55 protein-coding genes, 5 tRNA genes, 1 other RNA gene, 1 pseudogene and 1 riboswitch are annotated in these 57,671 nt (G+C 42.5%); of the genes and pseudogenes, 38 read left to right on the top strand and 24 right to left on the bottom strand.

Annotation, left to right across the window (positions count from 1 at the left end; genetic code table 11):
• Positions 1-108: 108 nt before the first annotated feature.
• Entirely contained in the window at positions 109-885 is a 777-nt protein-coding gene (locus LVY74_RS12765; RefSeq protein ID WP_237815376.1) for a DeoR/GlpR family DNA-binding transcription regulator, read from the top strand.
• On the opposite strand, the gene LVY74_RS12760 is transcribed toward LVY74_RS12765, so the two are convergent.
• From LVY74_RS12760 to coaD, 5 genes are all read right to left on the bottom strand, one after another.
• A complete protein-coding gene (locus tag LVY74_RS12760) occupies positions 882-2,339 on the bottom strand; it encodes a sensor domain-containing diguanylate cyclase (RefSeq protein ID WP_237815375.1) in 1,458 nt (485 codons plus the stop codon). The genes LVY74_RS12765 and LVY74_RS12760 overlap by 4 nt on opposite strands.
• Before the next feature lie 143 nt (positions 2,340-2,482).
• A tRNA-Met gene (locus tag LVY74_RS12755) sits at positions 2,483-2,559 on the bottom strand.
• Between the two features lie 62 nt (positions 2,560-2,621).
• Positions 2,622-2,990: RNase P RNA component class A (gene rnpB / locus LVY74_RS12750), an RNA gene on the bottom strand.
• Positions 2,991-3,010: 20 nt separating this feature from the next.
• Positions 3,011-3,280 (bottom strand): YfhL family 4Fe-4S dicluster ferredoxin, encoded by a 270-nt coding sequence (locus LVY74_RS12745; RefSeq protein ID WP_111894702.1) that lies wholly within the window; start codon positions 3,278-3,280, stop codon positions 3,011-3,013.
• A gap of 1 nt (position 3,281) precedes the next feature.
• Positions 3,282-3,773 carry a pantetheine-phosphate adenylyltransferase gene (gene coaD, locus LVY74_RS12740; protein WP_237815374.1) on the bottom strand — a complete coding sequence of 164 codons (492 nt, stop codon included), beginning with the start codon at positions 3,771-3,773 and terminating at the stop codon, positions 3,282-3,284.
• Positions 3,774-3,918: 145 nt separating this feature from the next.
• Between coaD and smpB the strand changes: the two genes are divergently transcribed.
• From smpB to LVY74_RS12705, 7 genes are all read left to right on the top strand, one after another.
• Complete coding sequence (gene smpB / locus LVY74_RS12735) at positions 3,919-4,395, top strand: SsrA-binding protein SmpB (RefSeq protein ID WP_111894706.1); 477 nt, start codon at positions 3,919-3,921, stop codon at positions 4,393-4,395.
• Between the two features lie 306 nt (positions 4,396-4,701).
• Positions 4,702-5,904: an SfnB family sulfur acquisition oxidoreductase gene (locus LVY74_RS12730; RefSeq protein WP_237815373.1), complete on the top strand. Its 1,203-nt coding sequence runs from the start codon at positions 4,702-4,704 to the stop codon at positions 5,902-5,904.
• A gap of 10 nt (positions 5,905-5,914) precedes the next feature.
• A complete protein-coding gene (locus LVY74_RS12725; RefSeq protein ID WP_237815372.1) occupies positions 5,915-7,138 on the top strand; it encodes an SfnB family sulfur acquisition oxidoreductase in 1,224 nt (407 codons plus the stop codon).
• Positions 7,138-8,526: an LLM class flavin-dependent oxidoreductase gene (locus LVY74_RS12720; RefSeq protein WP_237815371.1), complete on the top strand. Its 1,389-nt coding sequence runs from the start codon at positions 7,138-7,140 to the stop codon at positions 8,524-8,526. Before LVY74_RS12725 ends, LVY74_RS12720 begins: the two co-directional genes overlap by 1 nt.
• Before the next feature lie 23 nt (positions 8,527-8,549).
• Positions 8,550-9,386, top strand: coding sequence for a MetQ/NlpA family ABC transporter substrate-binding protein (locus LVY74_RS12715; protein WP_237815370.1), 837 nt, complete (start codon positions 8,550-8,552; stop codon positions 9,384-9,386).
• Positions 9,387-9,395: 9 nt separating this feature from the next.
• Positions 9,396-10,463, top strand: coding sequence for a methionine ABC transporter ATP-binding protein (locus LVY74_RS12710; protein WP_237815369.1), 1,068 nt, complete (start codon positions 9,396-9,398; stop codon positions 10,461-10,463).
• Positions 10,444-11,103, top strand: a complete 660-nt coding sequence (locus tag LVY74_RS12705) for a methionine ABC transporter permease (RefSeq protein ID WP_237815368.1) — start codon at positions 10,444-10,446, stop codon at positions 11,101-11,103. The genes LVY74_RS12710 and LVY74_RS12705 overlap by 20 nt, the downstream gene beginning before the upstream one ends.
• A 108-nt stretch (positions 11,104-11,211) precedes the next feature.
• Here LVY74_RS12705 and LVY74_RS12700 read toward each other — a convergent pair whose 3' ends face one another.
• Genes LVY74_RS12700 through rluD form a run of 3 tightly spaced genes read right to left on the bottom strand, consistent with a single transcriptional unit; the run spans position 11,212 to position 13,649 of the window.
• Positions 11,212-11,772 carry a flavodoxin family protein gene (locus LVY74_RS12700; protein WP_237815367.1) on the bottom strand — a complete coding sequence of 187 codons (561 nt, stop codon included), beginning with the start codon at positions 11,770-11,772 and terminating at the stop codon, positions 11,212-11,214.
• Between the two features lie 44 nt (positions 11,773-11,816).
• Positions 11,817-12,557, bottom strand: coding sequence for a peptidoglycan editing factor PgeF (pgeF, locus tag LVY74_RS12695; protein WP_237815366.1), 741 nt, complete (start codon positions 12,555-12,557; stop codon positions 11,817-11,819).
• A 39-nt stretch (positions 12,558-12,596) separates the two neighbouring features.
• The gene (rluD, locus tag LVY74_RS12690; RefSeq protein ID WP_151777110.1) at positions 12,597-13,649 is read right to left on the bottom strand and encodes a 23S rRNA pseudouridine(1911/1915/1917) synthase RluD; all 1,053 of its coding nucleotides are present in this window, start codon (positions 13,647-13,649) and stop codon (positions 12,597-12,599) included.
• 72 nt (positions 13,650-13,721) lie between these two features.
• Here rluD and LVY74_RS12685 point away from each other — a divergent pair, with 72 nt between their 5' ends.
• Together LVY74_RS12685 and LVY74_RS12680 are read left to right on the top strand one after the other, a co-directional pair.
• Entirely contained in the window at positions 13,722-14,819 is a 1,098-nt protein-coding gene (locus LVY74_RS12685; protein ID WP_237815365.1) for an outer membrane protein assembly factor BamD, read from the top strand.
• Positions 14,820-14,930: 111 nt separating this feature from the next.
• Positions 14,931-16,787, top strand: coding sequence for a DNA primase (locus LVY74_RS12680; RefSeq protein ID WP_237815364.1), 1,857 nt, complete (start codon positions 14,931-14,933; stop codon positions 16,785-16,787).
• A gap of 39 nt (positions 16,788-16,826) precedes the next feature.
• On the opposite strand, the gene LVY74_RS12675 is transcribed toward LVY74_RS12680, so the two are convergent.
• Both LVY74_RS12675 and hemA read right to left on the bottom strand, forming a co-directional pair.
• The gene (locus tag LVY74_RS12675) at positions 16,827-17,060 is read right to left on the bottom strand and encodes a hypothetical protein (protein ID WP_237815363.1); all 234 of its coding nucleotides are present in this window, start codon (positions 17,058-17,060) and stop codon (positions 16,827-16,829) included.
• A 255-nt stretch (positions 17,061-17,315) separates the two neighbouring features.
• Positions 17,316-18,599 (bottom strand): glutamyl-tRNA reductase, encoded by a 1,284-nt coding sequence (gene hemA, locus LVY74_RS12670; protein ID WP_237815362.1) that lies wholly within the window; start codon positions 18,597-18,599, stop codon positions 17,316-17,318.
• An 87-nt stretch (positions 18,600-18,686) separates the two neighbouring features.
• Here hemA and LVY74_RS12665 point away from each other — a divergent pair, with 87 nt between their 5' ends.
• From LVY74_RS12665 to ribB, 12 genes are all read left to right on the top strand, one after another.
• Positions 18,687-20,423, top strand: coding sequence for a tetratricopeptide repeat protein (locus LVY74_RS12665; RefSeq protein WP_237815423.1), 1,737 nt, complete (start codon positions 18,687-18,689; stop codon positions 20,421-20,423).
• Positions 20,407-21,006, top strand: a complete 600-nt coding sequence (lolB, locus tag LVY74_RS12660) for a lipoprotein insertase outer membrane protein LolB (RefSeq protein WP_237815361.1) — start codon at positions 20,407-20,409, stop codon at positions 21,004-21,006. Before LVY74_RS12665 ends, lolB begins: the two co-directional genes overlap by 17 nt.
• Before the next feature lie 16 nt (positions 21,007-21,022).
• The gene (gene ispE, locus LVY74_RS12655) at positions 21,023-21,853 is read left to right on the top strand and encodes a 4-(cytidine 5'-diphospho)-2-C-methyl-D-erythritol kinase (protein ID WP_237815360.1); all 831 of its coding nucleotides are present in this window, start codon (positions 21,023-21,025) and stop codon (positions 21,851-21,853) included.
• Positions 21,852-21,926, top strand: a tRNA-Gln gene (locus LVY74_RS12650). Before ispE ends, LVY74_RS12650 begins: the two co-directional genes overlap by 2 nt.
• Positions 21,927-21,950: 24 nt before the next feature.
• Positions 21,951-22,025, top strand: a tRNA-Gln gene (locus LVY74_RS12645).
• An 18-nt stretch (positions 22,026-22,043) separates the two neighbouring features.
• Positions 22,044-22,118, top strand: a tRNA-Gln gene (locus LVY74_RS12640).
• An 87-nt stretch (positions 22,119-22,205) separates the two neighbouring features.
• Positions 22,206-22,280: transfer RNA gene (locus tag LVY74_RS12635), tRNA-Gln, on the top strand.
• A 39-nt stretch (positions 22,281-22,319) separates the two neighbouring features.
• Positions 22,320-23,273, top strand: coding sequence for a ribose-phosphate pyrophosphokinase (locus tag LVY74_RS12630; RefSeq protein ID WP_016165799.1), 954 nt, complete (start codon positions 22,320-22,322; stop codon positions 23,271-23,273).
• 104 nt (positions 23,274-23,377) lie between these two features.
• Entirely contained in the window at positions 23,378-23,674 is a 297-nt protein-coding gene (rplY, locus tag LVY74_RS12625) for a 50S ribosomal protein L25 (RefSeq protein ID WP_151778533.1), read from the top strand.
• A gap of 22 nt (positions 23,675-23,696) precedes the next feature.
• Positions 23,697-24,275 carry an aminoacyl-tRNA hydrolase gene (gene pth / locus LVY74_RS12620; RefSeq protein WP_151778532.1) on the top strand — a complete coding sequence of 193 codons (579 nt, stop codon included), beginning with the start codon at positions 23,697-23,699 and terminating at the stop codon, positions 24,273-24,275.
• Between the two features lie 99 nt (positions 24,276-24,374).
• Entirely contained in the window at positions 24,375-24,755 is a 381-nt protein-coding gene (gene panD / locus LVY74_RS12615) for an aspartate 1-decarboxylase (RefSeq protein WP_237815359.1), read from the top strand.
• A gap of 131 nt (positions 24,756-24,886) precedes the next feature.
• Positions 24,887-25,028, top strand: a riboswitch (FMN riboswitch).
• Positions 25,029-25,123: 95 nt separating this feature from the next.
• Entirely contained in the window at positions 25,124-25,783 is a 660-nt protein-coding gene (gene ribB, locus LVY74_RS12610; protein WP_237815358.1) for a 3,4-dihydroxy-2-butanone-4-phosphate synthase, read from the top strand.
• A 22-nt stretch (positions 25,784-25,805) separates the two neighbouring features.
• Here the strand turns inward: ribB and LVY74_RS12605 are convergent, their stop codons facing one another.
• Positions 25,806-26,318: an HPP family protein gene (locus tag LVY74_RS12605; RefSeq protein ID WP_237815357.1), complete on the bottom strand. Its 513-nt coding sequence runs from the start codon at positions 26,316-26,318 to the stop codon at positions 25,806-25,808.
• An 86-nt stretch (positions 26,319-26,404) separates the two neighbouring features.
• Here LVY74_RS12605 and LVY74_RS12600 point away from each other — a divergent pair, with 86 nt between their 5' ends.
• Complete coding sequence (locus tag LVY74_RS12600; protein WP_237815356.1) at positions 26,405-26,956, top strand: TetR/AcrR family transcriptional regulator; 552 nt, start codon at positions 26,405-26,407, stop codon at positions 26,954-26,956.
• On the opposite strand, the gene LVY74_RS12595 is transcribed toward LVY74_RS12600, so the two are convergent.
• Positions 26,953-27,435 carry a DUF1289 domain-containing protein gene (locus LVY74_RS12595; protein WP_237815355.1) on the bottom strand — a complete coding sequence of 161 codons (483 nt, stop codon included), beginning with the start codon at positions 27,433-27,435 and terminating at the stop codon, positions 26,953-26,955. The two genes, LVY74_RS12600 and LVY74_RS12595, sit on opposite strands and share 4 nt — an antisense overlap.
• Positions 27,436-27,533: 98 nt before the next feature.
• On the opposite strand from LVY74_RS12595, the gene trhO reads away from it, so the two are divergent.
• Positions 27,534-28,466, top strand: coding sequence for an oxygen-dependent tRNA uridine(34) hydroxylase TrhO (gene trhO, locus LVY74_RS12590; protein WP_237815354.1), 933 nt, complete (start codon positions 27,534-27,536; stop codon positions 28,464-28,466).
• Positions 28,467-28,557: 91 nt separating this feature from the next.
• Here trhO and LVY74_RS12585 read toward each other — a convergent pair whose 3' ends face one another.
• Together LVY74_RS12585 and LVY74_RS12580 are read right to left on the bottom strand one after the other, a co-directional pair.
• The gene (locus LVY74_RS12585; protein ID WP_111894744.1) at positions 28,558-29,082 is read right to left on the bottom strand and encodes a YecA/YgfB family protein; all 525 of its coding nucleotides are present in this window, start codon (positions 29,080-29,082) and stop codon (positions 28,558-28,560) included.
• A gap of 69 nt (positions 29,083-29,151) precedes the next feature.
• Entirely contained in the window at positions 29,152-29,355 is a 204-nt protein-coding gene (locus LVY74_RS12580; RefSeq protein WP_151709068.1) for a PA3496 family putative envelope integrity protein, read from the bottom strand.
• Between the two features lie 283 nt (positions 29,356-29,638).
• On the opposite strand from LVY74_RS12580, the gene rpoD reads away from it, so the two are divergent.
• From rpoD to LVY74_RS12550, 6 genes are all read left to right on the top strand, one after another.
• The gene (gene rpoD, locus LVY74_RS12575) at positions 29,639-31,585 is read left to right on the top strand and encodes an RNA polymerase sigma factor RpoD (protein ID WP_269091376.1); all 1,947 of its coding nucleotides are present in this window, start codon (positions 29,639-29,641) and stop codon (positions 31,583-31,585) included.
• A 95-nt stretch (positions 31,586-31,680) separates the two neighbouring features.
• A complete protein-coding gene (locus tag LVY74_RS12570) occupies positions 31,681-31,968 on the top strand; it encodes a YbeD family protein (protein ID WP_151709070.1) in 288 nt (95 codons plus the stop codon).
• Positions 31,969-32,026: 58 nt separating this feature from the next.
• A complete protein-coding gene (gene lipB, locus LVY74_RS12565) occupies positions 32,027-32,695 on the top strand; it encodes a lipoyl(octanoyl) transferase LipB (protein ID WP_151709071.1) in 669 nt (222 codons plus the stop codon).
• A 75-nt stretch (positions 32,696-32,770) separates the two neighbouring features.
• Positions 32,771-33,274: a hypothetical protein gene (locus tag LVY74_RS12560; RefSeq protein WP_237815422.1), complete on the top strand. Its 504-nt coding sequence runs from the start codon at positions 32,771-32,773 to the stop codon at positions 33,272-33,274.
• 4 nt (positions 33,275-33,278) lie between these two features.
• Positions 33,279-34,463 (top strand): iron-containing alcohol dehydrogenase, encoded by a 1,185-nt coding sequence (locus tag LVY74_RS12555; protein ID WP_237815352.1) that lies wholly within the window; start codon positions 33,279-33,281, stop codon positions 34,461-34,463.
• A 245-nt stretch (positions 34,464-34,708) separates the two neighbouring features.
• The gene (locus tag LVY74_RS12550) at positions 34,709-36,115 is read left to right on the top strand and encodes an APC family permease (protein ID WP_237815351.1); all 1,407 of its coding nucleotides are present in this window, start codon (positions 34,709-34,711) and stop codon (positions 36,113-36,115) included.
• A gap of 68 nt (positions 36,116-36,183) precedes the next feature.
• On the opposite strand, the gene LVY74_RS12545 is transcribed toward LVY74_RS12550, so the two are convergent.
• A complete protein-coding gene (locus LVY74_RS12545) occupies positions 36,184-36,738 on the bottom strand; it encodes a flavodoxin family protein (RefSeq protein ID WP_269091375.1) in 555 nt (184 codons plus the stop codon).
• 118 nt (positions 36,739-36,856) lie between these two features.
• On the opposite strand from LVY74_RS12545, the gene LVY74_RS12540 reads away from it, so the two are divergent.
• Positions 36,857-37,237: a winged helix-turn-helix transcriptional regulator gene (locus LVY74_RS12540; protein ID WP_237815420.1), complete on the top strand. Its 381-nt coding sequence runs from the start codon at positions 36,857-36,859 to the stop codon at positions 37,235-37,237.
• Between the two features lie 16 nt (positions 37,238-37,253).
• Here LVY74_RS12540 and LVY74_RS12535 read toward each other — a convergent pair whose 3' ends face one another.
• From LVY74_RS12535 to rplU, 7 genes are all read right to left on the bottom strand, one after another.
• Positions 37,254-37,724: a tRNA (cytidine(34)-2'-O)-methyltransferase gene (locus LVY74_RS12535; RefSeq protein WP_111894762.1), complete on the bottom strand. Its 471-nt coding sequence runs from the start codon at positions 37,722-37,724 to the stop codon at positions 37,254-37,256.
• Positions 37,725-37,759: 35 nt separating this feature from the next.
• Entirely contained in the window at positions 37,760-39,133 is a 1,374-nt protein-coding gene (gene cysG / locus LVY74_RS12530; RefSeq protein ID WP_237815350.1) for a siroheme synthase CysG, read from the bottom strand.
• A gap of 55 nt (positions 39,134-39,188) precedes the next feature.
• Positions 39,189-40,460, bottom strand: coding sequence for a serine--tRNA ligase (serS, locus tag LVY74_RS12525; protein WP_237815349.1), 1,272 nt, complete (start codon positions 40,458-40,460; stop codon positions 39,189-39,191).
• A gap of 105 nt (positions 40,461-40,565) precedes the next feature.
• Complete coding sequence (locus LVY74_RS12520) at positions 40,566-41,339, bottom strand: RsiV family protein (RefSeq protein ID WP_237815348.1); 774 nt, start codon at positions 41,337-41,339, stop codon at positions 40,566-40,568.
• Between the two features lie 123 nt (positions 41,340-41,462).
• Complete coding sequence (gene lolA / locus LVY74_RS12515; protein ID WP_151709078.1) at positions 41,463-42,158, bottom strand: outer membrane lipoprotein chaperone LolA; 696 nt, start codon at positions 42,156-42,158, stop codon at positions 41,463-41,465.
• A gap of 197 nt (positions 42,159-42,355) precedes the next feature.
• Positions 42,356-42,613 carry a 50S ribosomal protein L27 gene (gene rpmA / locus LVY74_RS12510; protein ID WP_004899948.1) on the bottom strand — a complete coding sequence of 86 codons (258 nt, stop codon included), beginning with the start codon at positions 42,611-42,613 and terminating at the stop codon, positions 42,356-42,358.
• An 18-nt stretch (positions 42,614-42,631) separates the two neighbouring features.
• Positions 42,632-42,943: a 50S ribosomal protein L21 gene (rplU, locus tag LVY74_RS12505; protein ID WP_045792690.1), complete on the bottom strand. Its 312-nt coding sequence runs from the start codon at positions 42,941-42,943 to the stop codon at positions 42,632-42,634.
• A 320-nt stretch (positions 42,944-43,263) separates the two neighbouring features.
• Here rplU and sdsA point away from each other — a divergent pair, with 320 nt between their 5' ends.
• The 6 genes and pseudogenes from sdsA (at position 43,264) to adeC (ending at position 53,022) form a co-directional block, all read left to right on the top strand.
• Positions 43,264-44,241 carry an All-trans-nonaprenyl-diphosphate synthase gene (gene sdsA / locus LVY74_RS12500; protein ID WP_237815347.1) on the top strand — a complete coding sequence of 326 codons (978 nt, stop codon included), beginning with the start codon at positions 43,264-43,266 and terminating at the stop codon, positions 44,239-44,241.
• Positions 44,242-44,255: 14 nt separating this feature from the next.
• Entirely contained in the window at positions 44,256-46,301 is a 2,046-nt protein-coding gene (locus LVY74_RS12495; RefSeq protein ID WP_237815346.1) for a site-specific recombinase, read from the top strand.
• Positions 46,302-46,482: 181 nt separating this feature from the next.
• A pseudogene (locus LVY74_RS12490) lies at positions 46,483-47,136 on the top strand (phosphatase PAP2 family protein).
• Entirely contained in the window at positions 47,123-48,376 is a 1,254-nt protein-coding gene (locus LVY74_RS12485) for an efflux RND transporter periplasmic adaptor subunit (RefSeq protein WP_237815344.1), read from the top strand. The pseudogene LVY74_RS12490 and the gene LVY74_RS12485 overlap by 14 nt, the downstream one beginning before the upstream one ends.
• Positions 48,377-48,388: 12 nt before the next feature.
• Complete coding sequence (locus tag LVY74_RS12480; RefSeq protein ID WP_237815343.1) at positions 48,389-51,568, top strand: efflux RND transporter permease subunit; 3,180 nt, start codon at positions 48,389-48,391, stop codon at positions 51,566-51,568.
• A complete protein-coding gene (gene adeC / locus LVY74_RS12475) occupies positions 51,568-53,022 on the top strand; it encodes an AdeC/AdeK/OprM family multidrug efflux complex outer membrane factor (protein ID WP_237815342.1) in 1,455 nt (484 codons plus the stop codon). The genes LVY74_RS12480 and adeC overlap by 1 nt, the downstream gene beginning before the upstream one ends.
• 50 nt (positions 53,023-53,072) lie before the next feature.
• Here the strand turns inward: adeC and LVY74_RS12470 are convergent, their stop codons facing one another.
• Both LVY74_RS12470 and LVY74_RS12465 read right to left on the bottom strand, forming a co-directional pair.
• Entirely contained in the window at positions 53,073-53,879 is an 807-nt protein-coding gene (locus LVY74_RS12470; RefSeq protein ID WP_237815341.1) for an SDR family oxidoreductase, read from the bottom strand.
• Between the two features lie 11 nt (positions 53,880-53,890).
• Positions 53,891-54,577, bottom strand: coding sequence for a hypothetical protein (locus LVY74_RS12465; RefSeq protein ID WP_237815340.1), 687 nt, complete (start codon positions 54,575-54,577; stop codon positions 53,891-53,893).
• A 148-nt stretch (positions 54,578-54,725) separates the two neighbouring features.
• Here LVY74_RS12465 and LVY74_RS12460 point away from each other — a divergent pair, with 148 nt between their 5' ends.
• The gene (locus tag LVY74_RS12460; protein WP_237815339.1) at positions 54,726-57,632 is read left to right on the top strand and encodes a valine--tRNA ligase; all 2,907 of its coding nucleotides are present in this window, start codon (positions 54,726-54,728) and stop codon (positions 57,630-57,632) included.
• Positions 57,633-57,671: the final 39 nt, after the last annotated feature.

Below are 57,671 nucleotides of genomic sequence, written 5' to 3'. Positions count from 1 at the left end.
AAAAATGCAATAAAATACACAAATACTTTTTTATACATATTTTCGACTCGATTTTCTCCTCAATACTCAGTAAGATGAGCACTAGAAAAACCATGATTGAGAATAGGCATGTTGCAGCAAGAACGCTTACACCGCATTCAGGCGCTACTGAAAAAAATACAACGCATCAGCACCGAACGTGTGATGCAAGAGCTGGATATTTCTCGGGAAACTGCACGGCGTGACATTATTGAACTGGAAGCGTTGGGCGTTGCCAAACGTGTACATGGCGGAATTGTGACAGTGGATAGTGTTGCCGTTGAAGCACCACTCAATGTGCGCCATACTCAAATGGCAAAAGAAAAACGCGCCATTGCTCGAGCTGCACTGCAACATTTACACACAGGGCAAACCATCTTTTTAGATGCAGGTAGCACCACTTCAATTTTGGCGGAAGAATTACGAACGCTGTCAGGACTGACCATCATCACCAACAGTCTACAAGCCGTTTTCAATCTCACCATTGGTTATGAACATGAAACGCCCCCCCATGAAATTATTTTACTGGGTGGACGGGTACAGCAGCGCCCACAAACCCAAGGCGATTTGGTGATTTCTGAGATTTATCGTTATCAAGCCGATGTGGCTTTACTCTCACCTGTTGGAATTGATCCGCAACACGGCGCAAGCAGTTTTTATAGTGAAGAAGCCAATATTGCTCAAGCCATGGTCAAGCAAGCGAAGCAAACCTTTATTTTGGCAGATCAGAGTAAACTCGGGATTGTCAGTCGTGTACGCTATGCACAAAGCCATGAGGTTTCGATGCTGATTAGCAATCAGGAAGCCAAATCAGAAATTGATCTTGCTATTTACCAACAACATTTTCAGCATGTGATTTTGGCTTAATGATTGGAAAACAAAACTTTTTTAGCATAAAAACGTTTCTTTTCCACATACATCTGATCATCAGCACGCTTAAGCACATCTTCAAGGCTTTCATACGGTTCACTGGTGGCTGTACCAATCGCGACACTGATCGGTAGACCCGCATGATATTGATTATCCAAATGAAAAAGTTCTTTTAGCGTAATAATCAGTTTTACAGTCGTGCTTTGATCAGCATGCGGTAAAAGTACAATAAACTCATCTCCACCAATGCGTGAACCTGAATATGGTGGGTTTACAACCTGCTTCACGATCTCACCTGTGCGACGTAAAACATCATCTCCAGCATCGTGCCCGAACTCATCATTAACACCTTTTAGTGCATTTAGATCGAGATAAATCATTGAAACAGGAAATATTTTTTGACGAGCAAGTCGCTTAAGTTCTTCATGAAAAAATGCTCGATTGTAAAGTTTAGTCAGCACATCATGTTTGCCCAAATACTCCAAATATGACTCGGCTTTTTTACGTGCGGTAATATCAGTCATCGCCAGTTGCACCATCGACCAGTCATGTTCATAACTTGGAAAAATCGAAAATTGCAGTAACACATGCCGCTCTGAACCATCGAGTGCGTAGTTCACCACTTCACGTTGATGGAACAGATTTCCTTCCCAAAGTTCCATCAGTTGCTCACGAAATGAATTGAGCATTTCTGGGCCACCTAACACTTTGTCGATATTTTCCAGTAAAGCATGGCGATTAGGCGCAAGAAATAAGTCCAATGTTTTCTGGTTAACGTCAAGCACCCGAATACTGGCAATACTGTCCCGAATAAATTCAGGATGTACATCTAAAAAGGTACGCAGGTCTTCAATACCTATCTTTCGTAAATGATCCAACTTATGTTTGATTTCACTGAAGTCCTCAACCCACAACGCTGCTGGTGAATAGATAAATCGCCCTTCTGCCAAAGCACGATTTTTAAATTCTTGCCGACGAGCATTTTGATAAGCAGTGATGTCTTCCGTCGTCACCAAAATACGGCTTAAATCATGCTCAGCATCAGGTAAAATTTGCCCACGGAGTTGAATATCAATCCGCTTTCCTGTAATGGAATAATTCACCTGTTCACTGGCAAATTGTAATTCCCCATTCCACACTGCAACCAGTCCATCAATTTGTAGGTTATACATTTCATCACGAAAGATATCGGGCAAATGTGCAATTAAATGTGCTAAATCTCGTGCCTCAAATAAAGTCAGCGTTGCCTGATTAACATCTAAAATTCGGATTTTTTCCACACATTGCCGTACATGCTGTAAATCTTCTGATAAGAATTCACGCAAATCGGTGATGCCTTGTGCTCGCCACTGTTCAAACAAATGCCCAATTTCGCTCCAGTCCTCAATCCACAACGCAATCGGAGCAAGCTGGAAGATATGAAATGAATGGGTGGCATCAAGTTGTGGCATGGTTTGTCCTTATTCTTATAAATGTGAAATGTGTAGGGTTATTCTTTGTAATATCATATTCACAAGGTCAAGAAAAATCAAAACTTAGGTTTAAATGTAAAAATTATTCAAAAAAAAATCACGCAGGAGCGTGATTTATAAAATGGTGGCTATGACGAGACTTGAACTTGTGACCCCCGCATTATGAGTGCGGTGCTCTAACCAACTGAGCTACATAGCCGAAAACTGTGCGCGCATTATCTTTACTTTTTGTAACAGCGTCAAGCTTTTTTTCAAAAAATTTGGAGAAGTGAGCCTGTAAGCCGGGTTCTGTCGAGGACGATCATTCCTCTAGGCGTACAATCACTCATACGCTCAAGCGACCTACCCGAATCCAGTACGGGCCGTACCTCAGGATTCCTATTTGGTCTTGCTTCTGGTGGGGTTTACCATGCCGTGAACTGTTACCAGACACGCGGTGCGCTCTTACCGCACCCTTTCACCCTTACCAAATCCTACAAAATGGAGGAATTGGCGGTCTACTCTCTGCTGCACTTTCCGTCGGCTCGCGCCGCCCAGGCGTTACCTGGCACCCTGCCCTTTGAAGCCCGGACTTTCCTCTCCTGCTTCAGTCACGAAGACCTCCACAGCAGCGACCGTCCAGCTCACTTCGGCGCGTATAGTAGCAAATCTTATTCAGAATTGCTTGCGTTTTTTTGAGCAGTTAGTCGTTCATACTTTTCCATGAGCTGTTCTTGCGTTTCTGCATGATTCGGATCGAGTGGAATACAGTCGACTGGGCAGAACAGCTGACACTGTGGCTTGTCATGATGTCCCACGCACTCAGTGCATAAATCGGGGTTGATCTCATAAATCAGCTCCCCAAAGTAAATTGCTTCATTGGGGCAGACTGGTTCACAAACATCACAGTTAATACATTCTTCGGTAATATATAAAGACACTTTACCAACCTTGCTGATGTTTACGCTGAAAGGCTTCAGCGACATGCTGAGGAACAAATTTTGAAACATCCCCTTTTAAGCGGGCTATTTCACGTACCATCGTCGATGAAATAAATGAATATTGCTCTGCTGGCGTCAAAAACACGGTTTCAAAACTTGCATCTAAGGTACGGTTCATATTGGCAAGCTGAAACTCATATTCAAAGTCTGAGACTGCACGTAAACCACGCAACACGGCTGTGGCTTTTTGCTCATTAAAAAAATTGACCAATAAGCCATCAAAGCCCATAAATTCAACGTTATCCAGATGACTCAATGACTGCTTCGCCAAATCAACACGTTCTTCAAGAGAGAAAACGGGGTTTTTGTGATGCCCGACAGCGATGGCAACCACCACCTCATCAAACATTTTGGCTGCACGCACAACCAAATCAATATGACCTTTGGTAATCGGATCGAACGTCCCTGGGTAAATGATGCGTGATTTCGACATCCTCATCTTCTCTAGTTTCCGCTTAGGTGTTGCTATTCTAGCAAAAAGTTGTTTTTTAGCGAAGGAATGCTTTGTTTTCTGTAGAAAAGCTTCACCTTGCGAAAACTTTACGGCACAATAGACGCAGTTTTGGAATGATTTAATTATGACGAAAGCAACTGTAGTCAAGAAAAATAATGGCGGAACCATTGCTCAAAATAAGCGTGCCCGCCATGATTATTTTATCGAAGAAAAATTTGAAGCAGGTATGTCCCTACAAGGTTGGGAAGTCAAATCTCTGCGCGCTGGACGGATGAGTCTGGTCGAAAGTTATATTATTTTTAAAAATGGCGAAGCGTTTTTATTTGGCGCACAAATTCAGCCATTACTCTCGGCTTCTACACATGTCGTACCTGAAGCGACTCGTACTCGCAAGCTGTTATTGTCACGCCGTGAACTAGAAAAGTTAACAGGTGCAGTCAACCAAAAAGGTTATTCTTGTGTCCCTTTAGCCTGTTACTGGAAAGGTCATTTAGCTAAACTGGAAATTGCACTGGTAAAAGGTAAACAACTTCATGACAAGCGTGCCAGTGAAAAAGATCGTGACTGGCAACGTGACAAGGCGCGTATTTTCCACCGCTAAATCACAACGAATGTTGATTAAAGCGAGATTTGATATCTCGCTTTTTTATGCTTGTTATTTAGATCCATCATCAAAACTTTAGCTCAATTTCTGGATTATTTAGCATTTTTCATGCAAACACGCGCTCAAATCCATAAAGAGATTTTTATATAAAAATATAAATATCAAATATTTAACAATTTAAATTCCATAAATTTAGTTTTTCCAGATTTTTATGCAGTTTTTCGCATAAGGTTTGCAAGAAGCCTTATTTCTCAAGCTGTTCTTTTCTGATTAGGGTGTGGCTATGTCATTGAGGGGCTTGCCATGTCTACGCTAAATCAGACCAATATTCATATTATTCAAAACGATCAAGAAGCGATTAATGCGGCTTATCAAGTCGCCGATTTCGCCTTAGAGCAAAGAGATCTTCGTGACCAACAACGAATTTTACCCACCGATGTGATTCAAAAACTCACCCAAAAAGGTTTAACAGGCATTCGGATTCCAAAACAGTATGGCGGTGCTTTTGTATCCAATAAAACACTGAGCCACGTGTTTCGAATTTTGGCAAAAGCCGATGCCAATGTGGGTCAGATTCCACAAAACCAGTTTGGTGTGCTGAATTTAATTGAACTCTTAGGCAGTGAACAGCAAAAAACTTGGGTGTATCAACAGATTTTAGCAGGTCGTTTTTTGGCGAATGCAGGCCCTGAGCGCCAAAGCAAAGACACCAAGACTTTGCATACCACGCTGAGTCTGATCAATGATCAATATTTTCTAACAGGCGAAAAATTCTATTCAACAGGCAGCAGTTTTGCAGACTTACTGGCAGTCAAAGCCTTACATCCTGAAGGTCATGTGGTGCTGGTCTTGGTCGAACGTGAGCAAGATGGTGTTGAGGTGATTGATGACTGGAACGGTTTTGGGCAACGAACTACATCGAGCGGCACGGTCAGACTGCATCAGGTACAGGTCAATCCTGAATTGATTTTTGATGAACGTAAACTCGGCGAAACAGCCAATTATCGTGGTGCGTATTCACAACTACTACAAGTGGCAATTGATGTCGGGATTGCCGAAGCCGCTTTGCAAGATACGCTCAGTTCAGTTCGTAAAGCCCGTCCGATTGTGGATGCTCAAGTGGAACGCGCCAATCAGGAATTATTTACCTTACAGGAAATTGGCAAACTGGACATTTTACTCAATGCCAGTGTGCTGTTGCTCAATGACGCAGCCGAATTTCTTGATGAACTCGATCAACTGCCGAGCATTACTGAAGCACAAGCAGCGCAAGCGTCTATTGCAGTTGCCGAAGCCAAAATTTATGCCCATCGTGCCGCGCTCACCATTTCAGAAAAACTGTTTGAACTCGGTGGTAGCCGTTCGTCTTTAAGCCAATTCAACCTCGACCAACACTGGCGCAATGCTCGGGTACACACCCTGCATGACCCTGTGCGCTGGAAATATCATGCCTTGGGCAATTATTACTTAAACGGCGTTTTCCCTGCACGCCACGCATGGATTTAAGGAGAACACCATGACCTCCTATCAAGATTTTTGGGCACAGCAGCCACAAGCACAGACCACAGCGCATATTATCCGTTCAGATGCTGAAGCACTGGCGATTGCACAACAGCTCAGTCAGGAGTTTAAGCAACTCGCCACTGAACGCGATCAACAACGCCGCTTACCTTTTGAAGAAATTCAAAAATTTAGTCAGTCTGGATTATGGGCAATTACCGTACCAAAACAATACGGTGGTGCAGAAGTTTCAAGCTGGACAGTGGCTCAAATTGTGGCGCTATTTAGTGGTGTCGATGGTTCAATTGGGCAAATTCCCCAAAACCATTTTTATGCCCTCGAAGTATTACGCAACACAGGAACCGAGCAGCAAAAACAGCAACTTTACCGCGAGGTGCTGCAAGGCGCTCGTTTTGGTAATGCACTCGCCGAGTTCAAAACCCGAAATGCCACACAGAAGCATAGTCAGATTCAAGCCATTGAAGGGGGTTATATCATTCAAGGTGAGAAGTTCTATTGCACAGGCAGTTTATTTGCGCATCGCATTCCGACCTTAGTTAAAGATGCACAAGAACGCGAATTTTTAGCCTTTGTGCCACGACACAGCGAAGGCTTGGAACTCATTGATAACTGGTCAGGTTTCGGACAGCGCACTACAGGCAGCGGCACTGTGAAATTTAACCAAGTGTTTGTGGCCGAAGAAGATGTGATTCCATTCGATCAAGCGTTTGCTCAACCCACTTTGGTTGGCCCGTTTGCCCAACTGATTCATGCCTCGATTGAAGTTGGGATTGCCCGTGCCGCCTTTGAAGAAACACTACAACGCGTTAAACAAGCCCGCCCGTGGATTGATGCAGAGATCGATCACGCCAGCCAAGACCCGCTGACTTTATATGAACTGGGTCAAGTCGCAGTCGATGTCAAAGCCAGTGAATTGTTACTCAAACAAGCTGCTCTTGCTGTCGATGCGGCAAAGCCAAAACCGACTGTTGACAACATTGCCCATGCCTCGATTCAGGTCGCGAAAGTGCGAGCGCATAGTACCGACATTGCGCTCCTTGCCTCATCTAAATTGATTGAACTGGCAGGAAGTCGTGGCAGTCAGCGTGAGGATGGCTTAGACCTGTATTGGCGCAATGCACGTGTGCATACCCTGCATGATACCGCTCGCTGGAAATATTATTTTATTGGCAATTATGTGCTGAACCACATTTTGCCACCGCGCCGAGGAACGCTGTAATGTCAAAGCAAATCTTGCTGAATGCCTTTGACATGAACAGTGTTGGGCATATCAATCACGGTTTATGGACGCATCCACGCGATCAGTCCTACCGTTTTGATGAACTGAACTATTGGACAGATTTAGCCAAAACTTTGGAAAAAGGTCTGTTTGATGGTCTGTTTATTGCCGACATTACAGGGGTTTATGATGTTTATCAGAACAACCTCGATGTGACCTTACGCGAGTCAGTACAACTACCAAGCAATGACCCTGCCACCCTGATTTCTGCAATGGCAAGTGTCACCGAGCATTTGGGTTTTGGCTTAACCGTCAATTTAAGTTATGAGCATCCCTATCAACTGGCACGGCGCTTTGCCAGTCTAGACCATCTGACGCGTGGACGAATTGGCTGGAATATTGTCACGGGTTATCTCGACAGTGCCGAACGCCTGATTGGTCAGTCAGGGCTGAAAGATCATGACTTACGTTATGAACAAGCCGAAGAATTTTTAGAGCTATCTTACAAGTTCTGGCAGGACTCTTGGGAAGATGATGCTGTACGTAAAGACAAGCAGCAACGCATCTTTACCGATCCAAGCAAGGTTCATCCGATTCAACATCACGGACATTTCTTCCAAAGTGAAGGCGTGTTTCAGGTTGCGCCATCTCCACAGCGCACACCTGTGTTGTTTCAGGCAGGTGCATCACCACGTGGTATGCAGTTTGCCACACGCCATGCCGAATGTGTGTTTATCGGTGGTGATCGTCCTGAGAAAATCCGTCAGCAAGTGCAACGCCTACGCCAACTGGCACAAGAACAAGGACGTGATCCTCATTCGATTAAAGTTTTTGTCGGTATTACTGTCGTGACTGCGGCAACATCTGCCGAAGCTCAGGAAAAATTTAGTGAATATCAACGCTACGCCAGCCCTGAAGCAGGCTTGGCACATTATTCCAGTTCAGTTGGCATCGACCTTGCCCAATTTGTCAATGATGAAGCCATTCCTTATCAACACACCAACAGCATTGCTTCGGTCAATCAGAAATTTAAAGAACAGCGCATTACCCCGCAGGATTTAAAACAACAGCATGTTTTGGGTGGGCGCTATCCGCTCTTTGTCGGCAGTGGCGCTGAAGTTGCCGAGCAACTGATTGAACTGCTCGATCAAACCGACATTGATGGCTTTAACCTGACCCGCACCATCACCCCCGAATCACATGAAGATTTTATTCAGTATGTGATTCCTGAATGGCAACAGCGTGGACGTTACAAAACCGCATATGCCGATGGCACGTTGCGCCACAAAATTTTTGCACAAGGCAATCAGTTGCCAACTCAACATCCTGCACGTCAGGGAAAAACCAAGAACACAACTTTTTCTAACGCTGTCGCATTTGACGGTTAAACACAATTTTTGAGATATTTTTCATGGGACAAACACAGACTTTATCAGGTAAAAAAATCGCCAGCATTGGCGTGGTGGTGATTGCCGTCATCGCAGGTTTATTTGCGTGGAATCAGCATCGTCAGGCACAAAACAAGGAACTGGTGATTGGGATTACCCCTGCGTTTTCCACCACCTTGCAAGTTGCAGCCAATGAAGCTAAAAAACAGGGCATCAATGTCAAACTGGTCGAATTTTCCGACTGGAACACACCGAACATTACCCTGAATCACGGCGATATTGATGCCAACTTTTTTCAGCATCAGCCTTTCTTAACCAATGCCATTAAAGAAGGTAAATACGACCTTAAACCGTTTGCGGCAGGTGCTGCATCTCGGGTTGGACTGTATTCGAAAAAATACAGCAGTTTGGATGCGCTGCCGAATAAAGCCCGCGTGGCTGTGCCGAATGACCCTGTTAATGAAGGCCGCGCGTTATTGTTATTACAACAAGCCAAACTGATCACACTCAAAGATCCGACCAATTATTTATCCAATTTAAATGACATTGTCAGCAATCCGAAGAACCTACAGTTTGTCGAAATGGAAGGGCCACAAACTGCCCGTGCCGTCGATGATGTCGATTTGGCATTTAGCTATCCACATTATCTTAACCTTGCCAAAACCATCGACCCGAAAAAAGCCTTGCTGCTCAACAGTCAAGAAGACAAACGCTATGCCATCTTGTTTGTAGTGCGTAAAGACTATAAAGACGAAGGCGGTCGCTTACAGAAATTTGTCGATATTTATCAACACTCACCACAAGTCAAAGCCTCGCTGAATGCAGAAATTGGCTCTGGACTGTGGTATGCAGGATGGTAGGAGTGATTTATGGTCAGCTTCGGAACAGCACTCGAATTTAGTACGCCGCATATCAAAATTCGCAACCTGAATAAATATTATGCAGGGCAAAGCCAGCAGGTGCATGCTTTAAAAGACATTCAACTGGATATTCCACAAGGACATATTTTTGGAATTATCGGCAAAAGCGGCGCGGGAAAATCATCCTTGATTCGTAGCCTGAATGGTTTAGAGCAGCCATCAAGTGGTCAAATCCTGATTCATCAACAGGATTTGACTCAGCTCAAACATGCCGAACTGATTCAACTGCGTCAGAAAATCGGCATGATTTTTCAGCATTTCAATTTAATGTCTGCCAAAACCGTTTGGGAAAATGTCGCCTTGCCGCTAAAAATTGCAGGCCTTGCCAAAGCCGAAATTGCTTCACGTGTCGATCACGTACTGACGTTGGTTGGACTCAGCGAAAAAACCGAGTACTACCCTGCCCAACTTTCGGGTGGACAAAAACAACGTGTTGGCATTGCCCGCGCTTTAGTGCATCAACCTGAAATTTTGCTCTGTGATGAAGCCACCTCGGCGCTCGATCCTGAAAGTACAGCCACCATTTTAGCATTACTGAAAAAAATCAATCAGGAACTGGGCATTACCATTGTATTGATTACCCATGAAATGCAGGTGATTCGCGACATTTGCGATGAAGTGGTGGTGATTGATCATGGTGAAATTGTCGAATCGGGGGCAGTCTGGTCAGTCTTTTCCAACCCTCAGCAGCAGATTACCCAAGAACTGCTTAATTTGGAACAACTGGATTTTGGCATTACCTTAAACCCAGAAGCCAATGCCGAATATACCCAGAAAGTGCTACAAATCGAATATGCTCACCGCATTGATCAGGCATTTGACTTTAACCAGTTACTACAGAAATTTCAGTCACCTGTGCAAGTTTTGCAAAGCCATATTGATCAGATTCAGGATTATATCGTGGCGCGTCTGGTGATTGCAGTGGCTTCAAACCGTCCAATGCCTGATGTGCAAGATGGATACAAAATTCAACACTTGCAACTGAAGGAGCTTGGTTATGCAAGATCAACTGTTTGACCTGCTTCTGACAGGCACACTGGATACCTTGGTGATGGTTGGGCTATCTGCACTGATTGCTTTACTGATCGGTTTACCGCTTGCGGTGATTCTAGTGAGTACGTCAGCGCAAGGCATTTTTCCTTCCGCTAAAATCAATCAACCGATTGGCTGGATCATCAACATTACCCGTTCTGTACCTTTTTTGATTTTAATGGTGGCACTGATTCCGATTACCCGCTGGATTATCGGGACAAGCTACGGGGTTTGGGCGGCAATTGTGCCTCTATCTTTGGCAGCCACACCGTTTTTTGCACGGATTGCTGAAGTCAGTTTAAGAGAAGTCGATCATGGTCTGATAGAAGCAGCACAAGCCATGGGCTGTAACCGCAAGCAGATCATTTGGCATGTGCTGTTGCCTGAGGCCTTACCTGGCATTGTCGCAGGGTTTACCGTGACGATTGTCACCATGATTAACTCATCAGCCATTGCAGGCGCGATTGGTGCGGGTGGTTTGGGCGATGTCGCCTACCGTTATGGTTATCAGCGTTTTGACTTGCAGATTATGTTTGCGGTGATTGTGGTCTTGGTCATTTTAGTGATGTTGATACAAGCCACAGGTGATCAACTGGCACGACAACTGGATAAACGAAAACTGTGATTGGCAATTGAATTGATTTTTTCGACATGCGCTGACTAGATTCTTTCTCAAGTCAGCGTTGTTGAATGATTATTTTTGCGATGATTTTTAACTTTGAAATGCGACAATTTAGGCAGAATGATTGAGCCGATTTAACATCAGCGCGATATATTCACCAAACCACATTGCAGTATCTAAATCACCTTGTGGTGGGGTAATTTCTACAGGTGCATTGTTGGATTGGGTCATGAGTCCCAAATGGCTGGCTAAACGGTTCAAATCGGTATCTTTTTGCCCTGTCGACAACAGCGGCAAACCTGTCCAAAGCATGCCATGCTGCATGGCAAACAAGTTAATTTGCTGCAACACAGAGAGCTTATCACCACTTAAGCCACCCGAATTGGTAAAGCCTGCGGCAAGCTTGCCCTGCCATAAGCGGTTAATCCAGCGCTTGGAAGTCGAGTCCATAAACATTTTAAATGGGCCTGTGACACTTCCCATATAAGTTGGACATCCTAAAATAATGCCATGTGCCTGATCCAGCTTGTCCCAGTCAATATGTTCAATCGACATGACATGCACAGTCACACCAATCTGCATTGCACCTTTAGCAATATATTGCGCAACTTTTGCGGTATGCCCATACGGGCTGTGGTAAACAATCGCAAGGGATTTCGGCAGTGTTGTCATGATTGAGAATCAATAGCAAAAAATCCCGAGCAGTTTAGCATGAATTAATCTTGCATAAACACGAATGTCGCCATGCGCCCTGTTTTTGCATTACGGCGATAAGAAAAATAATCTTCAGTTTGAGTATAAGTACACTGATCACCGCCTGACACCAAAGTCACGCCATGCTGCTCTAAGATATAACGCGCAATCGCATACAGATCAGCATAGTATTTCCCTGCGTGCTCGCCTGCTTTAAAAGCGAACTCCAACGGATATTTTTCACAAAATGCCTGTTTAACTTCTGCACCAATCTCAAAGCAAGGCTGGCTAATACATGCACCGAGCCAAGCCCATGTCGGTTGGGTTTGCATAGTGGCAATGGTATTTTCAATGATGCCACCCGCCAGACCACGCCAACCCGCATGCAGATTTGCGACTTCAGTGCCATCGGCATTGCCTAAAACCACAGGCAAACAGTCTGCGGTCATCATCAAGATCGCATGACCTTTTTGCTGTGTGACCAAACCATCACCCACCAAAGGTTCAAAGTAGACTTGCGCATTCACCGTATGGCAAATCGTGCTATGGGTTTGAGTCATCCACGTCAGTTTATTCACCCCGTGTTGTGAAAACTCATTCAGCAACGCCATGCGATGTTGCTGAACGCGCACTGGATCATCCTGCACATGCAATGCCAAATTAAACCCTGACAGTTCAGCTCGTTCACTCAACCGACTTTCAGGATGTTGCACATGGGTTTGCCCCACATAAACGCCTTGGGGTAAACCTTGAACAAATTGCATGCTTAAATTCTCCAGTTACGAGGTCAATGATACAGCTTATTAATAAGCTGCATTTTCTTCACGAAGGACTTGGACTAAATGTTTGAAGTCTTCTGGCCACGGTGCTTCAAACAACATTTCTTCTTGAGTACGTGGATGCACCAGACCCAGCTTGGCTGCATGTAAGGCTTGACGGCGGAAAGCGCGCAAGGTGCTCGCGAGAAGTTCAGATGCTCCCGCTGGCACACGCACACGATTGACATAGACGGTATCGCCCACTAAACCATGTCCAATATAAGTAAAATGCACACGAATCTGATGGGTACGACCTGTTTCAAGTTGGGCTTGTACACGGGTAAAGTGCTGGAAACGCTCTTTCACATTGTAATGCGTTACTGCATCACGACCACCAGGAAGTACCGTCATTTTTACGCGATCAACTGGATGACGTTTAATCGGCTCATCAATCGTGCCGCCTGCAATAATATTGCCATACACCACAAGATCATAAACGCGGTAAACCGATTTATCACCCAGCTGTTTGGTTAATGAAAATTGTGCTTCTAGATTCTTAGCAACAACCAACAAACCACTGGTGTCTTTATCGATACGATGCACCAGTCCCGCACGCGACAATTCTGCCGATTTCGGATAATGGTAAAGCAAGGCATTCACCAGTGTTCCAGAACCATTACCCGCACCAGGATGTACAACCATACCCACAGGTTTATTAATGACTAAAATATCATCATCTTCATAGACAATATCGAGTGGAATATTTTCAGGTTGATTATGGGTTTGTGGTTCAAGCTCAACATCTAAAGTTAATAACTCGTTCCCTTCACAGCGATATTTCGGTTTAATTTTGTTACCGTCGACAAGCAGATGCCCATCTTTCATCCATTGTTTAAGTTTTTCTCGTGAAAAATCAGACCAAACGGTGGCTGCAACTTGGTCAATTCGTAGCCCAAGATATTGTTCATCCAACTGAAATTGCAACGATAAATGTGTTGAAGTTACGCTCGAAGTATGATTATCTGCATCGTCAGCATCTTCAAGTAAATTGAAATCTGTTTCAGTGAAATTAGAATGAGAAGATTGTGTTGAAGTCATTTGGCTCATTAAGACAATAATGGTTTAATAATGCCATTGTAGCTCATTGCCCGTATTAACTGAGGAATTTTTATGTCGCTACCACGTTATAAAGTTACTATGCTTGTGCTTTGTTTAGGCATTGCAGGTACATTTGTGGGCTGTAGCAGCAATCCATCAAAAAAAGAAGTAGCCGATCTTGGACCACAAAGCAGCGAACAAGCCTATTTTGATTCAGCTGAAAAAGCGCTGAATAAAGGCCAATATAATGAAGCGGCAAAAAACCTCCAAGCGATTGACACTTACTTCCCAACTGGGACACATGCTCAAAAAGCGCAGTTGGATTTAATTTATGTGAAGTTCCAACAAAAAGATTATCCAGGTGTTGTCACTGCTGCTGATCGCTTTATTCGTTTGAATCCAGACCATCCAAATGTTGCTTACGCTTACTATGCACGTGGCGTTGCTAACATGGAACAAAACTACGATGGAATCGTGCGTTATACATCGCTCAAACAGTCTCATCGCGATGTGAACTATTTAAAACTGGCTTATCAAAACTTTGTTGATCTGATTCGTCGTTTCCCATCAAGTCAGTATTCTGTCGATGCGGCACAGCGCATGAAATACATCGGTCAAGAACTCGCAGAACACGAAATGACGGCTGCACGTTTTAATATTGAACGTCAAGCGTGGGTTGCCGCAATTGAACGTGGTCAGTGGGTTGTCGAACATTATCCTGACACACCACAGATTCCTGAAGCATTGGCAACTGTTGCTTATGGTTATACCCAATTGGGCAACCAACAAAGCGCACAGCAATATATCAACATTCTTAAGCTAAACTATCCAAATCTAGTGAAAGCCAATGGTACAGTTGACCTTGCTGCCGCTCGTAAACAAGGTAGCTGGTGGAACAAAGCGACTTTAGGTATTTTTGGTCGTAGCTCTGAAAGCAATGTTAATCATGCTCAACAGGCATCTGACGAGCATAGCGAGAAACGTAGCTGGACTAACCGTTTAAGCTTCGGCATGCTCGACAAACCTGAGCAGGAACAAACTGCCGCACCTGCTGCTGTTGCATCTGAGCCAGTCGTCGCTACGCCTGCACCAACATCAGAAGAAAAACCAAAACGCAGTTGGACAAATCGTTTAAGCTTCGGTTTACTCGACAAACCTGAAAGCAACTAATTTCAAGCTGTTGTTTGATAAAAGGCGGGCTATGTGCTCGCCTTTTATATGTTGTGTAACTTGAAAATTTGCTACACTGATCAACCCGTATGATTTTCTATCTCCCCGATTATGGCGATTCCACAGCAAACAATTGACCAAATTCTTGACCGTACAGATCTGGTTGATCTGATCGGGCAACGTGTCAAACTAAAAAAAACTGGACGTACATACTCAGGTTGCTGCCCATTTCATCAGGAAAAAAGCCCATCTTTTCACGTCTATCGTGACAAGCAGTACTATCACTGCTTTGGTTGTCAAGCCAATGGCAATGCCATTAAATTTCTAATGGACATCGACAATCGTAGTTTTATCGAGGTGATGAAAGACCTCGCTAGCCAAACTGGCATAGAACTTCCCAAAGACAATCAGGACAGTAAAAAACTCACCTATAAAAAAACAACAACTCCAACACCTCAAATTAGTCCTGCACCAAGTCTGCCTGTATCTCCCCCAGATGTCATGCAGGAGTTTGAGCCGTATCCATTTCCACAGGATGATCCTTTTTTCTTTGCTGACCAGCAGTTTTCTGAAATTACCCAAGAAGGTAACCTGTATGACTTACTGGAAAATATTGCCCAGTTTTATCAGCAACAGTTACCCAAAAGTGCTTCTGCACAGCGTTATTTCAAACAGCGTGGTTTAAGTCCTACAACCCTCCAAGATTGGCGTTTAGGTTATGCGCCTGAAGACTGGCAGCATTTAGAACACGCTTTCCCTCAAGATATTGATGGTTTAAAACAACTCGGTCTAATTCGTACCAGTGACAGCGGACGTGATTTTGACCTGTTACGTGATCGGGTCATTTTCCCGATTCGTGACTCGAAAGGTCGTGTTGTCGGTTTTGGTGGTCGTGCGCTGAATGATGAAATCAAACCCAAATACATTAACTCGCCTGACTCGGAAGTCTTTCATAAAAACCAGTTGCTCTATGGATTATATGAAGGCACGAAATTTAAAGCCCAAGATTGGCTTTTGGTCGAAGGTTACATGGATGTGATTGCATTGCATCAGGCAGGCATTCATGGTGGTGTTGCAACACTTGGAACTGCCAGTAATACTGAACACTTAAACATTTTATTTAAACGTAATCATCGAATTACCATCGCTTTTGATGGAGATAGCGCGGGTCAAAAAGCAGCTCGCCGCACCCTAGAAATTGCACTACCTTTACTCAATGATGGTCGTGAGCTGAAATTTTTTATTTTGCCGAATGACCATGACCCTGACTCATTAATCCGTCAGGAAGGCGTGGAAAGATTCCAGCAACTTTGGCAACAAGCCCCTCTGCTGTCTGACTTTTTATTCGCTTTACTGACACAGCAACACGATGTCAGCACCCCTGAAGGTAAAAGTCAGGTGATGGGTGAGCTCAAAAATCTGACTCAACTGCTGCCACCACAAGGCTCTTATCGTTATTTGCTCAGTCAGGCATTTCGAGAAAAATTAGGACTCGGCAAACGCTTTACACCTAAAATCAGTCATGATGCATCGTTATCATTTAACATCCGTACTCGAGATGAAGACTTTGCGGTTGCCCTACTCATGAGCAATCCATTTCTCTATACGCATTTTGAACAACTGCGCGCGTATATTCAGCAAGATGATTTATTGGCCGAGATTTTAGCCGTACTAGATCAGGTCTTCGACAAACTGCCTGATGATCAGGAACGTGCAATTTATTATGTGCTTGGTGCTTGTTATGCCTATCGTGGAGAGATTGCCGAATTACTGCAACGCACCAATGTACTTGAGATTTTGAATTCGCCAGAACGAACATTTAATTTTGCTAAAGAAAATGCTTTAGCCTTACAAGAAAAGTTACTCAAACAACGAATGAAGCGTCCTGCTTCTTTACAGGAATCACAAAATTTACGTATGCAGCTCAATGAGTTGACCAAACAGATTAGTCTCAAACTTTTACATTAAGCAGACACATGAGGTATCTGCTTGATTCACAAACACGACTTAATGAAAAAATAAACGCTGATACGTAGATTGAAAGCATTTGTGTACGCCGAGTTGCTGCACTTGCTGCTGACGAGTTTGAGTATCCTCAAATTCACCATCAAAAATGCCAATCGAAACACTTCGTAAATCAGGTAAATACTGTGCCATTTGCATTTTGCTAAAGTGTAAGGGATGCAAACAAGCCTGTTGAAATCGTGTATATGAGGATGCAGAACTGGTGCGATATTTCATGTCAATCTCCTACCGCTAAGAATCGGATGCGAGCAGTGAAAATCAACCAATATCCCTTTCGGAGATTTTACAGCGGACATAGTATAAAACCGAAATTCAGGCAGATAAAAATCTCAAATGACTGTAAAAGCTGATGAAACAATGCTGACTTGACAAGATTTTTCGACTTATTTTATTGAATTATAAATCTTATTTTTTTATCAATTTGATCCATTATGAGAAATGACTAAGCCGTCATCTCTCACAATAGCAACTTTAGCTTTTAGGTTTACGACGATGTTCTAGAACTCGTTGCAAGTGATCCTGAATCCATTCCAAATATTCAGGGTCTTCCGTTTGTGCAGCTTCACGTAGCAACATTGATGTCGGATGTAATAACTTATGTGTGAGACGATGCGCAAGTTCCTGAATCACTTTTTCTGGTGACTCACCTTCATGCAGACATTGTAAAGCATGATCCACTTCTTCTTGTTGCATTTGCTGCCCAGCTTCGCGGTAGGCGCAAATTGAGTGTCCTGCTTCTTTGACCTTTTCTTGAGTTAAAAGCTGCGTTGCCAGTTGATTAACCATCACTTCAGCTTCAACTGCCGCTTGACGACGCTGCGCTAGGTTTTCATCAATCACGCTTTGCAGATCATCAACACCATATAAGTAAACCCCATCAAGGTCTTCAACTTTCGGGTCAATATCACGTGGAACTGCTAAATCGACCATCAGCATTTGCTGATAGCGGCGCTTCTTTAAAGCTGTTTTTACATCTCGGTAAGCAATCACCTGATGCAAGCTGCCTGTACAACTTGAAATGACATCAGCACGATACAAATGCTCTGACAGCTCATTAAATGGAATAATTTCAACATCCACAAATGCGGTAATTTCACTAGCAAGTTTTTCAGCACGTTCACGACCACGGTTACAAATCAGGATTTTTGCAACGCCCAAATCTGCCATGTGCTTTGCGACAAGACTGTTCATTTCACCTGCGGCAACCATGAGCACCACCAGTTTTTCAGGGTGGCTAAAGACTTGTTGAGCAAGCTGAGCAACTGCATAACCCATTGAAACTGCATGACTGCCTACAGCCGTTTCAGAACGAACTCGCTTTGCTGCATAAAACGCATATTCAAAAACACGATTTAAGTGACCTGAAACCGTACCAGACTCTTTTGCCAGAGCCAAAGCCGATTTCACTTGCCCTAAAATTTGTGGTTCGCCAAGCATCAGTGAATCTAGGCCACTGGCGACGCGCATAAGATGGGAAACCGCCTGAATATCTTCATAGCGATATACATGATTAAACAATTGGTTAACATCAATGCCATTGGATTGAGCCAACCAATTTAATAGCATGTCTGCTTCGTCGGTGATGGCATAGACTTCGGTACGGTTACAAGTCGATACCACCACTAAATCATTAAATTGATTTTGATGGCTTTGTTCAGCCAATAATGTACGTAGGCGCTCTGCATTAAATGCAACGCGCTCACGTAAGTCAACTGAAGCGGTTTGATGGTTGACACCTAAAGCAAAGAACGTCATGTCAGATCATCATTTCACTAAAATTATGCATGTGTTATTGTGCATCATCGGTGTCATAATAAGCATAAATATTTGGATAAAGAAATTTTGCAGCAAACAATTCGCCAACAATCATGTCTGTTGATACGACGATATTCTAGCACAATCTTATTGCTAGGTAGCATTACCTTGTGCACCTATAGTTACACTTATGCTCAAAATACAGTGACACACTATAACCCTCTTCCGTTACAACAAACCATGGTTGCCGAATTTGCATTGCAATATCAACAAAATGCAACTGCTCTGCATAATTATACCGTTTTAGCGATTCACAGCGATTCAACCGCCATAAAGCAACGCGCACTCGATATAGCTTTAGACAACAATGATCTGTTGTCTGCTCTCGATATTGCCACACATTGGGTCAATCAAGACCCGAGTGATGTACCTGCATTATTCTATTTAGCACATATTGCATTAAAAACACATAAGTATGAGTTAACGGCTTCAACACTTGATAAAATTTTAAACATTGACCCCGATTCTGATCTTGCAGAAATTGTTGCAGGGATTGCACCTGACTCTGCTGAAGATCGTATGGCATTACTCAAAACATTACGCAGCAGTCGTGCCAATGGTAATCCATCTATTTTAGTGATGATTGCCAGTCTTGAAGCCCAAGATAATCAAATGCAACAAGCACTTAAAGATATTCAACGTGCATTGCGTAAACGTCCAAATGTCACCAGTTTTATTTTATTAAAAGCCAATATTTTAGAAGCATCAGGTGACCAAGAAGCTACGGTGAAATGGTATGCAAAATCCAGTCGTCAGCATCGCTATAACCTTGAAGTTCGCCTTGCTGAAGCTAAGTACCTAATCAAAATTGGACAGTCGGAACTCGGTCTGAAGAAACTTGAAAGTATTATTCGGAGCTGGCCTTCAGCAGATGAGCCTATTTTTATTGCTGGCTTAACCAGTATCGACTTAAAACGCTATGATCAAGCGGAAGGTTTTTTATTACAGCTCAAAGATTCTTCACAATATCAAAATGATGCTTATTACTATTTGGCAATTAATGCCGAACGTAAACAGCACTATGAAACTGCAAAAGCTTACTATCGCCTAGTCGATGGCAGCCTGTATACAGTGTCGCGTCGTAGCCTTGTGACGATCTATGACAAAGAAGGCAAACTCAGTGATGCACTACGTTTTCTGACACAAGAACGTGTCAACTATCCACAACATGCCAGTTTTTTATATCAATTACAGGCAGAGATTCTTAAAAAAATTAACCACAAACCTGCTGCAATCGAATTGCTTGATGAGGCAATTCATAACTTACCTGATGACCCTGATCTCATTTATGCACAAGTTCTATTGCTCGATCCCTATCAAGATCGAGATCGTTTGGAACAAGACTTAAATAAATTACTCAATATTGAACCGAATAGTCCAACTTATCTCAATGCTTATGCCTATACTTTGGCATTACAAAATCGTCGTTTAGAAGATGCACGAAAATATGTCGAGCATGCGCTTGAATATGCACCAGACCAAGCTTCAATTTTAGACACTTATGGTCTAATTACATTTTTACAAAATGACTTTACAACAGCCATTCCTGTGTTACAAAAAGCCTATCTGCTCAACAACAATCTAGCAACAGGCATTCGCCTTGCCAAGGCATTGTATTTACAAGGAAATAGCCAACAATTTACATCCCTTTTACAACAACTCAAACAAAAATACCCAAACGATCCACAAGTAATTCAATTAAATTCTTTGTTATTACCGCAACAGCAAAAAATGAGTTTTGTTCATCATGCATCCGTTCACTAAAATTGTTTTAGGTGTATTCACCAGTAGTAGCCTGCTTCTCACAGGCTGTCAGCAATACCATAAACCCCAGCAAATCATCACAACTGTTCCAGAGCAATCGGCAGCCCAACCCGTCCAAGAAACTAATTTTGCCCTGCAAGGTAAAATTGGCGTTCGCACTCCGAAACAATCTGGGAGCGCTTTCTTCACTTGGCAACAACAGCAAGATAATTTTGATATCGAACTGAGCGGCGCATTAGGAATCGGTAAAACTCATATTGAAGGAACTCAAGGGCAAGTTACCCTCAACAGTGCCAAAACAGGTCTGATTCATGCCACAACACCCGAAGAATTGCTTGAGAAAGCGACTGGATGGCAAGCACCAATCACGCATTTAGTCCATTGGGTGTTGGCTCAACCTGCAACACCCCATGCCCAAATCGAAAAAGATGCGCAACAACGCCCAACCCAATTTATTGAAGATGGCTGGACTGTTCATTTGAATTATAACAATGACGCATCTCTCCCTAATAAACTGATCCTGCAACAACAGCTTGCTGACGGTCAGGAAAATCGTATTACAATGGTCATTCAAAATCGCTAATTTAGTATTAAACCTTATGATTCGCGTTCCTTGCCCTGCAAAACTAAACCTCTTCCTGCATATCACAGGTCAGCGTACAAATGGCTATCATGAGTTGCAAACTATTTTTCAACTCATTGATTTATATGACTGGCTAGAGTTTGAGCCAAATGAAACCAATGAGATTATTCTTAATGGTTTATCGGACGTTGAACAAAAAGACAATCTGATTTACAAGGCTGCGGAAAAATTAAAGCCTTATGCTCAAAAGTTTTGTGGCTTAAATATCCGTATCGAAAAAAATATTCCAATGGGTGCTGGTTTAGGCGGTGGTTCATCCAATGCAGCAAGCACCTTAATCGTCCTTAATCAAATTTGGCAATGTAGCTTAAATATTCAGCAACTTGCCGATATTGGGCAAAGCCTAGGAGCAGATGTTCCTGTGTTTGTTCATGGACGTAATGCATGGGCTGAGGGCATTGGCGAACACTTAACATTCATAGACTTAGATCAAAAACAATACATTGTGCTTAAACCTGATTGTTTTATCAGCACTCAACTACTTTTTTCACAAAAAACATTGACAAGAAACTCGAAGCCATCTAAATTCTGCGCCTATCAGATAAAGCCATCTGACTTTGGAAATAACTTTGAGCCTTTGGCAAGAAACTTATATCCTGAAGTCGATGAAGCAATGCAATATTTAGATCAGTTCGGTATTGCAAAACTTACAGGTACAGGTGCTTGTGTTTTTACTGAAGTAACTACTGAAATGCACGTTAATGAAATTCTTAAACATGCACCATGTAAAGCTTACTTGGTCAACAGTTTAAATGAATCTCCATTACATCATTTTAAAGTTCGATAGGGGCGTCGCCAAGTGGTAAGGCAGCGGGTTTTGATCTCGCCATCCGTTGGTTCGAATCCAGCCGCCCCTGCCAATTTCACCTGTAGATGTATGTATTAGGGGCGTCGCCAAGTGGTAAGGCAGCGGGTTTTGATCTCGCCATCCGTTGGTTCGAATCCAGCCGCCCCTGCCATATACACACATCGAATTTAGGGGCGTCGCCAAGTGGTAAGGCAGCGGGTTTTGATCTCGCCATCCGTTGGTTCGAATCCAGCCGCCCCTGCCATTACTCAAAAGACAGAACATAAAGAAAGTAACTTGTCATTTTTTCTTGACAAATCTGCTTAAAAACTTTAAAGTTCTGCCACATATTAGGGGCGTCGCCAAGTGGTAAGGCAGCGGGTTTTGATCTCGCCATCCGTTGGTTCGAATCCAGCCGCCCCTGCCATATTCTTCCAAACACCATACCAACCGCCAAGGGTGCTTCATGCCCAATCTTGTCGTTTTTAGTGGAACTGCTCATCCACAATTCGCTCAAAAAGTCGTAAGCCATTTGCACATTCCTTTAGGTGCAGCATCAGTTTCTACCTTCTCTGATGGTGAAATTGCTGTTGAAATCACTGAAAATGTTCGTGGTAAAGACGTATTTATCGTACAACCTACTTGTGCCCCAACCAATGATAACCTGATGGAAATCTTGGTGATGGCTGACGCATTACGTCGCGCAAGTGCTGGTCGTATTACTGCTGTCATTCCTTACTTCGGTTATGCACGTCAAGACCGTCGTCCACGTTCATCTCGTGTTCCAATCACTGCAAAAGTTGTCGCAGATATGCTGACGACTGTAGGGATTGACCGTGTTGTGATGATCGACCTACATGCAGACCAAATCCAAGGTTTCTTCGATATCCCTGTAGACAACATCTACGGTACGCCAGCATTACTTGCTGACTTACGTCAACAGTCTCATGACAACCTGATGGTTGTTTCTCCAGACGTTGGTGGTGTAGTTCGTGCTCGTGCTGTTGCAAAACAAATGGGTGATATTGATCTTGCGATCATCGATAAACGTCGTCAAAAAGCGAATGAATCACAAGTGATGCATTTGATTGGTGATGTAAAAGGTCGTGACTGTGTGATTGTTGACGATATGGTCGATACAGCAGGTACTTTATGTAAAGCTGCTGATGCACTGAAAACTTTTGGTGCGCGCCGTGTTGTTGCCTATGCAACTCACCCAGTACTTTCAGGCAAAGCCATCGAGAATTTGAAAAACTCTGTGATCGACGAACTCGTGGTAACAGATACAATTCCGCTTTCTGAAGAAGCACAACAGCTTGGTAAAATTCGTCAAGTTTCTGTTGCAAGCATGGTTGCTGAAACTATTCGTCGTATTAACAACGAAGAATCAATCAGCGCAATGTTTGACAGCTATTTATAATAAATAGCCGCGCAATTTTCTAAAAGCCCTGCTATAATGCGGGGCTTTCTATTGGTCAGATTGGTCGTAAATCTGGCTATTTCGTAACTTAATGAGGATATCTCATGGCTAATTTCGTATTAAATGCTCAAGCACGTGCTGAAGAGAAACAAGGGAAAGGTTCGAGCCGCCGCCTTCGTCGTGAAGCACTAGTTCCTGCAATCATCTACGGTGGTGAAGCAGAACCTGTAGCTGTAACTTTAGAACTTCGTGAACTTGTTAAAGCTTTAGAAAACAATGCTTTCTTTGCTGAAGTTGTTGAAATCAAAGTTGGCGACAAAACTGAAAGCGTTAAAATCCAAGCGCTTCAACGCCACCCTGCTAAAAACACTCCAATGCACGCTGACTTCAAACGCGCGTAATGGTGAGTGAGAGCGTAGTTTCGTGACTAAAATTTCGCTCATTGTCGGTTTGGGCAATCCGGGTAAGGAATATGCCCAAACCCGACATAATGCTGGTTTCTGGTTTGTTGAGCAACTCGCAGACCGTTACGGAATCAGTTTAAAAGCAGACCCTAAATTCCATGGAATCAGTGGTCGTGGCAACATCGAAGGTCATGATGTTCGCCTGTTACTTCCTAGCACATTTATGAACCGTTCTGGGCAAAGTGTTGTGCCTTTTGCCAAATTCTATCAAATTCAACCTGAAGCAATTTTAATTGCGCATGATGAACTCGATATGAATCCTGGTGTGATTCGCCTCAAAACTGGAGGTGGTCATGGTGGTCACAATGGTCTACGTGACATTGTTCCACATATTGGCTCAAACTTTCATCGCCTACGTATTGGAATCGGTCATCCTGGTTCTAAAGAGCGTGTTTCAGGTCATGTTTTAGGTAAAGCACCTAAAAGTGAACAAGACCTCATGGATGCTGCGATTCATCATGCGCTATCAAAAACAGCTCTTCTTGTTGAAGGTCAAGTTTCTCAAGCGATGAATCAAATCAACGCCTACAAACCTTAAAGTAAGTAAATTCAATCTCTGATGGCATCTTTGTGTACATCTCTTAAGTCTTTGAATGCCTTTTTTCTAGCAAACTGAGCAAGTTAAGGAGATATTTGCATGTTATCGCGTTTATTAAAATGCAAAATACATCGTGCAATTGTGACCCATGCAGAACTGCATTATGAAGGCTCATGTGCGATTGATGGCGTTTTAATGGATTTGGCAGGTATTCGCGAATATGAAGAAATTCATGTTTGGAATGTCACCAATGGCAAACGTTTTACAACCTATGCCATTCGTGGTGAAGATCACTCGGGTATTATCTCGGTCAATGGTGGCGCAGCACATCAGGCTGACGTCGGTGATATTGTTATTATTGCCACATTTGCTGACTTTAATGAACAAGAAGCCAATGCTCATCAGCCTCGTCTTGTCTATGCTAACCCAGACAATACGATCAACCACACCTCTAACTGCATTCCAGTCCAAGTTGCTTAAATTTCTCAATCATGAGCATATTTCGATATGCTCAGATTATCTCTGCTATAGCAAATAAACTGCTATTTATAGTACGAATCATTCTATAGAAAGGATGATTTTTCACAAAAAATGACGCTATAATTTTGGTACATCGCTTCAGGGCGGGGCGCAATTCCCCACCGGCGGTAAGCTCAACTCTTTGAGTAAGCCCGCGAGCCAATGACCTGTGTCATTTGCAGATTTGGTGCAAATCCAAAGCCGACGGTATAGTCCGGATGAAAGAAGTCGACGTTTCAGAAGATCCATTTTTCAAACTTTTGTCACGACCCCATTTTTTCGATCAGTCCTGAAATGTTCCTGTATCTAAATTACGTGAGCGTTTCATTATGTCTATTTTAATTCAACCCGAATTATTCTTTTCTAGCCTATCCCCTGCTGAACAACGCATTCAACAAGCCTTAGAAGATATCCGCCAAGGCAAACCTGTTTTGGTAATGGATGATTTTGACCGTGAAAATGAAGCCGATTTGGTAATTGCAGCAGAAACGCTGAATGTCGAAACTATGGCACGGATGATTCGTGATGGCTCAGGCATTGTCTGCTTATGCTTAACTGAACAATTGGCAGATCATCTAGAACTTCCACCGATGGTGAGCAACAATTCAAGCCATTTTCATACTGCATTTACCGTGACCATCGAAGCGGCTGAAGGTGTAACCACTGGTGTTTCCGCAAAAGACCGTGTAACGACTATTCGCGCTGCAACCAAAGATGGTGCTGTCGCGAGCGACCTCAATCGCCCTGGGCATGTTTTCCCCTTACGTGCACGTGAAGGCGGTGTGTTGACTCGTCGTGGTCATACAGAAGCAACCATTGACTTAGCCCGTTTAGCAGGTTTAAAAGCTGCTGGGGTATTGTGTGAAGTGACCAACCCAGACGGAACTATGGCATCAGGGATTCAAGTCTTGTCTTATGCACAAACCCATCACCTCACTGTGATTACCATTGAAGAACTGGTTCAATATCGTTTGGCACATAACATCTAATTTCTTCACGCTTTTCGCATCATCATTCTAGCGATGGTGATGCATCTTTATCTTGCTCCCAATATTTGATGAATTGCTGTTGCAAGATATGAATCAAACGCGCAATCACCACCAAAAGCACAGCGCCTGTCAGCACAGGAAAAATTAAAAAATCCCAACCATAATGCACTGAAGATGCACTCAATAAAATCAACAATGGATTCGCACCTGCGGGTGGATGTACACATCCCAAAAGTTGCATGAGTACAATTGCCAAAGCAACCGCCAGTGCGATGGTGATTATATTAATGGGTAAGTAATGCACAAATGCCAAACCGATTGCAGCAGACACTAGATGTCCCACAATCACATTTTTCGGTTGAGCCAAAGGTGACTGAGCGGCTGCATACAACAACACACAAGTCGCACCAAACGGCGCCATAATCCATAATTGATGCGAAAGCTGGGTCAAATACAGTAAAACCAGAATACTCAAACTTGCACCAAACAATGTCTTGATTAAATCTGAAATTGAATACGGAGAGGACTTTAACATCTCTCTACTCCTTGAATTGATTTTTGTCGGTCTGCGCGCTAAAATCAAAATAGTACAGATCTGTACTATTTTCAAGAGAAAAAAGTATGTCAAAATCCGCAGCCAAAATTCTAAGTACCGCAGAGCAGTTATTTAATCAGCACAGTTTTAATGCAGTCGGTGTCGATTTAATTCGGGATGAATCAGGCTGTTCTAAAACCACGCTCTACACCTATTTTAAGAATAAACAACAACTTGTCGCAGAAGTGCTTAAAAAACGGGATACACAGTTTAGACAAAGTCTATCCGATTTTGTTGGAGATACTCAGGACTTGGCTGCGCTTGAAAAAATTTTTGACTGGCATGTGCTGTGGTTTCAGCAAGATTATTTTAAAGGCTGTTTATTTGTCCGTGCAGCAGGAGAATCTTCACAGCAAGATCATGAAATTCTTGATCTTGCTCAACAGCACAAACGCTGGTTATATGGATTTATTGCACAGTACACACACAACTTTAAGCAGCCTAAAGCAGTCACCGAGTTGTGTTACAACTTTTTAGAAGGACTAATTAGCCGATTTTTAGTCGATGGCTTTCAAGCAGAAATTGCCGAGCAAAATAAGCAACTGATGTTGAACCTGATCAAAAGTTTACAGGCTTAATCATCTGTCAACTGTAACAGGCTATGATGAATACCATCGGCACGTAACCACGCAAATTCATAGCTTGCTTTAGCCAGTGCGAGGACACGGCGCTCAAATTCATCCCACAACGGTTTGACTTGAGCCTGTTGAATACCTAGACCACTGTCTTCAGCAAACTGGCGGTGTTTCTCACAAATTTTGAGTGCTTGATACAACTTACGACCGACCGACGCATCAGGTAGCAGTTTTGTACGTTTTGATACAATAAAGCTCTCCACATGCCTTAAATTTGCATGAGGTAACATCGGCACCAAAATTTGGTCTAATTGTGCGTCCAAACGCTTCCAAACTGCATGTTGTTGTTCAGCAGTATAAGTATTCCATTGAATCACTTCATGATTAAAACGTCGGCAGCCTCGACAGACATGATCACCAAATACAGTCGAGCAACGCCCTGCACATGGGGTGAGTGTCGCAATGCGACGATCTTTACTCAAACCAATCTCTCCTTAGCAAGAGCTATTCTCGCTTAATTTCTAAAATCACGCTAAAATACGCGCCTTAATTTTATATCTTAATACATTTGGAGTCTCGCATGAACGCTACTGTAGAACAGCTTGCACCTGTAGAACAGCAAGCGACCACAGATTGGGTTGTTGCCGCGCTATATCAATTTAAAGAAGTTCAAGATGCTGCTGATTTACAGCAACGTCTGCTTGATTTAGTGAAAACAATCAATCTATGCGGCACTCTGATTGTTGCGAGTGAAGGCATCAACGGTACTGTTGCAGGTGACCGCCAAGCCATTGATACCATTCGTCAATTCTTATTGAATGAAGGTTTTGCTGCAATGGAATACAAAGAGTCTCTCAGCTCTGACAAGCCATTCCGTAAAATGAAAATCAAACTCAAAAATGAAATTGTCACTTTGGGCGTTGAAGTTAAGCCACGTGATTTAGTGGGTCATTATTTAGACCCGAAAGAATGGAATGAACTGATTGCACGTGATGACGTAATCTTAATCGACACACGTAACGATTACGAATACAAAGCAGGAACGTTCAAAGGCGCGATTGATCCAAAAACTGAAACTTTCCGTGAATTCCCTGAATACGTAAAAAAAGAACTTGAACAACACAAAGACAAGAAAATTGCCATGTTCTGTACAGGCGGTATTCGCTGTGAAAAATCAACATCATTGTTGCTTCAAGAAGGCTTTGAAGAGGTGTATCACCTCAAAGGCGGTATCTTAAAATACCTCGAAGAAACCCCTGCTGAAGAAAGCATGTGGGAAGGTGAATGTTTCGTGTTTGATGGCCGTACAGCCGTGACTCACGGTGTTGAAGAAGGTCAAAACATCAAGTGTCACGCTTGTGGCTGGCCACTGACGCCTGCTGAATCAGTACTACCAAGCTATGAACATGGCGTTTCTTGTGTGTACTGTATTGACAAAACCAGTGAAAAACAAAAATCTGGTTTCCGTATGCGTCAATCTCAAATTGCTGCGGCAAAACGTAAACGCCTCTAATTCAAAAACAGGTTGCTGCTCCTGATCAAGCAGCAACTTTGATCCAATAAAAAAGCACCTTTTTAGGTGCTTTTTTATCACTGAAATGAGCTTAGTTTGGTGTGTGATACATCAAATAAAGTTCATTCAAGTTTTCTGGAATTTCTTCTGCGAGTTCATCCATCAACTGACCATTACGACGGAAAGACTCCATTTGTGGATCTTCTTCATCAATGCCACTAAACACCATCACTGGCAAAGTCAAATCAACCAACTGTTCTTCAAATTCTGGGGTAAACCATGCTTCTTCATTTAAAAACATCGCATCCACAAAACCAACACTCCAGTCACCGAGACTTGAGTCAACATCTGCTTCTTCAATTTCAAAAGGAAACTCGATTCCTTCTTCATTGGCAAGGTTTTGGCGCAATTGCTCAAGCCACAATTTGACTTGTGCAATAATTTCACTCGGAACTTTATTTGGACTTCCATCAAACAATGCATCTAGCCAAGTATCAAATTTTGGCCCAACTGCAATGGCACATAAAAATCCATGAGTTGCCGCAAAATCTAGACCATATTCGTTTTGGTCACCATCTAAATAATCACTTAACTGATCTAAATTTAAAGAACTCATTTTGATTCCATTATTGGTTACTACTCAGGTGTGAGCATAGCATTGATCGCGATGATATCCTAAATGCTTTTACGCATCATCATCGTCCGAATCATCATCGTCGAAATCATAATCAAAGTCTTTTAACTCGCGCTCCAAACGGCGTTGCGCAAGCAAGTCATCAATTAAACGACGCTTTTCCAATGACTCTTTGGCATTGATTTTATTCGATGCCTCATCAAAGCTGACGTCATCATCGTAGTTATCATCTAGTTCAAAATCTGTAGAAGACACTTAAACTACCTCAACATAAAAATATAAATGTTTTACGCGCTATTTATCTCGACTACAGTTTTTTGTCAAGCTTTTTATGCATTTATATTTTCAGCATTCTCACCAAAATCGACTTTTTTTCAGCGTTTTTTTTGTGTATTTATTAATAATCAGTAGTTTTTCATTGCAAACTTGCATGGACTTGAAAAAATTAAAAACGACTCAATATTCATTCTACTTTAACCATGGAAAAGATCTTCAGAATTTGGGGAACAAACCATGATTTCTGAAAATTTTAAGCAAATTGTGCTATCATGCACGGTTTTTCACTGCCACAGATTCAACAAAGAGTAAGCAAAAGATGAGCGATATGCATTCCCCTACTTCTCAAGTAGCGGCTCTGATTAGCCGAGGCAAAGAGCAAGGTTACTTAACTTACGCTGAGGTTAACGATCATCTCCCAGACTCAATCACAGAAAGCGAGCAAATTGAAGACATTATCCAAATGCTTCAAGACGTGGGCATTCCTGTTCATGAACGTGCACCTGAATCTGATGACACCATGTTTGGCGAATCTGCCGAAGCTGCCGATGAAGTCGCTGAGGAAGAAGCTGCTGCGGTACTGGCTTCAGTTGAAAATGAACCTGGTCGTACCACTGACCCTGTCCGTATGTACATGCGTGAAATGGGAACAGTTGAGCTGCTTACCCGCGAAGGTGAAATTAGCATTGCAAAACGAATCGAAGAAGGAATTCGTGATGTTTTAAATGCGATTGCTTACTGGCCAAATGCAGTTGAAGTTGTCCTAAAAGAATACGAAGACTTTAATACAGGTGAACGTCGTTTAGCTGATATTTTATCGGGTTATCTTGACCCTGAAACTGATGATGATATTCCTGAGGTTCTTGAGGAAGAAGAGACCGATTTGGACGATGAGGAAGAAGAAACATCGAAACCAACCAAAGACGTCAAACTTGATGATGAAGACGAAGATGAAGAATCTGAAGGTGATGACGATTCAGAAGGTGATTCTGGTCCAGATCCTGAGGTTGCCAAAGTTCGTTTTGCTGAGCTAGAACAAGCTTGGAACTCAACCAAAGCTATTATTCAGCAACATGGTCGTAGCTCGAAAGAAGCAGATGAAGCATTATCGACACTTGCAACAGTGTTCATGATGTTCAAGTTTACGCCACGTTTGTTTGATCTTATTTCAGAAATGATTCGTGGTACGCATGACCGTATCCGTACCGCTGAACGTGAGATCATGCGTTATGCCGTTCGTCGTGGTCGTATGGATCGTACACAGTTCCGTACATCATTCCCTGGGCAAGAATCCAATACAGCTTGGTTAGATGCACAGCTTGCCAAAGTTTCTCCAGAAGTAAAACCACACCTTGAGAAAGTTCGTCCAGATGTATTGGCATTTCAACAAAAAATTGCAGATATCGAAACTGAACTTGGCTTAAACGTTCAAGAAATTAAAGATATTTCTAAACGTATGGCGATTGGTGAAGCCAAAGCTCGCCGTGCGAAAAAGGAAATGGTTGAAGCTAACTTACGTTTGGTTATCTCAATTGCGAAAAAATATACCAACCGTGGCTTACAATTCCTCGACTTGATTCAGGAAGGTAACATTGGTTTGATGAAAGCGGTTGATAAATTTGAATACCGTCGTGGTTACAAGTTCTCAACGTATGCAACATGGTGGATTCGTCAGGCAATTACTCGTTCGATTGCCGATCAGGCACGTACCATTCGTATTCCTGTGCACATGATTGAGACCATCAACAAGATCAACCGTGTATCTCGCCAGTTACTCCAAGAAATGGGACGTGAGCCAACACCTGAAGAACTCGGTGAACGTCTAGAAATGGACGAAGTGAAAGTTCGTAAAGTGCTGAAAATTGCCAAAGAACCAATTTCTATGGAAACCCCGATTGGTGATGATGAAGATTCGCATCTTGGCGATTTCATTGAAGATCAAAACATCACTTCTCCAGTAGATGCTGCGACTTCAGAAGGCTTGAAAGAAGCAACACGCGAAGTCCTTGAAAATCTGACTGAACGTGAAGCAAAAGTCTTGAAAATGCGTTTTGGTATTGATATGCCAACGGATCATACCCTTGAAGAAGTCGGTAAACAGTTTGATGTGACACGTGAACGTATCCGTCAGATTGAAGCGAAAGCATTACGTAAACTTCGTCATCCTTCACGCTCTGAACACTTGCGTTCATTCTTGGAAAATGACTAATCGGACTGCTTGATTTTTGAATCAAGCACCCCATTTTACTTATTATGCATTAAAAAACGCCTGCACTTGCAGGCGTTTCAACTCCTGAGGCAAATATGTTAGACCGCACTCCTTCTCGTGAGCTTCGTGAAGACCTTTGGGTATTTCCAATGGATTACCCCATTAAATTGATTGGCAATGCAGGTACAGAACTTCGTGTTGCCGTAGTCGAAATTTTGGTGAAACACTTTCCTGAGTTTGATGAAGCAACACTGACCGTGCAACCGTCACGTACTGGGAAATATCATTCTATTACTGCTCAACTACGTTTTGAGGAACTTGAACAAGTTCATGCGCTTTATGCAGACTTAGCAGCTTGCCCTCACATCCGAACTGCGCTTTAATCCTAAACCAGATGTCAAACATCTGGTTTTTGTTTTTCTACTTAAGGTTTTTCATCACATGGATGCTCTTCCCCTTCAGCAATCGCCAAAACTGATTATTCGTATTTTCAAAAATTTGCAGGATTACCAAAGCAAGTTTACAGAAATGAAAAGTCTGACTGAAAATCGAGAAACAGATAGCATTGATGAACTGTGGTTATTGCAACATCACGATGTTCTCACCCAAGGTCAATCTGGAAAACCTGAACACATCTTAATCAGCAGTGATATTCCTGTGGTACAGTCCGATCGTGGTGGTCAAGTCACATGGCATGGCCCTGGGCAAATGATTGCTTACTTTATGTTTGACCTCAATCGGCTAAAATGGCATGTTCGCACCTTGGTCAGCTTTGCTGAACAGCTCATGATTGATCTGCTTAAAATTTATAATATTGAAGCCTATGCAAAACCCGATGCACCTGGGGTTTATGTCGATGGGCGTAAAATTGGTTCTTTAGGTTTTAAAATTCGTCGAGGTCGTAGCTATCATGGGCTGGCACTCAATATTGACTGTGATCTTCACGGTTTCCAGACCATTAATCCTTGTGGTTATGCAGGTTTAGAGATGGTGCGTATTCAAGATCTTGTTCAAAATCATCCAAAATTTACACAACTCTGTGATGACGTGATTGAATATTTAACACAAACTCAGTACTTTAAAGAAATTGAGGTTATTCTCGAAGAATAAGTTTCTTCCTGACCTCGTTCTTATATAAATACAAAAAGGAAACTGAACGTGTTCACCAAGCCATTAAAACCCGCAATGCAGCAAGCATATGTCAAGCTCATGATGAGCGTGATTGGCAAAGGCTTGGTGGTTGCAAGCCACGTTGATCCTGAAATTCAACAAGAGATTGCTAAATTTCCTGAAAATTTCACGCTTTCCATGAAAGTTTTTCCACATGGCCCTGCTTTTATTGCCAGAGTCAATCAGCAAAAACAACTCGAACTGGTGGATGAACTAGAAGGAAAACCTGATCTTTGTATTATTTTTAAGCATCTTGAACATGCTTTTTTGGTGTTTTCATTTCAGGAAAGCACTGCACAGGCTTTTGCCAATGACCGCATGATTGCCGATGGTGACTTGTCCTATGCCATCCGCTTAGTTCGATGCCTGAATAAAATGGAATCGCTGATTTTACCAAAGCTCATTGCATCTTTAGCTGTAAAAGAATACCCAGAACAACTCGGCTTTAAAGAAAAATTTTCCAATGCCAGCCTGATCTATTTAAAACTTGCACAATCCTTTCTAAAACGGAGCGCATAAGCACATGACAAAAGCATATTATGAATTTTTCTGTCCAGTCAAAGTCATTGCAGGTCACGCTGCTTTAGAGCATATTCCTTTTGAACTCGCGACTTTAGGTGCAAAACGCCCACTGATTATTACCGATAAAGGCGTGCGTACTAATGGTTTACTTGAACCGATTGAAACAGCATTTAGCTCAACCGATGCCGAAATTGGTTTTATTTTTGATGAAGTCCCTCCCGACTCTAGTTTAGAAACAGTCAAAAAAGCTGCGGCTTATTATCGTGAACATCAATGTGATGCTCTGATTGCTGTAGGTGGTGGTTCTGTCATTGATACTGCCAAAGCGACCAATATTTTAGTGACTGAAGGTGGCGACGACTTACTTCAATATTCAGGTGCACATAATTTACCAAAACCGCTTAAACCATTTTTTGTGATACCAACAACATCAGGTACGGGTTCTGAGGTGACCATGGTGGCTGTGGTTTCCGATCCTATTAAAAATGTCAAAATGGCATTTGCCTCATATTACTTAATGCCTCATGCCGCAATTCTTGATCCACGCATGACGCAGACCTTGCCGCCTCATTTGACAGCTATGACCGCAATGGATGCCATGACCCATGCGATTGAAGCCTACACCTGTATGGCAGCTAATCCTCTAAGTGATGCCTATGCTACAGGTGCAATCAAGAAAATTAGCCAAAACCTGTTTAAAGTCTTGGAAAATCCAAAAGATGCTGAAGCACGCTTAGAACTTGCACAAGCATCAACCATGGCAGGCATTGCATTCTCTAATTCAATGGTTGGTTTGGTGCATTCTCTTGGGCATGCACTGGGTGCTGTTGCACACTTACCCCATGGTTTATGTATGAACCTCTTCTTGCCCTATGTGCTCGAATACAATAAATCGGTCAATGGCAACAAGATTGCAGAACTTTTACTCCCATTGGCTGGAGCAGATATTTATTCACAAACGCCTGCTGATCAGCGAGCAGATAAAACAATAGAAACGCTCTACAGCATTCGTGATCACTTATATGAACTGACAAAACTGCCAAGAACTTTGCAGGAAACAGGTAAAGTCAGTGAAAAACAACTGGATGATGTTGCTGAAAAAGCCCTCAATGATGGTTCTATTATTTATAACCCGAAAGAAGCTTCCTTGACGCAGTTACGTGAAATTTTACAAAAGGCTTGGTAAATTTTTACGCTTAATCCAATCAAAACGTCCAGTGCCATTGGCGCATTGGGCGTTTTTTGTTATATAAGAATAAGCTAAACCACAAAGATCGCAGAATTGGCAGAGAAATTGCTAAAGGAATACTGAAATTAATTACTGACAACCTGTATCACTTTACGATAAAGTTGCGCTCTTTGTTAAAAATATGGGGGGATCGTTCGTCCTAAACGATCCTAAAAATGATAGCTGATCCTTGATCAACGATAATGAGGATAACGCCGTTGACAAATTCTTCTGGGACTCCATCGGCAGCGAAACTGCAAAAATCACTTTTGTTGGGACATGTCATTGTTATAGGCCTTGCCTATATCCAACCAATGACTTTATTCGATACCTTCGGAATGGTATCTGAAGCCAGTGCTCAACATGTGCCCACTTCTTATTTTGTTGCCTTGCTGGCAGTGCTATTCACAGCGCTGAGCTACGGCTATATGATTAAACGCTATCCATCTTCTGGATCAGCTTATACTTACGTGCAACGCGCTGTACACCCAAATGCAGGCTTTATGGTGGGTTGGTCTTCCCTTCTCGACTATATTCTTAGCCCAATGGTCAATATTTTACTGGCTGTCATTTATTTGACGGACATGTTCCCAAGTGTCAATCATTGGGTCTGGGTCATTGGTCTAACTGCACTCATGACATGGGTCAACTTACGTGGTATTAAGTTTGTTGCCAATCTCAATGGTTTGATTGTCCTGTTCCAAATGCTCGTGATTGCTATCTTTGTTTTCTTAATTATCAAAGATTTATCTCTAGGGCATACTGCACAAAACGCAATGGGATTGTCTACAGCAAATAATGGAACTCTAGTCTCAGCATCGCCTTTTTGGAGCGACAACGCCAAACTAGGTGCATTAATTTCTGGTGCTACCATTTTATGTTTCTCATTCACAGGTTTTGATGCATTAAGCTCTTTGGCTGAAGAAACCCATGAAACAGATAAAGTATTGCCAAAAGCAATCTTCTTGACTGCACTCATTGCGGGCGTAGTCTTTATTGTTGCAACTTACTTTATGCAGCTCTATTTTCCTGGTAATCCAGCCCAATATTTCTCTGATGTCGATGCAACCCAACCTGATATCTTACGAATTGTGGGTGGGGAAATGTTCAAATCTGTGATTTTGTCATTTGCTATTGTGACTGTAATGGCATCAGGAATTTCTGCGCATGCAGGTGTTTCTCGTCTTATGTATGTGATGGGTCGTGATGGTATTTTTAGCAAAAAATATTTTGGGCACCTCAGCTCAAAAAGCAATGCACCAACATTCAACATCATTTTGGTGGGTGTAATCGCACTTTCTGCGGGTTTCACCGATCTTGACCATGTCATCAATTTGATTAGCTTTGGTGCGCTCACTGCATTTAGTTTTGTAAACCTCTGCGTGGTTTCACAATATGTATTACGTGAAGGTCGTACTAAAACCCCAGCTGATATTTGGCGCTACTTGGTCATTCCAATGTTAGGCTTTGTTTCAATCGGTGCTTTGTGGATTCAGATTAACCATACTGCATTGCAATGGGGTCTTGTGTGGGCTGTAATCGGTATTTTATTCCTTGGCTATAAAACCAAAGGCTTTAAAATTCCACCACCACAATATAAACACGACTAAGTCATCCAATAAAAAACCAGCACTAGGCTGGTTTTTTATTGCTTTCATTTTTGAGCTTGAGCTTTGAATTAGCCCACTAACTTTTCAGTAATCGTTAAAACACGCTTTGCATAGGCTTTTGCAGTATCTAAATCACCTGATGGAATTTCATCTACACTTGCATCTGCTGGAGACTGTACTAGAAGACCCACTGAACCACCTAGGTTATTGATATCTTGACGCGTTGCAGCTTTTGTATTGGCAGGTAACAAGCCTAAACTTACCCAAAGACCGCCATGCTGTGATGCTAGTGTTTGCAGTTGAATCAAGGTCACCTGTTTATCACCATTGAAACTCGCACTATTGGTAAAACCTGCGAATACTTTATCTTTCCAAGCTTGAGTGAACCACGCTTTTGAAGTCGCATCTGCAAATTTCTTAAACTGCCAAGGCGCTGTTCCCATATAGGTCGGAGCACCAAATACAATCGCATCGGCTTGGTTTAAAGTTTCCCAATCCGCTTCCTGAATATCACCATTTGCATCAATTGCAATCAGTTGTGCTGCAATTTCATTTGCAAAGGTTTCTGCAATGACTTTTGTATGACCATAACCAGAAAAATAAACCACTGCTACTTTTGCCATGAGGATTAACCTATTTTTTTATCAAAGAATCGTTCTATAATATATTTTAGAAACTAGCTGTCAATTAGTTACCTAGTAGTAACTAGATACTTAATTTACTGCCACTTGAGGTAAAATGATGAATCAAGCCCTTTGCTATAATGTATATCAGCAAGATTGCCCTGCTCGTTTATTTTTTGAAACTTTGGCAGATAAATGGGTCTTACTGATCATGAATGACCTAAAACAACAACCAAAACATTTCAATTTACTCAAAAAAGACATTCAAGGTATCTCACCGAAAGTCTTGTCACAAAAACTCAAAAAGCTAGAACGTGATGGTTTTATTCAACGTAAAGTAATCGAAACAGCTGTATTACGAGTGGAATATTCACTGACTGAGTTTGGCTGGGATTTTGCAAAAACCGCATACAAAATGAAGGAATGGGCAGAACTGAATATTGAACATGTGCTAGAAGCACAACAACGTTATGATGCGCTCAATCAAGCCGAAGCCTGATTGAGAAATCAATCTATTAGAGTGGTTTAAAACCTTGTTGACGCCAAGCTTCATAGACAATGACAGCTGTCGCATTAGACAAGTTCAAGCTACGAGAGTTTTCTGCCATGGGTAAACGAATCCACTGTTCTTGTGGAAACATCAAGCGGACATGCTCAGGCAAACCACGTGTTTCAGGCCCCATCAACAACGCCACAGGACGATTCAAATCCACAGTATGTGGTGTTGCTGAACCTTTCGTGGTCAGTGGGAAAATATGCTCAATGCCCTGACTGTGTAAGTTCTCAAGGCATTGCTCAAAATTATCCCAAATTTTCATACGAGCATATTCGTGATAGTCCAAACCAGCGCGCTTTAATTTCTTATCATCAAGCTCAAAACCCAATGGCTTGACCAGATGTAACTGAGCACCTGTATTGGCACATAAACGAATAATATTTCCTGTATTGCTTGGAATTTCAGGCTCGTACAAAACCACATGAATCACAACATTTCTCGACTTTATCTAGTGGGTTATAGCGACTATTGCCACTGTAACTGTTCACGTAAACGCACCACTTCCCCAATAATTGTCAGGGTCGGTGCATGAATTTCATATTGAGTGACTTTACTGGCAATATCAGCCAGTGTTCCGACCAATACTTTTTGCTCTGGCGTAGTACCTTTGGAAATCAGCGCCACAGGCATATCTGGACGTTGACCATGTGCAATCAGTTCTTGACTAATTTTTTCCAATCCAACCAAGCCCATATAGAGTACTAAGGTTTGGTTTTCATAAACCAGTTCATTCCAAGGGAGTTCTGGTGAACCCTCCTTTAAATGACCCGTCAGGAAACGTACACTTTGTGCATAGTCACGATGTGTAAGCGGAATCCCTGCATACGCAGAACAACCAGAAGCTGCGGTAATCCCTGGTACGACTTGGAATGGCACACCTGCTGCAAATAGTTCCTGAATTTCTTCGCCACCACGGCCAAAAATAAAGGGATCTCCACCTTTTAAGCGACAGACACGTTTGCCTTGCTGAGCATATTGTACCAAGAGCGCATTAATTCCATCCTGCGGCACACTATGGTTAGAGCGTGCTTTACCCACATAGACCTTTTCAGCATCACGGCGACACAAATCCAAGATCGGTTTAGATACCAGACGATCATAAATCACCACATCCGCTTGCTGCATAAGACGTAATGCTTTAAGGGTTAAAAGCTCTGGATCACCAGGCCCTGCACCAACCAAATACACTTCACCTTTGGGTGCAGTCCACTCAGCCAATGCCTGTTGCAGCATTTGATCAGCGACATCCAAATTATCATTAAAGACTTGCTCTTTGAGTGGGCTTGCGTACAAATCTTCCCAAAACACGCGACGTTGGTCAGGGTTCGGAATTTTTTCTTTGACCTGTTTACGCCAATGTCCTGAGAATTGGGCAAGCTTACCTAAAGCATGTGGCAGTAAAGCTTCAATTTGTGTACGGAGCTGACGAGAGAGTACAGGAGATGCACCATTTGAAGCGACAGAAACCACCAAAGGCGAACGATCAATAATGGCAGGCATCATAAAACGGCAGTGCGGAATATCATCGACACTATTAACCAGCAAATTGTGCTGTTCACCTAAAGTAAATACACGGTGATTGACTTCTGGAACATTGGTGGCTGCGATCACCAAACGATAAGGATGCAACAGATCATTTTCAGTAAATGGATGCTGTAAGAACTGTCCTGAAGATTGCTCGACGATCTCAAGCAAATTAGCATCGATTTCAGGTGCAACCACATCAATGATTGCCCCTGCCTTGTGTAACAAAACCGCTTTGCGGTAGGCAATTCGCCCACCGCCCACGATCAAACAGCGTTGCTGCTGCAACTTAAGTGAAATTGGGAAAATTTCCACAGCAAACCTCTAGTCCTTTTATCTGATCGTGTTCAAGCAAGAATCGTGCACGAAATTAATCAATATATTCCGTACCGCCCATATATGGACGTAAAACTTCAGGAACAGTAATTTTACCATCGGCTTGTTGATAGTTTTCCATCACAGCCAATAAGGTACGACCGACTGCCAAACCTGAACCATTTAAAGTATGAACCAATTCAAGTTTCTTTTGATCGACACGGTAACGTGCTTTCATGCGACGTGCTTGGAAGTCACCCATGTTTGAGCAGCTTGAAATTTCACGATACGTGTTTTGGCTTGGCACCCAAACTTCTAGATCATAAGTTTTGGTTGCACCAAAGCCCATGTCACCACCACAGAGAACGATCTTGCGATACGGCAAACCCAATGCTTGCAAGATGCCTTCGGCATGTGAAGTCAATTCTTCCAAGGCTTGCATCGAGGTTTCAGGCTTAACAATTTGCACCATTTCAACTTTGTCGAACTGATGCTGACGAATTAGACCACGTGTATCACGTCCATAAGAACCTGCTTCACTACGGAAACATGGGGTATGCGCCGTGTATTTGAGTGGTAAGCGATCTGCATCAATAATCTCATCACGAACAAAGTTAGTGATTGGCACTTCTGCTGTTGGGATCAGGTAATATTCTTTCTCACCTTTTAATTTGAATAAATCTTCTTCAAATTTAGGCAATTGACCTGTACCACGTAAAGTATCAGCATTCACCAAATAAGGCACATACGCTTCGGTATAACCATTTTTGAGGGTATGTGTGTCGAGCATGAACTGGGTCAAAGCACGTTGTAAACGAGCAAGTGGCCCTTTGAGTACACTAAAACGTGAACCTGTTAATTTGGTTGCCGTTTCAAACTCTAAACCACCCATCCACTCGCCTAGGTCAGTATGATCTTTAATTTCAAAATCAAACTCGCGAGGTGTACCCCACTTATAGACTTCGACATTATCGCTTTCATCTTTACCATTTGGCACAGATTCATCGGGCAAGTTTGGAATCGACAAGGCTTTTTGCTCGATTTCATTTTGCAATTCAGCAAGCTCAAGTTCAGCCGCTTTAATTTCATCAGAAATGGCTTGCATGCGGGTCATGATTTCGGAGGCATCGCCACCCGCTTTTTTGATTTGCCCGACTTGTTTAGCGCCTGCGTTACGTTCTGCTTGTAAGTTTTCAGTGTTCGACTGAATTTGTTTACGACGAGATTCTAAAGCCGCCCATTCTTCAACATTCAGTTGAACACCACGTTTGGCAAGCGCTGCATTTACCGCCTCAATATTATTTCTCAGTAATTTCGGGTCAATCATAACCAATCAAATTGCATAAAATAGACTGGGTATAGTGTAAGCGGTTCATTCTAAAAAATACAGTCACCTGTGATGAATCATGCAGCAGCATGTGATGTGCTCAGTTCATTTCGGTAAGTATTCGGAACGAATCAAACCTTTTGCCTGTGAATATGGCAGCGTTAACTCCGTCATTCCGTCTGAATAAGGTGCTAATTCATACAGTGGATACACAAAAACGATTCCATGCACACCAAAATAGAAGTTATCGGTAATTTCTAACTTATCTTTAGACACTTGATGCTGAGTCAACCAATTTTGATTGGCTTCATATAAGGCATTAATAAGTTTTTGCTGAACTTGAGTTTGTAACAGATCGTCAACCATAATGCGTTTTTTGGTTTTTAAATCAAAAATCACATATTCCTTGTGATACATGCCGTGGGCCGCACCTTGATTATAGGTTTCAGACTCAATCACAAAAGACGCCATGTTGGCATTTTGCCCCAAATAACGCACAGTATAGGTATTCGAACTTTGTGTTAAATGAGCTGCCTGACTCACCGTTGGCTCAGATGCAGGTGGATTAAATGCTAAAGGTAGGTCTTTTTGTAGTCGTTTCAAAAAGAACTGATCAATCCAGTCTACATTGGTTTTCACTGTAGCCAATTGATAAGCCGTACATTCGTCTTTTTCACACACTTCAACTTTAGGTAAAACAATCGGCTGAGTTTTTGCTTGAATCAAAGGAAGATCTTGCTGTTTACTTTGAGCCTGACTGGGTGCAGATGCATCTTGTGTTTGTTGTTGTGTTGAACTTCCCTCATGACAAGCTGTTAGGCTCATCATGAGCAACAATCCAATCATACCACCTAATTGTTTTGGCTTATTTTTCAACATTGCATTTCCATCACATTCAGCACTCTTGTCACTATAGGTGATTTCAGCTCACAACTATGTTGCATTCTTGCTAAACAAAAAAAACCTGCACTTGGCAGGTTTTTTTTTGATTTTAAAACACCATTATTGATCAATGATGTCTGTTCCTTTAGGCGGCGTAAAGTTAAAGGTCGATGCTGGAATCGTGGCATTTTTTATCGCATTTGAAAAACGAACTGTGGTTGTTTGTCCTAAAGAGTCATTCAGAATCATTAAGGTTGGCGCACCATTCGCACCAAAACTGATCGTTAGATTTTGGAATGCACTATCTTTGGCTTTCGGGGTCAATGTGTAATAGGTTTTGCTACGGTCTGGCTGACTCACTCGATAAGATTGCATAATCTGATTCGTATTGCCTGACAAAAGTAATGCAGGTGTATTCGCCACTTGATCACTCAGGCTTTGACGCACAGCTTGTTGCAAATCTGGATCATAAATCCAAACTGTTTTTCCTGTTGTTACAATCGTTTGCTTAGACGGTGCTGTTGTTTCCCAGAAAAATTTGCCAGGACGTTCGACTTTCATCACACCACGGAATGTCTGATTGAGATGCTGTGCGGTTAAACCTTTTTTTTGTACGGTTTTCTTGCCGTTACTTTTGGTGGTCTGTTCAAAGTTAGCACTTAAACTGTGCAAACCACTTAATTGTCTGACTAAATGTTGTGTTGCCTCTTGTTGTGAAGCAGCGACGGGTGCTGCGAAAACCGTTGTACTTACTACTGGAGCCAAAGTCACGGCACCAAGTGCCACAGCACAAAATGTTTTACGAAGCATGTTCATTGATTCACCTTTTTCTTTTAAATACAGTTGAATTGTTTGCCATACTACTCTAGATCATGCCATCTAAGAATGGAGAATATAAGCAATTTTGTATTTGTTATGCCCACTGTTTGTGAGTTTTGCTCTACTTATGAATAAAATATGAAAAATTTAATTATAAAAAAAGCCTGCAAATGCAGGCTTTTTTTTATTAAAGCTTATACAGCTTCAATTTTTACGTAGCGACGGCCAAATTGACCTTTCACTTCGAATTTCACTACGCCGTCAGCAGTAGCAAATAAAGTATGGTCGCGGCCCATACCAACATTTGCACCAGCGTGGAACTCAGTACCACGTTGACGAACGATGATGCTTCCAGCAGTTACAGTTTGACCACCGTAAGCTTTAACACCTAGCATTTTTGGGTTTGAATCACGACCGTTACGTGTCGAACCACCGGCTTTCTTGTGAGCCATGTCTCTTACTCCTCGTGATTAGCCTGAAATACCAGTAATTTTCAACTCGGTAAACCATTGACGGTGACCTTGTTGTTTACGGTAATGTTTACGACGACGCATTTTTACGATGCGGATTTTGTCGTGACGACCATGACCAACCACTTCTGCAGTTACTTTAGCGCCAGCAACAACTGGAGCACCGATTTGGATGCTTTCACCGTTTACAACCATAAGTACATCGTCAAATGTAACAGTTGAACCAGTTTCAGCTTTTAACAATTCTACTTTAAGGGTTTCACCCTCAACCACACGGTGCTGTTTACCACCGCTTTGGATTACTGCGTACATAATGTACTCCAACCAAGCCCGTGTCGTCGTGTCGATCAGGGATAATCGATCTTAAAACGAACGCCACTGGGGATATAAAGGGCTAGTATTTTAAGTAAAAAACATACAAACAACAAGTGGGCTTTTTTATTTTTAAATATAAAAAGTATTTTTATTTCAATTTGTTGTTTTTATTGTTTTTTTTATTATTATTTATAAATAAAAATCCTAGAAGTAAGAAAAACTTCTATTTTATGGTATAAAACAGGCTTTCCGTCGCACCATTTTCAGGTGCTTCTGGCAGTAAAAAGCGTTTTAAATAGATTTCAGGTTTTATGTTTATGGCCATCGATTTTAAGCAAGATATTCTCGCCCCCGTTGCTGCTGACTTTGCTGCAATGGATAAATTTATCAATGAAGGTATTAGCTCAAAAGTCGCTTTGGTCATGTCCGTAAGCAAACACGTTGTCGAAGCTGGCGGCAAGCGTATGCGCCCGATTATGTGTTTACTGGCTGCCCAAGCCTGTGGTGAAACTGACCTGACTCGGACTCAGCGTCTCGCTGCAGTCATTGAAATGTTACATACAGCAACTTTAGTGCACGATGATGTAGTCGATGAATCTAATTTGCGCCGTGGTCGTCCAACAGCCAATGCAACTTGGAATAATCAAACAGCAGTGTTGGTCGGTGATTTTCTGATTGCTCGTTCTTTTGATCTATTGGTCGATCTTAATAATATGACCTTATTAAAAGACTTCTCTACAGGTACCTGCGAAATTGCTGAGGGTGAAGTTCTGCAACTACAAGCACAGCATCAACCTGACACAACTGAAGAAACCTATCTCAATATCATTCATGGTAAAACATCGCGTTTATTTCAGTTGGCAACCGAAGGTGCTGCGATTTTGGCGGGCAAATCAGAATACCGTCAGGCACTTAAAACTTATGCAGGACACTTTGGAAATGCGTTCCAAATTATTGATGATATTTTGGACTATACCTCCGATGCTGAAACATTAGGTAAAAATATCGGCGATGATTTAATGGAAGGTAAGCCAACTTTGCCATTAATCTCAGCATTAAGCCAAACCTCAGGCGAAGAACATGAAATTATTCGTAAAAGTATCGCCACAGGTGGTTTGGCTGATTTAGAGCATGTGATTCGTATTGTGCAGAATTCTGGGGCTTTAGATTACTGTCGCTTACGTGCGCAGCAAGAAACCCAACTTGCGATTGATGCGTTAGCCATCTTACCAGACAGTGTTGCCCGTCAGGCATTACTTAACTTGGCAAATATGGCGCTGGATCGCATTCAATAATAGATTATGTTGAGATGACCCAACAAGCCATTAGCCAAATTCTCATTTCTCTACAGCAGCAGTTTGAGTCTCCACAAACTGCTGTACATGAACAAACGCTCATTGATTTAGTTGATTATTTACGTCCCGATCAACCACATGATCCCATCGAAGCGCGCAGTAAGTTTGATTGTCTAATTCAAGCCTTGCTACAAACACCACAAAGTATTATTGCACTACAACAATACTTATTGTGCTTGATGACACAATATCATCAAACTAAATTATACGCCGATAGCGGTATTCTATCTTTAGATGGTTTTTGGAATCAGCTTGGACAACGCTTTGTTTCACACATTTTACCCCCTCTGAATGATCAGACCCAATTACAGAATTTATTAGAAAAAGTCTTTCATCTTCCTACTGACCGCTATTGGTTAGAGCAAATTGAAATTCAGCAATGGCGAAGATTTTTTCAACTTTTTAATGGTAATCAACAACATCAAACACAGAAAAAAAATTTAAAGCTAGATCTCATTAAAGCAATTAATGTGTTGAGCTATCGGATTAGTGGGATTGGTTTATTTCCTGAACTGATTTATGCAGAACCCAAACTGACCGAGTATGAGTCTCCTTTTATTGCCCAAAACCGAGAAATTGTCGGTTTTATTGATAAGTTTAATGCAGTTTTACTGCATGCCAATCAGGTCAGTGTCTATAGTCCACCCGATGCAGCACCAGCATTTGTGATGATTGAACAATGTAAAACCATTGTCGCCAATATCCGTAAAGCAACAAAACGTATCGGCGTTAGTCTAAATCTGACCTATTTATTGACTGTACTTGAGCAAAGTCTAGAACGTCTTGAATTACTTTTAAAATTATTACAAGACACAGGACATAACCGTGCCGATGCGATCCGTGAGCTAATTTCCAATTTAGTCACAGCAAATCATAATGAAAAGAGTGTAGGAGCTTTGCTTTCAGCAAACAGCGAATTGCTTGCTTTCCAAGTCACCGAAAATGCAAGCAAAACAGGTGAACATTATGTAAGCAGTGACAAAAAAGGCTTTTTTGCTATGTACCGTGCCGCAGCTGGCGCAGGCTGTATCATCGCACTCATGGCGACTCTGAAAGTATTACTAGCACGCCTCAGTCTTGCACCCTTTAGTCATGCACTGAGCTATAGCCTCAATTATGCTTTTGGTTTCGTCTTTATTCATATCCTGCATTTTACTGTTGCTACAAAACAACCTGCTATGACCGCTGCTGCACTTGCTGCAACCGTACAACACCGCAAAGGCTCTCGTACCGCACAGTTAGCGGAATTGGCGGAGTTAATTGTCAATATTATCCGCACTCAATTTATTGCAATTTTAGGCAATATCTCTATTGCGATTCCCACTGCGGCAGTGATTACCCTATTTTGGCAAAATGTGTTACATGAGCCGTTACTGAAACATGCCAAAGCAGCCGAGCTATTACACAGTCTAGACCCCTTTACCTCTCTAGCTATTCCGCATGCTGCTATTGCAGGCGTCTGCTTGTTTTTATCGGGTTTAATTGCAGGCTATTTTGACAATATGGCGATCTATCGCAAACTTGGCCCTCGACTTAAAGCACATCATGGCTTAAAACGCTGGTTAGGTGAAAAACGTCAACTTAAATTTGCCGATTATATTGAACGTAATTTAGGTGCGCTTTCAGGGAACTTTCTGTTTGGATTTATGCTCGGAAGTATGGGAACTATAGGTTTTATTTTAGGTTTACCCTTAGACATTCGACATATTGCATTTGCTTCTGCCAATCTAGTTCAAGGCTTAATGTCAATTAATGAATCACCTGATTTAGGTTTGATCTTAATTTCAAGTTTTGGGGTGCTTTTGATTGGACTCACCAACTTATTTGTCAGCTTTTCACTCACGATTATTGTCGCTCTACGCGCCCGCCAAGTTCGTTTTGAACAATGGAAACCACTTGCCAAGTTAGTTGTGACTCATTTTGTGACCCGACCGATCGATTTCTTCTGGCCACCGAAAAATTTGGCTGAAAACAGCACTTCAAACAAAAATGAACGTTGATTGTTCAGATTTTTCAAAGAGACTCAGTCATGCTTTTTTGTTATGTTTGTTTGCTTAGTGTTAAAAAAAACTTGAAATAAAATTACTATAAATTTTCAGGCTTGAAAAAAAGTGTACTGGAAAGTACACTTTACTTCCTAAAAATACCAATGTTTGGTAATCCAAATTGCTAGGTTTCTGCATGCCGTATCTAATGCTTTGTATTGGCTGTGTTTTTTTTATTTTCAGTGTCAGTGCACTGAATTTTATGCACACTCAAATCTTAGATCATCAGATTGTCAACGTTTTGAGTGTGCATCGAATTGAGTGGTTGAATCCTATTGCAAAAAGCTTGTCTTACTTAGGTGGCATGCCTTTTGTATTAATTTTTACGACACTTTGGTGTGTTTATTGGTTACGTCTTCGACAGTATGCAACAACCTTTATGATCATTTTGGCAGTCAGTGGCAGTATCGTTTTAGGTTGGCTTCTTAAATGGTACATTGATCGTCCACGCCCTGCCGTGTTCTATCATATGGTCAATAGCTATGGTGCATCTTTTCCGAGTGCTCATAGTGTTTATGCAGCAACCCTAGCCAGTCTTGCAATTTTGCTTTATCAACAACATTCATATTCTCGTAGCATCTGCCTGATGTCTTTTATCTGGTTCATATCTATGGGAATTTCCAGAGTATATTTAGGCGTACATTATCCAACAGATGTATTGGCAGGTTGGGGCATCGGCTTTTTATGGGTCGCTCTGATTTGGCTTGGATTCACACGAATTCATCAATGTAAAAAGCAATTTCATTTTTAGAAAAAAATCTAAAAGAGGTGGAAGAATGATGTCAGCTAAGCTTTGGGTTCCTACCCTTACTGCTTGCGCATTAGCAACAAGTATTGCACTTGTTGGTTGTAGCAATGACAAAAAGGATGCGCAGCAAGCTGCTGCTTCCCAACAAGCACCAATGGTTGAAGTTGGTGTAGTGGTTGCACAACCGCAAAATATAGAGAAAACCGTTGAACTCGCAGGGCGAACATCGCCTTATGAGGTTTCAGAGGTTCGCCCTCAGACAGGTGGGGTAATTTTAAAACGCTTATTTGCTGAAGGCAGTTATGTCAAAGCTGGGCAACCCCTTTACCAAATTGACTCTCGTGCTAACCGTGCCAGTGTAGAAAACTCTAAAGCATCTTTGCTTCAACAAGAAGCAAACTTGAATAGCTTAACCACCAAGATGAATCGTTATAACCAATTGGTTGGCATTAATGCGGTTGCTAAACAGGATTATGATGACCTTGTGGGTGAAGTTAAAGTTGCCAAAGCTCAAGTCGAAGCAGCACGTGCAGCATTAGATACAGCTCAAATCAATCTTGGATATTCAACCATTCGCGCACCGATTTCAGGTCAAACTGACCGTTCATCGTTCACTGCGGGTGCACTTGTCACCGCAGGACAAAGTGATGCTTTGGTTAAAATTCAACGCTTAGATCCAATCTATGTCGATATTACTCAATCAAGTAGTGACTTATTGCGTCTACGTCAAGAGTTGAAAAAAGGCAGCTTAGATAATAGCAACAACGCCAAAGTCAAACTCAAACTCGAAGATGGCAGTACCTATGCCAATGAAGGTAATCTCGCATTTGCTGATGCCAGCGTAGATACCAGCACAGGTAGTATTACGATTCGTGCTGTATTCTCAAATCCAGATCATTTACTACTTCCTGGTATGTATACAACTGCACAAATTGTGGAAGGTATCGTTCCAAATGCTTACCTGATCCCACAATTAGCGGTTTCTCGTAATGCAACAGGTCAAGCGAGTCTGTTTGTCGTGAATGCCAAAGGCGTTGTGGAAAGCCGCAATGTTGAAACCTCAGGCTCACAAGGTCAGAACTGGATTGTGACTTCTGGCTTAAAACCAGGTGATAAAGTGATTGCGGATGGCGTTGCGAAAGTCAAAGTCGGTCAACAAGTTAAAGCTACACCTTATCAAGCACCTGCTGCTGCACCAACAGTACCAAGCAATCCTGTTGCGCCTGCCGCTGCTACAAAACAGTCAAATGCATCTAAACATGAAGCACAAAACCATGCTTAAGGGGTAGATTGAATGGCTCGCTTTTTTATTCATCGCCCAATCTTTGCATGGGTGATTGCATTGGTCATTATGTTAGCGGGGGTAATCACGCTAACACAAATGCCAATTGCACAATATCCTACAGTTGCTCCTCCGAAAATTACCATTTCAGCAACATATCCTGGAGCATCTGCGGAAACCATTGAAAATACGGTTACGCAGGTCATTGAACAACAGCTTAACGGCTTGGATGGCTTGCGTTACATTAGCTCACAAAGCTCATCAAACGGTTCTGTATCGATTGCGGTCAACTTTAAACAAGGTGTTGACCCAAACATGGCGCAAGTACAGGTACAAAATAAGTTGCAGACTGCAACCGCATCGTTACCTGAGGCTGTACAACGTCAAGGTGTTACCGTTAAAAAATCAGGTGCAAGCTTCTTGCAAGTTGTTGCATTTTACTCACCAGATGACAGCTTAAGTGGCGCATACATCAAAGACTATGTAAATTCACATATTTCTGAACCACTTAGCCGTGTTGCAGGTGTTGGTGAAGTTCAAGTGTTCGGTGGTCAATATGCGATGCGTATTTGGCTAGATCCAGCCAAACTGACCAACTATCAATTGACTCCAAGTGATGTCAGCACGGCACTTGAAGCGCAGAATACTCAAGTTTCTGTAGGTCAGTTAGGCGGCTCTCCTGCGGTGAGTGGTCAAGTCATCAATGCCACTGTGAATGCACAAAGCTTATTGCAAACACCAGATCAGTTTAAAAACATTATTCTGAAAAATACCACTTCAGGTGCTCAGGTGCGTTTGGGTGATGTTGCTCGTGTTGAACTTGGCGCAGAAGACTACCAATTTGATTCTAAATACAATGGTAAACCTGCGGGTGGTGTTGCTATCCGTTTAGCAACAGGTGCAAATGCCTTAGATACGGCAAATAACGTCCAAGCGGCTTTAGCGAAGTTGCGTCCCAACTACCCTGCGGGTATGAAAGATACGATTGCTTTTGACAGTACACCGTTTATTAAACTTTCGATTGAAAACGTTGTTCATACACTGATTGAAGCAATTGTCTTGGTATTTATCGTGATGTTCCTGTTCTTACAGAACTGGCGTGCGACGATTATTCCAACCTTAGCTGTACCTGTCGTGGTCTTAGGAACATTTGCAATTATCAACCTGTTTGGCTTCTCAATTAACACCCTGACCATGTTTGCGATGGTACTGGCGATTGGTTTGTTAGTTGATGATGCAATTGTGGTGGTGGAAAACGTTGAGCGGGTGATGCAAGAAGAGCATCTCGATCCTGTTACAGCGACTGAAAAGTCGATGGGGCAAATTACAGGTGCATTGATTGGTATTACCAGCGTCTTAACTGCCGTATTTATTCCAATGTCGTTCTTTAGTGGAACAACAGGGGTGATTTACCGTCAGTTCTCAATTACGCTTGTCACTGCCATGATCCTCTCTTTGATTATCGCACTGACCTTTACGCCTGCGCTTTGTGCAACCGTTTTAAAACAGCATGATCCCAATAAGCCACAAAGCAACAGTATCTTTGCACGCTTCTTTAGAGGATTTAACAGCGGTTTCGACAAGCTGTCTCAACGCTATCAAAATGGCGTGAACCGTATGACACATAACAAAGTGTTTTCAGCGGTTTTCTATGCCATTGTGATCGGTTTATTGGGCTTCTTGTTCAAATCATTACCTACTGCATTTTTACCAGAGGAAGACCAAGGTGTGGTCATGGCTTTGGTACAATTGCCAAGTAATGCCTCATTAGAACGTACTGACAAAACTTTGGACACCATGACCGATTATTTCTTAAATAAAGAAAAATCGAGTGTGGCTTCTGTATTTAGTGTGGCGGGCTTCTCGTTCACAGGTACAGGACAAAACCAAGGGATTCAGTTCGTTAAACTGAAAGACTGGAGTGAACGTACCACACCAGACACCCAAATTGGAGCTTTGGTCGGTCGTGCTATGGCACTTAATGGCATGATCAAAGATGCATCCATGATCTTCCCATTACAACTTCCTGCGATGCCTGAACTTGGTACAAGTTCTGGATTTGACTTCATGTTGAAAGACGTCAATGGTCAAGGGCATGCCAAATTACTTGAAGCGCGAAATGCAATTTTGGGTATGGCCTCTCAAGACAAGCGTCTGATGGCTGTACGTCCAAATGGTATGGAAGATACTTCACAGTATAAAGTTCAAATTGACCAAGCCAAAGCTGGGGCAATGGGCGTGAGTCTGTCAGATATTAACAACACCATGAGCATTGCTTGGGGGGGTAGTTATGTCAATGACTTCCTTGACCAAGGTCGTATCAAGAAAGTTTATCTACAAGGTGATGCACCAAGCCGTATGATGCCTGAAGATTTGAACAAGTGGTATGTGCGTAACTCAGCAGGTACGATGGTTCCATTCTCAAGCTTTACTACAGGTTCTTGGACTTTTGGTTCACCACGTCTAGAACGCTATAACGGCGTATCATCTATGAACATTCAAGGTGCGCCAGCAGCGGGTGTGAGTTCTGGTGAAGCGATGCAAGCCATGCAGGAAATTATGCAAAAATTACCAGCAATGGGCTTAAAAGGCTTTGACTACGAATGGACAGGCTTATCGCTTGAAGAACAAGATTCTGGCAAACAAGGTCCATATCTATATGCTTTGTCATTGCTGATTGTTTTCCTATGCTTGGCAGCTTTGTATGAAAGTTGGTCTGTACCATTCTCAGTATTATTGGTTGTTCCATTGGGTGTGATCGGTGCATTAGCCCTGACTTTTGTTGGTCTGCTAATTCTGAAAAACCCGAATCTTGCCAATAACATCTACTTCCAAGTGGCGATTATTGCAGTGATTGGTCTCTCCGCGAAAAATGCGATCTTGATTGTTGAGTTTGCCAAAGAACTGCAAGAAAAAGGTGAAGAACTGTTTGAAGCAACCATGCATGCTGCAAAACTGCGTTTACGCCCAATCGTAATGACCACATTAGCCTTTGGTTTTGGGGTCTTGCCACTCGCCATTTCAACTGGTGCGGGCGCAGGTAGTCAGCACTCCGTTGGTTATGGTGTATTGGGTGGTGTCATCAGTTCAACATTACTTGGTATTTTCTTTATTCCTGTATTCTTCGTTTGGATTCGTAGTATCTTTAAATATAAACCAAAGAATACGCACATTCAGGAGCATAAATCGTGATGCAAAATATATGGTCTCTTACAGGTCGTAGCATTGCCGTCTCCACACTTGCACTTGCTTTGGCAGCCTGCCAAAGCATGCGCGGGCCTGAGCCTGTAGCAAAACCTGATATTCCAAATCAGTTTGCATCGCAAGCAGCAACAGGAACTTCTGTTGCTGAGCAAGGCTACAAAGATTACTTCTCAGATCCTCGCCTGTTACAAGTGATTGAGATGAGTTTGGAAAATAACCGTGATTTACGCACTGCAGCATTGAATATTCAAAAAGCGCAGTTGCAATATCGTGTTACAGAACTCAATCAACTCCCGACAGTGGGTACAGATGTTGACTATGCTCGTGGTAAAACACTCAGCTCAAGTTTAAGAACCGTTTCTACCTATCAAGTGGGTTTAGGTGTTACCTCTTATGAACTTGATTTTTGGGGACGTGTCCGTAGCTTAAAAGATGCAGCACTTGACACTTACCTGTCGACTCGCGCAGCCAAAGACTCGACCCAAATCAGTCTAATCAGCCAAGTCGCTGAGGCATGGGTGAGCTATTCCTATGCCAATGCCAATCTCAAACTGGCTAAGCAAACCCTCAAAGCACAGCAAGAATCATATAATCTCAACAAAAAACGCTTCGATGTGGGTATTGACAGCGAAGTGCCACTTCGTCAATCACAGATTTCTGTTGAAACCGCACGTAGTGATGTTGGCAACTATCAGACCCAACTCGAACAAGCCAAAAACTTGCTCGATGTCTTGGTTGGTAAAATTGTTCCGAATGAGTTATTGCCAACCGATACTGTGAAACAAATTACCTCACAGAAAGTATTGGCAGCAGGCTTACCAAGTGATTTGCTGAACAACCGTCCTGATATTATCTCTGCTGAATACCAACTTAGCTCAGCAGGTGCAAATATCGGTGCAGCAAAAGCAGCAATGTTCCCAACCATTAGCCTGACTGCAAATGCAGGTTTTGCGAGTTATCAGTTGAGCGATTTGTTTAAGTCAGGCTCAACCGTTTGGCAATTTGCACCTACGCTTGACCTGCCAATCTTTGACTGGGGCACACGTAAAACCAATGTCAAAATTTCAAAAGTCGATCAAGAGCTGTATTTGACGGCTTATGAAAAAGCCATTCAAATGGCATTCCGTGAAGTGAATGACGTTTTGGCAACCCGTGCACATATCAATGAACGTTTGGCAGCACAGCGCAGCTTGGTTCAAGCCACCAACAAGAACTATCAACTTTCAACGGCTCGCTTCCGTGCAGGAATTGATAACTACTTGACGGTACTAGATGCACAGCGTTCCAACTACTCTGCGGCACAAGGTCTACTGACACTTGAACAAACCAATCTGAACAATCAGATTGAACTTTATAAAACACTTGGTGGTGGTGTAAAAGCCAACACTTCAGATGAAGTAAAGTACCCTGCTTCAAGTGCCGAACGTAATCAGAAAAAATAATTCTCCCCATAAGAAAGCCCACGTTAACGTGGGCTTTCTTACATTTTCACTTATTTCACTTGCGCTTTACGAATCTGTTTATACAAAATGCTCGGTGCTAGACGCGATAACATTACACCCAGTTTTTCCTTACGCCCACCAATCACAATATATTCCTGTTTTTGCAGTAATGCTTTTACAGTCTGCTCAGCAAATTCATCGGCATCTAAACCCTGCTCAATCGCTTCATCTTGAAAACCTTGTGCTTCACCGTTACCTGTCAAGGCATTCAGCGACACATTGGTTTTGACAAAACCAGGAAACACTACAGATACATCAATCCCCTGTGCAGCGACTTCCGCACGTAAACTGTTTGCCCACATATGAATCGCGGCTTTGGCTGCCGAATACGTCGCACGATATTGTGTTCCGATCAATCCTGCCACACTGGAAATAAACACCACATGACCAGACTTCTGCTTCAGTAAAGTCGGTAAAACGGCTTTGGTCATAGCCACATGGGCAAAATAATCCACTTCCATGATTTTTCGTTCAGTTTCCATTGAGGTGTCTTGAATCAATGCACGCTGACTCAAACCTGCATTATTGATCAGCCAGTCGATTTTGCCTTTTTCGGCCAAAACCTGCTGTAAAGCCTGCTCAATTTGCAGCGCATTGGTAATATCTAGCGGTACACATAAATGCTGGTCTTGATTGGGTAGCAATGCTTTGACGCGTTGCAACTCACTGTCACGGCGCGCAGACAAAACCAGTTGCGCACCTAATTCAGCAAAAGCAATCGCCAAAGCCTGCCCAATGCCAGAAGATGCCCCTGTAACCCAAACCACTTGATCTTGCAGATTTTGTGCTTTCATCATGTACCTGTCGTTTAATGTGTATCACGAATCAAAAATTTCAGAAAATGATCGATATAATAGGGCGCAACATGTAAATCCACTTCATTCCCCAGTCCCTGCAAACGCTTATAGCCCATGTGCGTGGTCATTTGAATCACGCCATTTAAGGTTTTATCGACTACAAAATTAAAATCAAGCATTTCTTTGGGAATACGAATCAGATGTGTCACCCCTTGGTCAATAATTTCAGTCAGTGCATGAAAAGCAGGACTGATCTGACTGGCATCACCCGCCTGAATCTTTTCAATGAATGTTAAAGTTTGCTCAACCAGTGCATCGGTTACAGGATAGCGTAAAAACACCTGATCCTGTTCCACAACAATACATTTCGCAAAATAATTAACAATGCCCGCCAAACGCGCATTACTGAGCAGCGCCACCGACCACGGTAAATATTTTTTTAAGGCATCGAGCACATGCTGCACGACTTTTTCAGACTCTTGAGCGATCTTATGTCCTTCTGGACGCTGTACACGCTGCTTTTGCTGCATCAACAAATCGACAAATACCTGTTGAATAATTTGTACGGCAACATCGGCAAGAAGCTGCCCCAATTCATGTGCCAGTTTATGTTTGGTGGCAGCATTGAACTGCTGCTGTAATGTCAAAAACTCTGCATAACTTTGCGGGTTGACCTGCAAACTGACCACATACCCCATAGAAAATCCTGCTTCGAACATCCAATTTATCGCTTAACTGAACATTGTCGCATGATATGCCGCAGATTGCCGACGCTTTGTAGCTTAATCTTGTGGATTTTTTTGCTACAATGAAACCAATTTTTTTTGCACTTTTGATCTGTTAACTATGACTGACGCAACTGCGAATTCCGCTCAGAATATTGCTACAACTTACGATCCTACCGAGATCGAGAAAAAATGGTACCAAACTTGGGAAGAGAAAGGCTACTTTAAGCCCTCTCAGCAAGGTGAATCATTCTGTATCATGATTCCGCCACCCAACGTCACTGGTAGCTTGCACATGGGTCATGGTTTTAACAATGCCATTATGGATGCCTTGACCCGCTACAACCGTATGTCAGGTAAAAATACCTTGTGGCAACCGGGGACTGACCATGCGGGTATCGCAACACAAATGGTGGTTGAACGCCAACTTGCCGCGCAAAATATCAGCCGTCATGACTTGGGTCGTGAGCAGTTCATCGACAAAGTTTGGGAATGGAAAGAACAGTCTGGCGGTAACATTACCCGTCAAATCCGTCGCTTAGGTTCTTCTGTAGACTGGTCTCGTGAACGCTTCACTATGGATGAAGGTTTATCCAATGCAGTCAAAGAAGTTTTCGTAAAACTGCATGAAGACGGCTTGATTTACCGTGGTAAACGTCTGGTGAACTGGGACCCGAAACTGCAAACTGCGCTGTCTGACCTAGAAGTTGAGTCAGATAAAGAAGAAGCAGGTTCGCTATGGCATTTCAAATATTTCTTTGAAGATAAAAACCTACGCACGCACGATGGTAAAGATCACATCGTTGTCGCAACCACGCGTCCTGAAACATTGCTCGGTGATACTGCGGTTGCAGTTGCACTTGATGATGAACGCTATACGCACCTTGTCGGTCAGAACATTATTCTGCCGATTACAGGTCGTGCCGTTCCAATCGTGAAAGATGAATATGTTGATAAAGAATTCGGGACAGGCTGTGTAAAAATTACCCCTGCACACGACTTCAATGACTATGAAGTGGGCAAACGCTGTGAATTGCCAATCATCAATATTTTCAACAAAAATGCCGAAGTATTGGCTGAGTTTGAATACATTGCCAAAGCGGGCGAGCAAATTTCTAAAACCATCGCTGCACCAGCAGAGTACGTTGGTTTAGAGCGTTTTGCTGCACGTAAAAAATTGGTTGAACAAGCAGAAGCGGAAGGCTGGTTAGACCAAATTCAACCCTATACCTTGAAGCCACCACGCGGTGACCGTTCAGGTGTGATTGTTGAACCATTATTGACCGATCAATGGTATGTAAAAATCGCACCACTGGCTGAGCCTGCAATTGAAGCAGTGAAAGATGGTCGCATCAAGTTCGTACCAGAGCAATACAGCAACATGTACATGGCATGGATGAACAACATTCAAGACTGGTGTATTTCACGTCAGCTTTGGTGGGGTCACCGTATTCCCGCTTGGTACGATGCACAAGGCAATGTCTTTGTCGGTCGTGACGAAGCTGAAGTCCGTGCGAAAAACAACATTCCTGCTGATGTTGCATTGAGCCAAGACGAAGACGTACTGGATACATGGTTCTCTTCTGCGCTGTGGACATTCTCGACCTTAGATTGGACAGGTGATGCCAAAAAAGATGCGGAAAACTATTTCCTCAAGACTTTCCACCCGACAGATGTATTAGTCACTGGTTTTGACATTATCTTCTTCTGGGTTGCGCGCATGATCATGATGACCATGCACTTCATGAAAAATGAAGATGGCACGCCACAAGTTCCGTTCAAAACTGTGTATGTCCATGGTTTAGTCCGTGATGGCGAAGGTCAGAAGATGTCTAAATCTAAAGGTAACGTACTTGATCCATTAGACCTGATTGATGGTGTAGACCTTGAAACCTTGGTACAAAAACGTACTACGGGTTTGATGAACCCGAAACAAGCGGCGAAGATTGAAAAATCAACCCGTAAAGAATTCCCAGAAGGTATTCAAGCTTACGGTACAGACGCGGTTCGTTTCACTTTCTGTGCGCTTGCCAACACGGGTCGTGACATTAAGTTTGATATGAAACGTGTTGAAGGTTACCGTAACTTTGCCAACAAAATCTGGAACGCGACCCGTTTCGTGATGATGAATGTTGAAGGTCAAACGATTGGTGCCGAAGCGCGTCCTGATCTTTGGGAATTGCCTGAACAGTGGATCATCAGCCGTTTACAAAAAGCGGAAGCAGCGGTTCAGCAAGCCTTTGCAACGTATCGTTTAGACTTGGCTGCACAAGCGATTTATGACTTCATCTGGAATGAATACTGCGACTGGTATGTAGAGTTGACCAAGCCAGTGCTGAACGATGCTGAAGTGTCAGAAGAGCGTAAAGCCGAAGTTCGTCGTGTGTTATTGGCGGTGATGGAAGCATCATTACGTTTAGCACACCCAATTATGCCGTACTTGACTGAAGAAATTTGGCAAACGCTTGCACCAATGCTAGGTATTCAAGGCGAAACCATTATGCTTGCGCAGTACCCTGTGGCGAACCCTGAGCGTGTAAACGAACAGGCTGAAGCAGATATGCAATGGCTGCAAGGTTTAATTGGTGCGGTGCGTAACATCCGTGGTGAAATGGGCTTAGGTAATGCGCGTTTATTACCAGTGTTGCTTCAAAACACCACTGATGCTGAAAAAGCACAGATCACCCGTATTGAAGCATTGTTTAAAGCTTTAGCAAAAGTGGAAAGCATTACATTCTTGGCTGATGCTGAACAACCACCATTGTCTTCTTCATCTGTTGTGGGTCACGTATCTGTATTCGTTCCAATGAAGGGTTTAATTGACCCAAAAGCGGAATTGGGTCGTTTACAAAAAGACTTAGACAAAGTACAAAAGCAGCATGACCAAATTGCAACTAAACTGGGCAATGAAGGCTTTGTGGCAAAAGCACCTGCGGCTGTAGTTGAAGGTGAAAAAGCGAAATTGGCTGAGTTTGCTGACCAGTTAGCGAAGATTAAAGCGAATATGGAGCAGATTGCAGCACTTTAACGTGTTGTTAGTTTGATTCAAAAATCCCCTCAATTGAGG

The organism is Acinetobacter sp. ME22, assembly GCF_022012315.1.
Taxonomy (GTDB): Bacteria; Pseudomonadota; Gammaproteobacteria; order Pseudomonadales; family Moraxellaceae; genus Acinetobacter; species Acinetobacter brisouii_A.
Note: the sequence above shows the minus strand (reverse complement) of the source record. Positions and strands in the feature narration are given on the sequence as shown.

Coding starts and splice junctions, on each gene's coding strand:
- LVY74_RS12725 (WP_237815372.1), top strand. CDS start 5,915: ATGACCTCCTATCAAGATTTTTGGGCACAGCAGCCACAAGCACAGACC.
- LVY74_RS12460 (WP_237815339.1), top strand. CDS start 54,726: ATGACTGACGCAACTGCGAATTCCGCTCAGAATATTGCTACAACTTAC.
- smpB (WP_111894706.1), top strand. CDS start 3,919: ATGACGAAAGCAACTGTAGTCAAGAAAAATAATGGCGGAACCATTGCT.
- LVY74_RS12480 (WP_237815343.1), top strand. CDS start 48,389: ATGGCTCGCTTTTTTATTCATCGCCCAATCTTTGCATGGGTGATTGCA.
- lipB (WP_151709071.1), top strand. CDS start 32,027: ATGGATGCTCTTCCCCTTCAGCAATCGCCAAAACTGATTATTCGTATT.
- LVY74_RS12765 (WP_237815376.1), top strand. CDS start 109: ATGTTGCAGCAAGAACGCTTACACCGCATTCAGGCGCTACTGAAAAAA.
- LVY74_RS12600 (WP_237815356.1), top strand. CDS start 26,405: ATGTCAAAATCCGCAGCCAAAATTCTAAGTACCGCAGAGCAGTTATTT.
- LVY74_RS12630 (WP_016165799.1), top strand. CDS start 22,320: ATGCCCAATCTTGTCGTTTTTAGTGGAACTGCTCATCCACAATTCGCT.
- LVY74_RS12555 (WP_237815352.1), top strand. CDS start 33,279: ATGACAAAAGCATATTATGAATTTTTCTGTCCAGTCAAAGTCATTGCA.
- rluD (WP_151777110.1), bottom strand. CDS start 13,649: ATGACTTCAACACAATCTTCTCATTCTAATTTCACTGAAACAGATTTC.
- LVY74_RS12720 (WP_237815371.1), top strand. CDS start 7,138: ATGTCAAAGCAAATCTTGCTGAATGCCTTTGACATGAACAGTGTTGGG.
- LVY74_RS12675 (WP_237815363.1), bottom strand. CDS start 17,060: ATGAAATATCGCACCAGTTCTGCATCCTCATATACACGATTTCAACAG.
- adeC (WP_237815342.1), top strand. CDS start 51,568: ATGCAAAATATATGGTCTCTTACAGGTCGTAGCATTGCCGTCTCCACA.
- trhO (WP_237815354.1), top strand. CDS start 27,534: ATGAACGCTACTGTAGAACAGCTTGCACCTGTAGAACAGCAAGCGACC.
- LVY74_RS12550 (WP_237815351.1), top strand. CDS start 34,709: ATGAGGATAACGCCGTTGACAAATTCTTCTGGGACTCCATCGGCAGCG.
- LVY74_RS12485 (WP_237815344.1), top strand. CDS start 47,123: ATGATGTCAGCTAAGCTTTGGGTTCCTACCCTTACTGCTTGCGCATTA.
- ispE (WP_237815360.1), top strand. CDS start 21,023: ATGATTCGCGTTCCTTGCCCTGCAAAACTAAACCTCTTCCTGCATATC.
- rpmA (WP_004899948.1), bottom strand. CDS start 42,613: ATGGCTCACAAGAAAGCCGGTGGTTCGACACGTAACGGTCGTGATTCA.
- lolA (WP_151709078.1), bottom strand. CDS start 42,158: ATGAACATGCTTCGTAAAACATTTTGTGCTGTGGCACTTGGTGCCGTG.
- LVY74_RS12730 (WP_237815373.1), top strand. CDS start 4,702: ATGTCTACGCTAAATCAGACCAATATTCATATTATTCAAAACGATCAA.
- sdsA (WP_237815347.1), top strand. CDS start 43,264: ATGGCCATCGATTTTAAGCAAGATATTCTCGCCCCCGTTGCTGCTGAC.
- LVY74_RS12540 (WP_237815420.1), top strand. CDS start 36,857: ATGAATCAAGCCCTTTGCTATAATGTATATCAGCAAGATTGCCCTGCT.
- LVY74_RS12570 (WP_151709070.1), top strand. CDS start 31,681: ATGTTAGACCGCACTCCTTCTCGTGAGCTTCGTGAAGACCTTTGGGTA.
- LVY74_RS12680 (WP_237815364.1), top strand. CDS start 14,931: ATGGCGATTCCACAGCAAACAATTGACCAAATTCTTGACCGTACAGAT.
- panD (WP_237815359.1), top strand. CDS start 24,375: ATGTTATCGCGTTTATTAAAATGCAAAATACATCGTGCAATTGTGACC.
- LVY74_RS12560 (WP_237815422.1), top strand. CDS start 32,771: ATGCAGCAAGCATATGTCAAGCTCATGATGAGCGTGATTGGCAAAGGC.
- rplU (WP_045792690.1), bottom strand. CDS start 42,943: ATGTACGCAGTAATCCAAAGCGGTGGTAAACAGCACCGTGTGGTTGAG.
- LVY74_RS12685 (WP_237815365.1), top strand. CDS start 13,722: ATGTCGCTACCACGTTATAAAGTTACTATGCTTGTGCTTTGTTTAGGC.
- LVY74_RS12710 (WP_237815369.1), top strand. CDS start 9,396: ATGGTCAGCTTCGGAACAGCACTCGAATTTAGTACGCCGCATATCAAA.
- coaD (WP_237815374.1), bottom strand. CDS start 3,773: ATGTCGAAATCACGCATCATTTACCCAGGGACGTTCGATCCGATTACC.
- pgeF (WP_237815366.1), bottom strand. CDS start 12,557: ATGCAATTTGTTCAAGGTTTACCCCAAGGCGTTTATGTGGGGCAAACC.
- LVY74_RS12585 (WP_111894744.1), bottom strand. CDS start 29,082: ATGAGTTCTTTAAATTTAGATCAGTTAAGTGATTATTTAGATGGTGAC.
- LVY74_RS12520 (WP_237815348.1), bottom strand. CDS start 41,339: ATGTTGAAAAATAAGCCAAAACAATTAGGTGGTATGATTGGATTGTTG.
- ribB (WP_237815358.1), top strand. CDS start 25,124: ATGTCTATTTTAATTCAACCCGAATTATTCTTTTCTAGCCTATCCCCT.
- LVY74_RS12700 (WP_237815367.1), bottom strand. CDS start 11,772: ATGACAACACTGCCGAAATCCCTTGCGATTGTTTACCACAGCCCGTAT.
- rplY (WP_151778533.1), top strand. CDS start 23,378: ATGGCTAATTTCGTATTAAATGCTCAAGCACGTGCTGAAGAGAAACAA.
- hemA (WP_237815362.1), bottom strand. CDS start 18,599: ATGACGTTCTTTGCTTTAGGTGTCAACCATCAAACCGCTTCAGTTGAC.
- LVY74_RS12465 (WP_237815340.1), bottom strand. CDS start 54,577: ATGGGGTATGTGGTCAGTTTGCAGGTCAACCCGCAAAGTTATGCAGAG.
- LVY74_RS12760 (WP_237815375.1), bottom strand. CDS start 2,339: ATGCCACAACTTGATGCCACCCATTCATTTCATATCTTCCAGCTTGCT.
- LVY74_RS12605 (WP_237815357.1), bottom strand. CDS start 26,318: ATGTTAAAGTCCTCTCCGTATTCAATTTCAGATTTAATCAAGACATTG.
- LVY74_RS12705 (WP_237815368.1), top strand. CDS start 10,444: ATGCAAGATCAACTGTTTGACCTGCTTCTGACAGGCACACTGGATACC.
- LVY74_RS12495 (WP_237815346.1), top strand. CDS start 44,256: ATGACCCAACAAGCCATTAGCCAAATTCTCATTTCTCTACAGCAGCAG.
- LVY74_RS12470 (WP_237815341.1), bottom strand. CDS start 53,879: ATGATGAAAGCACAAAATCTGCAAGATCAAGTGGTTTGGGTTACAGGG.
- LVY74_RS12715 (WP_237815370.1), top strand. CDS start 8,550: ATGGGACAAACACAGACTTTATCAGGTAAAAAAATCGCCAGCATTGGC.
- lolB (WP_237815361.1), top strand. CDS start 20,407: ATGCATCCGTTCACTAAAATTGTTTTAGGTGTATTCACCAGTAGTAGC.
- LVY74_RS12545 (WP_269091375.1), bottom strand. CDS start 36,738: ATGGCAAAAGTAGCAGTGGTTTATTTTTCTGGTTATGGTCATACAAAA.
- serS (WP_237815349.1), bottom strand. CDS start 40,460: ATGATTGACCCGAAATTACTGAGAAATAATATTGAGGCGGTAAATGCA.